Source organism: Pseudoalteromonas luteoviolacea DSM 6061 (assembly GCF_001625655.1).
Classification (GTDB): Bacteria; Pseudomonadota; Gammaproteobacteria; order Enterobacterales; family Alteromonadaceae; genus Pseudoalteromonas; species Pseudoalteromonas luteoviolacea.
Genome location: NZ_AUYB01000132.1, coordinates 115344 through 163950 on the forward strand (window position 1 = coordinate 115344; position 48607 = coordinate 163950).

Sequence of the window (48607 nt, forward strand, 5' to 3'; positions counted from 1 at the left end):
ACGAACGCCTTACTTGATGGCTAATTCAGCATGTTTCACGCAAGTAAACTCGTTTTCCGTTCGTTATCGAATTAATAAGGTAATCACATGACTTCTAAGTCTCGTAGTCTTTCACAAATTACCCATCGTCAAACGGGGTTGAGCCAAACTGGACGTACAATACCAGAGCTCTCCAGTGGGTTTTACAAAATTGAGCCTCGCTCAATAGAACATTGGCTTAGCTATCTAGGCGAAGTAGCCAAAAATACACACTTTATAGGTACTGACTCATGGCGCCCGGTACAAAGCTGGTACAAAGTTTTGCCAGAGGCTGACAAGTTTGTGGCACTGAGTGAATTGGTGTTGTCAGGCAAAGCGGATGAAGTAATACGCAAAATTGCAGCGAGGCCAGATCTGGCGCTTTTACTCACCTTTATAGATTTACTCGCTCATTCACAAAACCAATTTAACGATTTCATAGAGCGCCATTTAAATTATTACTATCAGGATGTGTTGGGGTTTGAACCCTTGGCCGCAGAGCCTGATGCTGCCCATGTTCTTATTACCTTAAATGATGTTGAGTCGATGACTTTGCAACCAGGCACTGAATTTGATGGAGGTAAAGATGAATTAGGAAATGATCTTACGTACCTCTCTACAGAGCCTTGCGCAATAAATCGTGCGGTAGTGGACAATGTAACTACAGTAAATAAGTTAAAAACATCCTCAGGGTTAGATATATGCCGCCACATACTCAGTGACACCGAGCAAGGTGTTGAACTAGACGTGAGCGCGATGACTTTTGGTGACGGTCAGCAATCATCGCTAGACGCCGAAGTTGAAATTGGTTTTAAGGTGGCGTCGCAAGACTTATTTCTATCAAGTGGTAAGCGTATTATTTCTTTACGCTTCTCGAGTGATGAGTTTGGTGAAAGCCCGCTTGACTTAACAGCATGGCCAGAGAGCTTTGATGTATGGGCCAGTACAGAAGATGGCCCTGTACTTTTAACTGCTGAGCAGGTTTCTCTAAATAAAGAAAAAAGTGAAATAATCATCACAGTAGACGAGTTGTTTTCGCCAATTACGCCCGTTCCAGATATCTTTATTGGCAATGACAAAGCGTTACCTTACTTGTCATTTGTACTTAAAAAATCCAAATATCAGGCGCTTTATGGTATTGACTTGGAGAAACGCGAAAAGCTACTTGAAACCCTGACTTTAAATGAAATACAAGAAGTACGAATAAGTACTTTAGTAATCGGGGCTAATGGGCTAATTGGTAACAATGGGACGGGCTTTTTAGATATGGCCAAACCATTTGAACCATTTGGTTTCTCTCCCCAATTAGCTGAGAAATTTGAATTTACTCATCCTGAGTTACTTTGTAAACGTGTCGCCAGAGCAAGTATAGAACTTAACTGGGTCGGCAGACCTGATGATTTTGATGCGTACTACAAAACTTATCTAAACTATCAAAATGCGATTACGCCTGCTGCCGAGAAAAAAGAGAACTCAGATACACTTACATGGCCAAAAAACCAAGTTTTGATCTCACAATCGGACCAAAACTATAACGAGTTAAATCACAAGATACAGGCTGATTTATTTTACAACGACGACCTTTGGGAGATGGATATTGACCCAGAAGTTGAGTTGGCAGTTTCGCAAAGCAAAAGTTTGCCAGCAAATGAAAATAATATTTCGACTAACAGGCTTTCCTTTACTTTTGATGATGACAATGGTGAACGAGATTACTTGACCTTACCCTTTAACCTGACTCAGGCGAAGGAATGGCCTAAATGGTATACCTTTGAGCTCTCAAACCAAGACTTTGGGCATCCGTACTATTTAAAAGTTGCTGAATACTATGCGTATCAGAATAGTATTAACCTTACTAAGTGGGATCCGGACAACGGAGATTTTATTCCGACTCAAGTGCCTGAGCCTTATACACCACTGCTAGACTCAGTGAAATTGAATTACTACAGTGAGAGTATTTCTCGCGCACAACGAGCTGCGATTGGTAACTCGATTTGGATTGAGCATATCTCTCCAATCGGTAGGCAATTGCAATTACTCGAAGGCCAAAACAATCTACATTTGTTGCCGCAAATAGATGATTTAGGATATTTGTATATCGCTTTAGGCTCCCTCGTCACGCCTGGCCAATGTAGTGTGTTATTTCAGTTAGAGGCGGTTGATGGCTACAACTTTGCTCAGAGGCCTGACTTTAAATGGGAATACTATAATCAGGGAAAGTGGCACCATTTTAGCCGTGAAGACTCGCAAGGCACTGGAGGCGAGGGGCGCATACTCCAAGACAATACTTACGATTTATTAGACTCTGGAATTATTATTTTTTCTTTACCGGAGTTTGATGAGTCAGATCAGTTTAATCAAGATGGAAAAGTATGGATCCGGGCTGCGATTGATTCTAGTGTACTTTCAAGTGACTATACGCATCCAATTTACTCAAGACTCAAAGGTGTTTTTTCGCAAGCGGTTAAAGTTACCTTAGGGTCGAAAGGACACCCAGAATCACACTATATAAAGCCATTGCCAGCAGAGAGTATTGCTTCTTTAGTTATAACCGATCCCCTTATTGCTTCTGTAGAGCAACCGTTTGACAGTTTTGGTGCCAGAGTTACCGAAGACCAAAGCCGCCTATACAGACGTGTTAGTGAACGTCTAAGACACCGGGACAGGTTGCTCACAGGTTGGGACTTTGAACATCATACGCTACAAACGTTTCCTGAGTTACATACAGCTCGCGCCTATAAAACGAGTGACGGCGTTAACATGATGGTGATCCCGCTTAACCATGATTCTGAACTGCTTCAGCCTAAAGTTCCTAGGTATTTAATGCGACAAATTCAAGACGAAGTGGAGTTGCGCTCAGTACCCAACCTAGATATTACGGTGGTGGATCCAATCTATGTGGAAGTTCAGTTAGAAATTATTATCCAGATAGACCCAAGGTTCGATATACAAACAACGGTGATAGAGCTCAATGAGCTAATTGTGGATACTTTAACACCTTGGAATAAGAGTGATGAACAGTTATCTCATACCATTTATTTGGCCGATGTTGCACAAGCTTTAGAGATGCACCAAGCAGTAAAAATGGTGCAAGTTATTCGTGGTAAGCGCCTAGATGACAACATTCGTCAATATGCACAGGTATCTCCTAAAACGATGGATGAAATCCTAGTTCCTAGTCGAAATCACAAGATATCTCTGACTAACGTAGCCGGAGATGTTTTTGAAGGAATCGGCAAATGGAAGATTCAACACAACTTTGTGGTGCAGTAAGCGCACCACTTTTTCTCAGTTTCTAATCATCTACATCTGCGTTCACAGAATTGAACGCACACCGTCTACTCAAATATTGACCTAACTCCCAGAGGAAAAACATGGAACCCAATGCACTGAAAATTGCATCAGATGCTTCACTGCATCCTGGGCAAGACCTAAGCGGGTTGCGCCAGCAAGGGATAGAGCAACTGCAAAAGTTGGCTCCTGAAACTTGGAGTGATCACAACGTTTTTGATCCCGGTATTACATTGCTAGAAGTGCTCGCGTATGTATTGTCAGATTTAAGTTATAAATTAAGTCAACCAGTTGCTGATCTACTTGAAGTGGACCCACAAACCGATTGTGTACCTAATCAGTTTCTTACTTCCGAAGAGGTAATGTTCAGTCACTGTGTGACACTGGCAGACTATCGTCGTTTGTTTTTAGATATTCCAATTATTAAAAACTTAGACATACAAACCAATGACAAAGTAAGCAGTGGCGAGACCTGTTTCGATTTAACTGTACAGCTATATCGTTATGAACCTGAGCTAATGGAAGAGGTTAAAAACCTAATCCACCAAGTGTTTGCACGGGCAAGGTGCGTTACGCACCAACTCGGAGAAATAGCATTTTACAATCCAGCTGAAGTCCGCCTTGGAATGAAAATGGTGCTGGAAAAAACAGATAATGTCGTTGATGCACTGACTGATATCTTAACTAAGGTTGCTTTAGAGATCTCTCCAAATGTCACTCGGTACAGCGCGCACGAACTGTTTGAGAAGGGGCTCTATGTTCAAGATGTGTATCAAGGACCCAGATTAAACAATGGTTACATCCTAGACAGCGACCTCGAAAATACGCCAATTAAAAAGTACATATACAGCTCAGATATTTTAGACGTATTACGTCAACATCAAAATATTAAACAAATTGAAGAGTTCAGATTTATCACTGAAGGTGGTGCACAGCCTGGATATGAATATTGGCAAGTCGAGGTCGCTGACTTGGACCCTGAGCAGTCTAACTTAGCACCCCAACTAGGCTTTTTAAATAACTCATTTTTCGATGGTTTATCATTAGTCATTGAGGGGCAAGCTTACCCTCTTAGTGAACAAGAGATCTCGCAAATTAAAAGCAATCTTAGTGAGAAATTGAGTGCTCAGTTTACGTCAGTTGAACAAAACTTTTCGCAAAGTTCTGGCGAATATGTTCACTTGAGTCACTACGCTTCGTTGCAGCACGACTTACCTAAAACTTATGCTGTAACAGAGCAGATGCTGAATCGCGAAATAGACTCTGCACAAAAAGCACAGTTAATTCAATTTAAAGGCTACTTGCATCTGTTCGATCAGATACTTGCTGATCAGCATAAGCAGATTGACATATTGCCCCACGTATTGGCATTACCCCAACAGCAAAGCTTTGAATTTTTGGGCAAGGTTTTAGATTCCATGTTGGCCAGTGAAGCCATTTCTGAGCAAATGTTGCACACATTCTGGCAGCGTGCTGTAGGGTTACCCCATACGCAGCTAAGCCAGGCAGTCACGGGCATCAGTGGTATTAATCATTTGGTAAAGCTGGCTATGCCAGATTACCAAGAGCAGGGCTTGCAGCAGCAGCTTGAAGCTGATTTTTCTATTGCACAATTAATCCGCTTGAATGATAGCGCGGCACACCTTTTGGCGAGGTTTGCAATAAAATTACCTAATGCCAACTTACTAAAATACCGCGAAGCATTCGGCTTTTATACCAGTGCATTATCTCAATGTGAATTTGATCCAAACCCACATGAAAACTTATTAACGCGATTGGTGTTGCTGCGCCAGTATGTAGACAAATGTAGGCTTTTGAATGAGATAGGCGGACTAGGCCATAATCGTTGCCGTGGCTTTAACTACTTATCCAAGTGTCCTAAAACCGCGCAATTATCCAGTTTGTCCCAACTAGTAATGCGTAACTTGGGGTTCTCACATCATGGCCAAATGCCATTGGCAACGCATAACCGCGAAAGCTTTTATTTGCTAGAGGGGGATTTAATTAGTGAGCAGCAAAGTGAAACCCTATTTTTTGTGTTGCCAAATTGGACGACGCGACTTAACAACGAAAACTTTCGGAGTTTAGTTGAGAGCCAAATTGCTCAACATGTGCCATTACATATGTCAGTGCATTGCGTGTGGTTGCAACGCGAGCAGATGAGTCTGTTTGAACGCCTATATTATGGGTGGTTAAATTTTTATGGTCAGGCACAAAGAGATCGTTTTTCAGATTGCCAGGCACATATAGCTAATGTTGCTAAAGATATTGGAGCGCTATTGGAGTCTTTGCTACTCGATTCAGGCAGCATGATAGAACGCATTATTGAGTACGTGCTTAATAAACCAAAAGGTAGTGAGGTACTTGAGACGTACTTGACCCAAATACTACAAGGCTATGCATCAGGTCCACTACCAGAAGACCTAGACGTGATAGGTGACTCCTATCAGTCCATTATGGAAAAGGTTGTTGGTGTTATAACCACTCATGCTGATTTATATCCACAAGGGTTTAATGCTCAGCAAGTGATATATCTAGCGACTCAATTATGCATTGATCACATATGTACGCCCAATGCGTTTATAGAACCCAACAGCAATACTCGATTCACCGTAGGCTATTCGCCGCTGGCTTATCTTAAGCCGATTTTACCGGTGTCTTTTTCTCAAATTAACTCAAATACAGCGGTAGTTTCGAAATTTATCGTTGCTACTAGCGTGCCAAATCGAATAGATCCTGAAGGAAACGAAGAATGAACAAAGTCAGTGACCAAGAAATTGTAGCCGAGTGCGACACGACATCTGTGATTGCCAAAAATAGTCGGGCTGAATTAATTGATAAATTTGATGACCTTAAAACCCCAACGGGCGATGATTTTGAATCTCTGATCCGCTCTGGGTTTAATCAAATTGATGATCCGATTGCGGTTGTACAAAACGGTGACGAGCAAGAGATCGCTGTAACATCTGCATTGTCAGTGAGTCCAGATGGAGAAACTGAGCAGTTTAGAGTGGACAGTGATGCTGTAACAGTTGACACCGAGTTGCTTGTATCACCAAACGGTGGAGAAGCTGTCGCACTAAAAGTCGAAGCAGATACTTTGACAATGTATGACAAAGTTAAGATTGACAGTGACGGCAATGACCTATTACAGGTCAGCGGGAACGTGAAATCTACAGGTGAATTGAAATCACAAACGGCCAATATCAGTGAGCGTGTTACGGCTGGTGAGTTTAGTGTCAAAAAAGGTACAGTTAAAGCATTAGAAGCAGGCCTTGACGGCAACAACCAACCTTATGTAACGGCTCAGGGTAAGCTGACAGCGCAAGAATCAGTAATTGCTGAAAAAGACATTCAATCTGCGTCGTTAAGTGTATCTGGTGAAGCAGAGTTAGGTGGCGATACAACAGCGCACATGCTGACTGTAGCGGAAAAAACGATGCTACAGGGGGAGTTGTTCGCTGCTAAGCCAGCAATTTTTGAGTCTCATATTGAGGTAGCAAAGCTCGGAGTTGGTCTTGATGAACAAAGCACTGGTGCTAAATTGCATATTGGTAAACGCTCAACAGATACCAGCGATTTACTGCGTGTGGATGATCTAAACCAAGATGCAACACCGTTTATCATTAATCCAGAAGGCCGAGTAGGTGTTGGTACAGCTTCGCCCGATGAAAGCTTTCATGTGACTAAAAATGTGCTGGTAGGTAAGAACAAAGATGATGCACATATCTTGTTGAGTGGAGAAGGAAACGGTGAATTCACAGGGCAAGTGAAAGTTAAGGAGTCACTAGACGTTGACGGAGATGCTGCATTTGGTGCCAATGCACATGTTGATGCTGCGTTGTCTGTAGGCACCCAGTCACCTAGCGCCAAGCTAGACGTGCAAAGTAATCAAGGTGACATATTAAACCTTGGTAACTCCAATGACACGCTAGTTAAAGTGACTAATGCGCCGTTAGTTGGTGAACAGCCAGTCAATATATTGGTTAATACACAAGTATCTGAAAACTTGTATGTGGGTGAAAAAGTAACCGCTAAACATGCCCAAATTGATATGACACTCAATGCTGGAGCGACTGATGTAGACAAACTTGATGTTGCACAAGATACCACGGTACAAGGGCAAACTCGTACTCGCCAGTTACAAGTCGGTGAGCAACCAAATGTGCCAGTACAAAGCGAAGCAGGTGCGGTGATCAACACGACTTTAGATGTTAAAGATCACGCAGACTTTACGTCAATCCACGGCAAAAACGATATTGAGTCTGATTCACTCGTAATTTCACCTAATGTGACCGCCAAACAAGCACTGACTGTTGGTGAAAATAGCATTTCTGACGAAGCGACCCTAACCGTCAAAGGCACCATAGCAGACGAGCCTGCATTGCTCGTAAAAGACAAAGATGGTAACCATCTTGTTCGCGTGAAGCAAAGTAGTGCAATTATGGGCAGCGCTGACAAGGCGATATCTCTAGAAGTAAAAGGTGATGTTAAAACGCCAGAGCTTGAGATAACCGAGCATGCTAAAGTCAAAAAAGCAAACTTCAGCGAGCATATTGTTATCGCCAAGGATAGCTTACAGAGCGATTGGACAACTGATGCCAAACTATCTGTTCTAGCACATAATGAACAGTCTCAGAGCGTAGATGTGAGCTTCTTTGATGGTTTGAATACAACGTCGCTTATCCATGCTAAAGCTAAAAATATTGGTTTATTTCAACCAAATCCACAGGCTCAATTGCATGTTGGTGAAGCAGCACTGTTCGACAAGGACGTAACATCACTAACCGGTGTGTATGTTGTAGATGAACGCAGCGAACATGGTGGGTTTAGCGCTACGCTTGAGCAAACTCAAGTGGGGTCATCGCAAAAGTCTGCTGATCTGAGTGTATTTGGCAATACACACCTAAATGGTGAGTTTTCAATTATTGAAAATGAGCACACAACAGTTAATTTCTCTGCCAGCCAGTTTAAGCTAACACAGGAATCTAACATACCCGTGTTTAAAGTGACTAACTCAGCTGGAGACACAGAAGTCATTGCGGCACCAGGTCGACTCGCCATTAACCAGACGTTGCCTAACGATGAGACAAACCTTGCAGTAACTGGGCTTGCACAGATAACGGGGCAGCTAAATGTAAATCACAATGGTGATGATGCATTGACCGTTGATGGTAAAACAATGCTGAAGGGTCATGCGACACTTAAAGATGGTTTGGCTGTGAGTGTAACCAATAATACGGGTGATGCACAAAGAGTCGCATTGCAGGTTTCGGGCGAATCTCAATTAGATGGTCAACTGCATGTAACCAAGCAAACAACGCTTGATCATGATTTATTAGTGCGCGGTAACACAGCGATAAGTTCTAACTTGGAAGTCGCTCGCTCGACTATCATTGGTGAAGATTTAAATGTTCATGGTGAACACTATGCAATGGGTAGTGTGGTTATCAATGGCACAGAAGGTCGAGATGCACTCACCGTAGATAACAATGTAAGCTTTAGAGCAGACTTAGATGTTGCCGGGAACTTATCGCTTGCACCATACCAAGCAAGCGCACGCTTACATATCTGTGAGAAAGACCAGCATGCGATACGTATAGATGACCCTGCTGGTAATGTACAAATGGTTGTAAGTAGAGGGTACTTAGGTCTAGGTATGGAACGACCTGAGTTCATGCTAGATGTCGCTGAGGATGCACGCTTTAGAAAAGACCTCGCGATTCAGGGACGTTTAGAAATAGATGACAGTTTGCACGTTAACGAATATGCAAGCTTTAGAAGCAACGTCAACGTATACGGTACATCGGAGCTACTTGGCGAGACACGTATAGGCGTTGCGATGCATGCGTCTGATGAAGAAGAGACTCAACTGCTTCGCAGCGCGCAATTGATTCTCGAACAAAATCATTTTGAGCACGCATTTGCCATCTACCACAAAGGTGCAAATCCGATTGTATTCCAAGATGGCCGAGTAGGTATTCGTAACGACCGACCTGAAGCTGAGCTCGACATTGTAGGTGACGTAAAGGTAGAGGGAGACATTGAATTAAATGGTGTGCTTCGCGGCACAGGACAACTTGAATGTCTAGATGGAGCAAAGATCTTAGGTGATGTGGAGCTTCGCTCTGACTTGACGGTATACGATGATGCGCTCTTTAAAGACACCGTGACAATTGAAGGCCAAACCACCATTGAGCGCAAGCTAACGCTTGAGAGTGACGCTGTTTTTGCAAAAAGCTTGAGCCTAGGTGAAGAGCTGACGATTCATGGCAATGCTTACTTTAAAGATGCAGTGCATTTAGATAAGGATGCAACAATCCGTGGCAGCTTGACAGTCGAAGGGTTAGAGCCACAGGCTAAGGTTGAACTCAAACCTGCTGTGAATATGCTAAATACGCTGTCAGTTCAAGGCACGGCGAAATTTGGTGATATGCTCAGAGCGCCAAAAGTAGATGTTCAGCATAAGGTGAATATTGGTGAAGCTCATACTGATATTGCGATGTTGTCTGTAAACACCACTGAAGGCGAAAATGCACTGGATATTGGTATTCGTGGCAACTCTGAACTGGTACTGGATGGCAACGCAAATCTCGGCCTTGGCTGTGCGCAGCCAACACACAAACTAGATGTGCATGGAGATGTTCGTATCTCAGAACAACTGAAGGTTGAAGGAGAGTTGATCCTTGAAAATCAGCTTCATTTAGACCAGGGTGCACAAATTGTCGGTGATTGCTCAATCCAGGGTGAGCTTTCACCGACAACCCTGAAAATGCCTTCAGGCCCTTGCATTGACGCAACCTCGGCAGATATTGAGTTAGGTGGTGAAACGCCTTCAGATCACGTTGTTGCTACACAAGCTGCGGTTAAAGCATATGTTGATGAACATGCTTGGCGATTTGGTCGTGGCAAAAAGGTAGTTGCTATTCATAACCAAGATGAGTTTGACGCGGTGTTTAGCCGAGAGAACTTAAATAACATGACGATCTTGTTATTCCCACATAATGGTCACAGACAAGTTTGTCGAGCTTACAAGCTGAAAAACTCTGTTCAAGTTGGGTCAAACTTAAGCATTGTTGGTTTCAATGAGCGTGAAACGCGTATTGTAAAAGCACATGTCGGCTGCAGATTTATTATTCGTGGTGATCGCGACGCGCCAGTGAAACACGTTTCAATGCATGGCTTTACTTTTGATGGAGCGATTCATGAAGTATCCAGAGAAATGAGCATGTATGAAGGAAATGGTGGTGCGTTTAACTTACGTTATGCTGACCAAATTGAGCTTAATTGTGTTATCGAAAATCACTGTGTAAGTGGCGATGGTGGAGCGATTTACGGCGAGGATGTTACCAACCTTGAAGCTAAGCACATTCGCAATTGTCGAGCAGGGAGACAAGGTGGAGCTGCATATGGTCTGCGTTATGCGGTTATTGAAGCACAGCATTGTCAGGCTGAGCGCGGTGGTGCTGTAGCGCATTGTGATGAAAGTGAAGTAATCGCGATTAACAACACAGCTCAGTTGCATGGTGGCGGAGCGTACAAGTGTCAGAACCTAGTTTGTAAAGGCTTCTGGCGCCGTAACACTGCTCAAAAAGGCGAAGGTGACCATATTTACAGTGCTGGTTGCTATCACCTAGAAGAGCAGGAGGAACACAAAGGTGATTTCTTGTGGCATGCATTGTTCTTAGATAGGCCAATGAATGACTCTCGTTATTTCTGGCGCAACGATCACGTGTAACTATGAAACTAGCAATCGCGCAAATTGGGGCAGATATTGATGCCCCTTCATCGCTGATAGAGTCAGGGCAGTACAGCGTTACTGCCCTTGAATCTCTATTAAAAGAGTGGCTTCATCATGCCATTAATCAACTTAAAGTCGATGTTTCTGAATCTAACGTATTGGCTGGTACAGAGATGCTTCTAGACGATATTAGTATCGAATTGCCAGATATAGATTTGAATGCTTTGAACGCTGACCCTCAAGGATATTTTGAGAGTGTCTTCAGTCCAGTTATTCGGAGGATCTTAAAGCACACCATTGAAACGCAATTGAGAAACAAGCTCGATTCTGATGTGAATAAGGTGTTTGATTCGAATTTGAGTCCAAACGATATTGCTTTGCAAAACTTAGATGCACGAGTAATACAATATGTGAAAGAGGCATTTATAAAGTGTTTAGTGAACGACAAAGCTAAGTTTTTTAAGCTAATGACCTCTGCTGAATGGCCAGCATTACGGAATTTGTTCGTGCGGGCACTCTGCGCTGATGATAAGCGCATTGTCACTTACATCCAGGCATTTACTGAGCAACAACACCATACACTTGTATCAAAGCTGATCAATAAGTTGTCAGTACAAAACCGCTTCTCATTTTGGTTGGACTTTGAGTCTATATTTTTAGCAAACCAGAGCAGTTTGCCTCAGCTGCAAGCACGCTTTATGGTGCTTTTAAATGCTTCCTTTATGTTTTCAGGAAATAACCAGAATGATCGTTCTTTGTTGAGTAAAGTAGTCGAGGTATTAAAGCAGCCTAAATGTGAACTTAAGTTATTGAAAACGTGGTTTGCATTGAAATCTACTAGTCAATTGGTGGACAACGACAGACAAACTTTAGCGCGTATCGCAGACAGAGTTTTAGTAGCACCCTCCACTTTAAAGCAAATGCAGCCTATTGTTATAAGTAATGCCTCCATAAAGGATTTGATTGAGGAACTCAGTGATATCAGGCAAGGCCAGTTGCAAGTGGATCTACCTTGGGGGGCAGAGGTAGAAAACGTTTCAATGCCTGTTTATCGTCATTTAAAAGAAGGATTAAAATCGTCTTTTAGGACGCTTAAAAAGCTCCATAAGTTGTTGAACGATCGGAGTGAAGTTTCAGAACTTGCGATGTTTGACCGCAAACAATGGCTCCGTTTTTTTACACAAGTTCATGCGCTACAAGATCTACCTCAACCAGTATATTGTTTACTTCAGCAGCTGATGAAGCGTGTGATTTCTTCGTCAGTACACACAAACAAGCAGCTTAAAAAAATAGAGTACCTGATAAAGCTGGTGGAGCGAGAAATTCGTGCTGTTAGTGATTCTCCCGAACGCTTATTGAACTATGTATATGCAAACAGAATAAGAGCTTTGGTGTGTTCTATTGAAAATGCGCCCAGCGACATGTTAAAGAAACTACAAAGTCACTGTGCTGCCGTACGTATAATGGGCACGCCGCTACAAAAAAATGTTAATTTAACTGCATATATTGATCTGTTAAACGAGATCAGCTACTGGTTAGTCGATAAGAAGCACAGCATAACGAAAAACCCAAGTGACTTTGAATTTATTGACACATTTAAAACTGAGACAGTAGAGCAAAATGCGATATTGACCGAGCCGGCTTTGACTGCTTGTGTTAATGAACAAAGCGCAATGGAAAATACCAGCTCTTCATTGAGACTGCACCCTTTAGTTAGCATGCTCGAACTTCAAGGGCCAGTGTCTAAACTTGTAGCACACCAACTGACCACGCACTTTGAACAAGCCCAAGTTGCACAATGCCGTTTGGCACTTTGTATATTTAAACAGGATTTGAGCGAAGCAGAAAAAGCCAATCTCGAGATGCAAGTGCTTGGGGCCAATGCGCAAATGCTTGCAATGTTGGTGAAGAAATATAGTGTTCTTCGAGGTGAAAAAGATCACGAAGACAACGGATTGGCCGCTAAAAAAGTAGAAGCCTTACCTCATAGTAAGTTCGAAGACGAAATCCAGTTCTCACTAAATAAGCTTGTCGATTCCATACTTATTGCAGTGGATAAAGCCTTTGTGAGCATTGAGCAGCAAAATATTACATTGAGTATTGAGTCTGATTTAAAAGATGAGGCTTCAAGAAGCTTTTTGTCACAGTACAAAGAAGGCCCTGAAAAAAGCGAAGCGACCAGTATTGTGCGCTTAAAACAAGCTCAATTACAAGAAGTGCTCTCTAGATTACGAAACTTTATTTCCACCACCCTCAGTCAGATACGAGGTTTTGACTCGCAATTAAATCTAGAAGGTCTTCACCAATTAGTGCAAGAGTTATTAGTGTGTTGCCTACACTGGCGCACGCTCTTAGCTGAAAGTGGTAGATTACCAGTACTGAGTGAAACAATTCGAACGTTAGACGCAAGTTTGGCAAAGCTCCAAAGAATTCAAAACAAGATTAATGCACTTAATCCTTATCTTGAGAGCATAGCTCAACAGGCGTCGACATGGTGGGGAGGGCTTTTAGTTGCAAACGCGCAAGAGCTGGCTCGTTTGAACGATATGCGCCGAGAAGCAGAGAGCGAATACCGAGTAAGAGTGCAAACAGGTGTGAAGACTGGGCAATCGCCAGCTAAAGGTATTGAACTAAACGAATTACGTAACCCTAATGAATTATTGGTGGATCTTGTGCGTATGCAATCTTCAGATTCCTTTGAGCGCGCGCAGCATGAGCTGAGTGAGTTTATCACACACCTTGAAGGAGTATTACAAGAACAAGAAGGCGTTGGTTCGTCTTCTGCCTCAGAGCAAGCAATCATTACTAAAGGTGTATCGGATAAAGAGCACAATAGCAATGCAAATGTGCTAAATGCTATATCTGAGCCCAGTATTTCCGGCGAGCGAGATGTTAAAGAGCACAGCGGAGCTACCTCTGGTGTTAAAAAAGCGGCTGAACTTCAGTTAATACAGACCATCAATGCAGATCAGAATAAGCTTATGGGCGATACGGATGATCTCAAGCAAGGGTTTAACAAACAGTATTATTTGAGTGCGCAGCGGCTCTTGACTCGAAGCAAGGCATTATTGAATCGGTTGTCAATTCAAACTAAAAAGCAAAATACTCGTATGCAGTCTGCTGGGTTTAAGCAGCTTAAATCTCAAACCGCACAAGCATTAACCAGCGCTAAAAGTGCATACCAATACAGTGCGCAAAGGCTCATTAGCGAAGATGCGGGTATTGTTTTGTTGTGGCCGTTTTTGGAAACGCTGTTTAGAAAATTTAACCTACTGTGCGAAGACAAGTCAGAAGACAAGTCAGAACAAATTGTATTTTGTGATGAGCTGTCTCAGATAAAAGCACATCAATTACTTTGTTACCTAGTTGATACCGACCCAATTGAACATGAAACGTTTACGATCAATGCGTTGCTGGGCTTACCATTAGAGCAATCTATTGAATATGAGCAATCTCTAAACGATGTTGAAATAGCAGAGCTCGAGCGCTTAGTCGAAATAGTAGTGACTCGTTGGGAGGCGTTAAAAGGCATGCCAAATAAGGTGTTCATGGAAATGTTTTTGTGCCGAAGTGGCGAAGTTAATTTAACCGCAAATGGTATCAGTATTGCCGTTGAGAATAAGCCGCAAGATATCTTGATGATGAAGTTACCTTGGGGCTTGGGGATAGCGCAACTTCCGTGGCTAGGAAATGATCTCATCAATATCGAATGGCAATACGGTGTTTAGTAAATAGTAAATTCATCAAGTCAACCTGAAGCATGCCTGAGGCCGATAATGACGAGTCTTGGGCATTTTTTCCCATATAAAAATTCACTAAATACGACCGCACGCGTTTTAAAAAAAACAATAATAGCGGATCAAAATAAGACTTAGTTTTATCAGCCCAACATTGGCAAGGTATCTAACGGGTTGGTAACCCTTATGTTTATCCGACCTCAATTAAAAATGGAGAAGTGTATGCCTGTAAACAATTATTCAAACTTACGCGCCCTGATCGAAGAACATCAGGTGCGACAACAACAATATCAAGTCGCTGAGTCTAAGGTTCAGTCCTATTTGGATCACAACAGACATAGTCTGTTGCAACACTTAAATAGTTTATTTGAAAATAGGGTTCTGCCACATTTGGAAACGGCAAAAGCTTTACTGATAGAGCAAGGGTATACGGCATCAATTGAGATTGATAAGCAGACACTTCACGAAGGCGATTCAGCAATAGAGGTAATAACGCAGGTATCTTTATTGTTTTCAGGCAATCAGCAGGAACCTGATATCGGTTTAAATCGATTGCTGATATTTACACGACCTAATCACTGTTTTATCTATTCTAAGTATATTACTGAGCTTGTAACAAGCCAGGTACAACCGTTGTTTTTTGCAGATGACTACTACTACAAGCATGTACCTGCATCAGAAGTACACTTTCCTCATTGGCCTTGTCCACCCAACTTTGAGGAGCACAGTGAATTCAAGTCGATGCTATCAGATTTCTTAAGCTTAGTTTTTCTGCAAATTAGAGGAAAATTAAGTTAATTTCCTTAAACAATGTTAGGAATTTTTCACAGTTGTCACTGATGTGCGTCAGCTCTGTAAGTTGAAACAGGAGGTGACTCTGTGGCGGATTATCAAAAAGCATTTGAATATGCATTTTCTCTGGAATCGACAGATCTTAGTAAGTCTCAAATTAAACTAAACGGCTTACCACTATGGAAAACACTGCAACGAAACGGTTTCTCTCAAGGTGAACTTTATGCACTTTTCAAAGGTCTGTATGGCGCAGAACTTTGGCGACTGCTTCGTGGAGCCAAAATTTGTAACCAAAAGACGGCAGGGTTGCTGTTGTTAGTTGCTTCCAAAGGGTTTTTGCCAGATCTAATTCATGAGCTACAGCACTTTATGGGAATTGATCAGAATAGTGAGATGTGTGGAAAAACCATTAAACATCTCAACAACATGCCTGCTAATAAAGTGCACCAGTGGTTGAGTGCGAGCTTGGCATACTATGAGCTAGTGCAACATCGGCGCGAAATTGTAGATGGAAAAACTTCTGTTCTAGGTACCTTAAAGGGTGAAATAATTCCCAATATAGGTATATTGACAGTTTAAACATCTCGTCACTGTATGACATTGACGGTTAATTAGGGAAGAGAGATGGCTAAAAAATTACCACATATCGGACAGTTTACATTTGAACAAGAAGGGCAAGAGGGTGGACGTTATCACAGCCGAACTTTGCATGTTCCGTCACAATACTCTGGACTTACTATTGGGCGCGGATTTGATCTAAAGCACCGCAGTGCTTTAGATATTGAGCATTCACTTACTCAGGCCGGAGTTTCTTCAAAGCCTGCACAAGTTTTATCTAAGGCTGCTGGACTATCTGGCAAAGCAGCTGAGGAGTTTATCAAAGATCATGGCCTTGAAGGATTTGAAGTAAGCCATCAAGAGCAAGTTAACTTATTCGAACAAACCTACCAAGCGATGGCCAATGATGTTAAGCGCATTTGTGAGAAACAAGATTGCGTTGATGCTTATGGTGCTGTGGACTGGGAAAACCTGCATCCAAAAATTAAAGATATCATCATTGATTTAAGGTACCGAGGAGACTACACACCAGCTACTCGACGCCGAATACAAAGGTATGTAGCAAAAAATGACCTTGAATCGTTCAGTAAAGAAATGTCAGATAAAGAGCTTTGGCACAAAGTGCCGCGAGAAAGGTTTAAACAGCGTTTAGCATATTTGATAGAATCGAAGTAATTTATAAGTAAAGCTGCGAAAAGCAGCTTTACTTTTTTCAGCGACCACCTGCCACTGTACCACTCATATACCACTTATCCTGCAAGCTTCCACAAACTCAGACAACCCAGAGCATTGTCCTTGCGATTTCCTAGGGTATATATTTAAAAATACGACGAAAAATAAGTCACTAGCGCCCACTAAGATAATCAATTAGTGCCACATACTTGGGCAAGGAGCTTGAAATGACAGGTATAAATTAATAAAACATACTGTAGAGGTAAATATATACTCCAGCCGGGTTTCTACCTTTGTCGCTGACTATTGTCCAACTGGGCGGGCAGCTTTGCGATGCAAGCACAGTTTTTGACTGCCAAATAGGTGCAGTTGAGTCTTTTGGAGCATGGGAGAGTCTGTAAAAACATTTTTGATAGGTTGCATGAGAATTGGAGGAGCCACCAGCCAGCCCTTTAGCGCTTAGGCTCATTGCCGCACATCCTATTGCAAAAAGATAATACTTACTTATCATCTGCTTTCCTTGTTCTAGCTATTACAGTTTAGCTGTGAAATCTATCTATCATTTGAGTATGACCCCTTTATGCACAAATAATACAGAAAATGAACTATAAGTGAACAAGCATTTTCTAATATCGTTTAAGTTGAGTTATTTGATAGGCGGCCACATATCCAATAAAGGACTCGAGTTTAACTCAATTTAAAGTCAGATTTATCTTAACTCTGCTACTTTTCACAGGTCCCAAAATGGCATTTTTGCGTATAATTTAAGCGACTTAAGAAAAACGCAAAATAAATCTAACTTATGAGTAGATAAGCGCTGTAAGTTACCAGATTATTTTGTAATAATGCGTCAGTTAACAAGCTACAAATTCAGAGGAAAGACCTCCTATGGCGGATACAGAGAATCGCCCAACTAATTTCATTAGAAATATTATTGACGGGGATCTGGCAAGCGGTAAACACGCGTCAACCCACACGCGTTTCCCGCCAGAACCGAATGGTTTTTTACACATTGGTCACGCAAAGTCTATCTGCCTGAACTTCGGGATAGCACAGGATTATAAAGGGCTTTGTAATCTTCGCTTCGATGATACTAACCCAGAAAAAGAAGACATCGATTATGTGCACTCTATTCAGGACGATGTGAAGTGGTTAGGCTTTGATTGGGATGGTGAGATTTGTTACTCATCAAACTACTTCGATGAGCTGTATCGCTATGCAGTAGAACTCATCGAAAAGGGTTTAGCATATGTTTGTTTCTTGTCACCAGAACAAGCACGTGAGTACCGTGGTACGCTGACCGAACCAGGTAAAAACAGTCCGCATCGAGATACGTCTGTAGAAGAAAACTTAGCACTATTTGAAAAAATGAAAAATGGCGAGTTTAAAGAAGGCGAGTGTGTGCTGCGTGCAAAAATTGACATGGCTAGTTCATTCATGGTTTTGCGCGATCCCATCATTTATAGAATTCGTTTTGTTCATCACCACCAAACAGGTGATAAGTGGTGTATTTACCCGATGTATGACTTCACGCATTGTATTTCTGATGCATTAGAAGGCATTACACATTCACTGTGTACGTTGGAGTTCCAAGATAACCGCCGTTTATACGACTGGGTACTTGAGAATATCAGCATTGAATGTAAACCTCAGCAAATCGAGTTTTCACGCTTAAATCTTGAATACACAGTAATGTCAAAGCGTAAACTAAACGACTTGGTTGAAAATGGTCTAGTTGATGGCTGGGACGACCCTCGTATGCCAACAATTGCCGGTCTGCGCCGTCGTGGTTATACACCAGCTTCAATTCGTGAGTTTTGTAAGCGCATTGGTATCACTAAGCAAGACAATATGGTCGAAATGGGTATGCTTGAAGCGTGTATCCGTGATGACTTGAATGAAAATGCACCACGTGCCATGGCTGTGCTTGACCCAGTTAAAATCGTCATCGAAAACTATGAAGCAGACAAAGTCGAGATGCTGGCTGCGCCAAATCACCCGACACTAGATATGGGTGAGCGTGAATTGCCATTTACAAGAGAGATTTTCATTGAGCGTGAAGACTTCCGTGTTGAAGCGAACAAAAAGTTTAAGCGCTTAGTGTTGGGTAAAGAAGTACGTCTACGTAATGCTTACGTAATTAAAGCAGAACGAATCGAAGAAGACGATGCTGGCAACATAACGACAATTTATTGTACTTACGATGACGAAACGTTGGGTAAGAACCCGGCTGACGGTCGTAAAGTTAAAGGTGTAATTCACTGGGTGTCTGCGACTCACTGTATTGAAGCAGAAGTTCGTCAATATGACCGTTTATTCAGTGTGCCAAACCCTGCCGCCGCAGAAGATTTTACGGCGACATTAAACCCAGACTCACTAGTTATAATCAACAATGCTAAGTTAGAGCCATCACTTGCAAAAGCTGATCCAGAGCAAGGCTTCCAGTTTGAGCGACTAGGTTACTATAGTCGTGATAACAAAGCAGATAAGTTGACGTTTAACCAAACTGTTGGGTTAAGAGACTCTTGGGCAAAGATTGAAAAAGCTTAAAGCTTAGCAATCATTTTGCAGTAATGAATAAAAAAGGTCGACAAATGTCGGCCTTTTTTTCAATATATTCATAAGATTAGTTTGAGAAGTGCTCGCCGTGAGTAAACAGTCAATTCATAATTTTTATATCAATGAGCAGCAATCCATTTATTTGTTGTCCCACCATGATGCTAAAAAGCATCGCCAATGGCTAAACATATGTAAAAAGCAGCTTAGTTTACTTGGTTACCAAGATGTAGAGTTGATTGGCTCGGGCGCATTTGGCTTTGTATTTGCTGGGGTAGAAGATAGTGGCGCTGAATGGGTATTTAAGTTTTCGCGCATCACCTTGGCACAGAGTGTTCGAGATAGGCTTGAAGATGAAGCTTATATGTTGTCTCAAATAGATAACCCAATGGTCCCAGAGTTCTTTGCATTTGAACGTGTCAAAAAGCAGGGGATTTTGATGATGGCACGCGCAAAAGGAGAAGACCTTGAGCAAATCTCTATCAAGCAAGGGCGATTTTCGGCAAGAGATCTTGTTCAACTTGCTTTAAAACTACGAAATGTTTTGGTGGAACTTAGAGAGAGAAAAAACGGCATGTCTCCTCAGCCAGTTGTTCACGGAGATATTAAACCTTCAAATATAGTATGGGACCAAGCTTCAGATGCGTTTTCATTGGTCGATTGGGGAAGCTCTGTTTATGCGCAAGTAGATATTCATGGTGAACCAATCGCTAGCAATATCATGGACTTGATGTCTTCTGATATAGCCAGTACCAATGCGCGAATGGGGGACGTTTACTTCATTGGCGATGAACAAATGTCTGGTGCTCGTTCTTCACCTCGGTTCGATGAGCAGGGGGTAGCCTCGACTATTTATGCCTTGGCAAGCGCGCAATCATGCCGCTTTGGGGCGAATGTTATACCAGCTACAAGTTTAGGCCTGCCAATGGAATTTGCGCGGGTAATAGATGGTATGTTGAGTAAGGACAAGGTAACGCGTGACCAAGCAGGAGACTATTTCATGCGGAACATGCCTGCCATAGCAAAAGTGTATTTACCCGACCTTAAAATTCCCCAAGACAAAGTGCCAATTCCATTTTGGATCACCCATTTGCAAGAACAACCTGATACAGTGGTCTATAGTTCTCGCAAGCAATTTTTACGCAGGGCTGACCACAATCAGCAATTGCTTGACGTCAATGACGCTCAGTTAGATAGATATTACAAAGAGTTCTTGTTTGATACTGGAGATACAGAAAAAGCGTTTTTGGCATCTATCAGCCGTTTGGCGAAATACCCCGTAGTTGGTGGATTGAGCTTTCATTGGCAAGAGGAGTCGGTTTTTGTTGAATCAAGTCTGATGCTCCACGATGAATCTTTGGATGCAGCTTTTACTGACGCTGTGAATGCAACTGTAATGCTAGCGCAGGGAATAGAACAAAAAGGTTTGTTCAAATGCTGTTTGTTTGATGCTCGCCAAACAATTCAATTGCAGCGAGATGAGACGGGGGCTTACATTTTCGAAAACTTACCTGAACTGCAATATAGCGTTAGTCATGTAGCCGCTTCTGAGGTGACAAGACCACACTCATATTTTGAGGACGGCAAAGATCCAGATGAACAACTTAATTTGCCAAAACAGATCATCCAGTGTGTATTTGAACTAAACAAAATACATCACACGGGCTGTATTATCTTTGAGTCATTGAACGATAGATTGAAAATTCACTATTACTATCGCTTGTTAGACTCTAGTCAAGAAGAGAAATTCTCAGCTTTACTAAGAGAGATAATTCAGTATGCAGTGAGCATTCAGGACTATGGTGTTGCTGGGTTTATGAAGTTGCCCTATAAAAATACCCGTGAATTTGCTCTGTGCCCACGTCAGCCTGATTATTTTTATCCAAAAAACCCTAAAAGTAATTAACTTTGCTTCGGGGGAGTTGTTGGTGCTTTCGCCAATCCTTTTTGAACTCGTAAGGCAAGTAAATTTATTCATAGCATATGACGAATTGTCAATTGTAATTGTTGGCAGCTTGTTGCACCCTTGATTCAAAGGAGGAGTTATGGATAAAGAGACAAGGCAGGAAATCTTAACGTTAAGTTGGGGGATCCATGATGAAGTTGAGCAAGCAATAACGCGAAATAAAGCAGTTCAAGGAGATGACTCTTGGCCAGAAAAGCAACGCCTGTTGATAGCCGATATGTCGCTTCATTTGTTGCAGACAGCACTTAAACCAGAGCCGATGTGCAAAGAAAAACTCAAAAATAATCTGAATGCAATTTTGACTTTGTCAGACGATTTCGTGTCTGAAGTCGATCTAAAACGCGTTGCCGATGCTTTGTATGGCTTAGACAAAAGCTAGAGCAGGAGAGATTAAAAATAAAAAGCCAGCATGATGCTGGCTTTAGAAAAAATAGATTTAATACTATTTATTAGTTTTCTGACTCAGTAAACTTTTTACAGGCTTCTTCATCAACACACTCACCGTATAGGTATAAAGAGTGATTTGTTAACTTGATGCCGTTGCTTGTTGCAATTTCAACCTGACGAGTTTCGATGACGTCATCTTCAAACTCTATTACTTTGCCACATTTCAAACACACCAAGTGATCGTGGTGTGTGCTGCCCGACAGTTCAAAAACAGACTTTCCACCTTCGAAGTGGTGACGCGTCACAATACCTGCATCATCGAACTGGTTTAATACACGGTAAACGGTTGCTAAACCAATTTCTTCGCCTTTATCTAGCAATATTTTGTAAACGTCTTCAGCGCTGATATGCTGGTTTTCTGGAGATTGTAAAATCTCTAGAATTTTAATACGCGGTAAGGTGACTTTTAAGCCCGCCTTTTTAAGCTCTAAGTTGTGATCAGTCATTTAATCTGTCTCAATCTAATTTCTTTTACTTCAATTCTTAAGAATAAGCACGACCATTTTCTTAAGAATAACGTGCACGGGCAACAAGTCAAAGCTTGTTTTATCAATTAAAAGAATTAATCTTCTAACTCGCTTAAACACATCTCGTCATAAACCTGTGCACACCAAGCTTTAATACGTTGCTCAGTAAGCTCTGGCTGGCGATCTTCATCGATGCCAAGACCAACAAAGTGACTATCATCAACAAGTGCTTTCGATGCTTCGAATTCATAACCATCAGTTGACCAGTTACCAATAACAATAGCACCACGTTCAGTAACAATGTCGTTTACCATTCCCATTGCGTCTAGGAAGTATTCAGCATAGTCTTCCTGATCGCCACAACCGAAAATTGCTACTAGTTTGCCTTCAAAGTTGATTTCTTCTAATTCTGGAAAGAAGTCATCCCAGTCACATTGTGCTTCGCCATAGTACCAAGTAGGGATACCAAACAAAATTAAGTCAAATTCTTCGATGTCTGCTTTGCTACTTTTAGCAATGTCTTTTACATCGATTAATTTTTTACCTAGCTCTTTTTGGATCTGTTTAGCAACGTGTTCGGTGTTACCCGTATCACTGCCGAAAAAAATACCTACGCTTGCCATTAAATAATTACCTTCATCTATTAATCGCTAATTTCTCTTGCAAGATGGTTTCAATGAGTGCGCTACGGCTGATATTTTGTTCTTCAGCCATATCACTCAACGCTTGGTAAAGTTCAGAAGAGACTTTGAACTCTACGCGTTTTAACCCTCTTGCTCTATCTCTTTTAATTTGATTACGCTTGTTGATCTTAAGCTGCATCTCCCTAGGTAAGGGATTTGTCTTGGGCCGACCAGGGCGCTTTTCATTTTCAAATAAGTCGATAGTTGTTCTATCTAATTCAGACTTGGCCATTAACCAACACCCGCACCTTGCCAAAATACTTGGATGACACCTTTGGCTATGAAACCTGAACAACCTAAAAACAACACCAGCCAGACGATGTATCGACCAAATTTAGGCACGTCACCCTTCTTCAGAACATCCTGTATTGCCATTCCAATAAGAAAGAATATACATGCGAGCGCAAAGTAAAAACCAAGAGTTTCAAACTCATTTATGTATTGACTGATCATCTTTGCACTACTAAAACCTTAAACGGCGGCTACTATAGCATATCTATCCACAATAAATTAAGCAGCGCCGCATAAAAATCTCTGACAATTATTGAATAAAATCAATAATTGAACGATTGACAGCTTCTGGCTTCTCAGCATGTAGCCAATGACCAGCACCTTGGATGATTTTTGCTTTTGCTTTTGAAAAAGCACCCACAATCGCTTCTCTATGTTCCGGTAGTATGTAATCGGAGTTATTGCCTTTTACAAAGAGCGTATCACACAAACAGGTACGAGGTGTATCGATGTTAGAGATAATCTTGGAATAATTCTCTTCAATTACAGACAGATTAAAGCGCCACTCAAAGTTGCCCTGTGGGTTTTTAGCTAGGCTTTTCAAAAGGAACTGCCTAACACCGAGCTCTTCAATGTATCCGGACATTATTTTATCAGCTTCACTTCGACTAGATGGCTTTTGCTGACTTACCTGATTGAGTGCCGCAATAATGGTGTCATGCCTCGGGTGATAGTCAACGGGTGCTATGTCTAAAACAACGAGCTTTTCAACTTTTTGCTCTTCATGCATAGCCACCTGCATAGCGACCTTTCCACCCATTGAGTGGCCAACAAGAATGACACTCTGCAGATCGTGATGATTGATAAGTTCACATATATCTTGCGCCATAACTTGATAGTTCATTTCGTCACTTTTGAATGAACGGCCATGGTTACGCAAGTCAACATTGATGACACTAAAGCTCGGTTCTAGCGCTCTTGCAATGACATTCAGGTTTTCTAGTGAGCCAAACAAACCGTGAATCAAGATCACAGTTTTGGCACTATTTGGGTCTAATCCACTTTGTTTAAAATTGAGTAACATACAGCCTCCAAGTTTGCGCGGCTATTTTGCCAGTGTTAATTCAAAAATCAAAGCCGTAGAGGAATATGATAAATTTAGATATAATCCTCCGCAGATGCGGTATATGTACAAAATGACAGGACAAGCATGAAAAAAATAGAAATAGATGACGAGCTATATCAATACATTGCAAGCAATACGCAGAGTATTGGTGAAAGCGCCTCACAGATCCTGCGTCGTTTATTAGAATTAGAGCCTTCTCAAGGCGATTCAGTAAAGACTTCAAGTGAAGTTGAAAAGGTAATAGAGCAACCTCAAGCAGCAAAAGTGGCTGAAGAGAAACCTGAACCAGTTAAAGAAGCAGCGAATGTATTTAACATTTTGAATAAAGAAGAACTTGCTATGCAAAAAGGCGTAGTTGGCAGGTTTTTGTTCATTTTGGCGGCATTCCATCGAACACATAAAGCCCAGTTTAGCAAAGTGCTTGAAATTAAAGGGCGAGACAGAATTTACTTTGCGAAAAGTAAAGAAGCGTTGCTTGAAAGCGGGAGCAGTATGAACCCCAAAAATATCACTGACAGTGAATATTGGGTCATGACCAATTCAAATACCACGCGTAAGAAGATGATGTTGCACGAGGTAGCGCTTAATTTAGGCTACACTCAGCAGCAAGCAGAAACCATTAGAGACTACCTATAAGGAAATGTGATGGCAAACCATCCAAGCGCAGGCAAACCAGCTCCCAAATCCCAGCTAGCAAATATTCCAAAGCTGGTTTCGGCTTATTATTTAAATGAGCCTGATTTAGAAGTTAATCCAGAACAATGTGTTGCTTTTGGCACCTCAGGCCATCGTGGATGTTCATACAATGTGAAGTTTAATGAATCACATATATTGGCTATCACACAGGCAATTTGTGACTACCGTAAAGCGAACAATATCTTTGGTCCGCTTTATTTGGGCAAAGATACACACGCATTGTCAGAAGCGGCGTTTAACTCTGCCGTTGAAGTGCTTGTTGCAAATGAAGTACAAGTGATCACTCAAGAGGGTGATGACTATACTCCGACACCGGTTATTAGCCATGCGATTGTGTGTCATAACAGGACACACCCTCAAGAGCTAGCCGATGGGATAGTGGTAACGCCATCACACAACCCACCAGAAGATGGTGGCTTTAAATACAACCCGCCAAATGGTGGACCAGCTGATACAGATGTAACAAACTGGATTGAACAACGCGCAAACCAGTTATTGCGTGAGGACTTGGTTGAAGTAGAACTATTTCCATTTGCAAAAGCCAAACGTTCTGGGTTTATCAAGTATGAAGACCTGATTACGCCTTACGTTGAAGATTTAGCAAATGTAATTGACCTAGAAGCGATAGCCAAAGCTGATATTAATATTGGTATAGATCCTTTAGGTGGTTCGGGCATCAACTTTTGGCCAGTAATTGCCAAGCGTTTTGATCTGAAAATGACAGTAGTAAATGATGAAGTAGACCCTCGTTTTGCATTTATGCCACTAGATAAAGATGGCAAAATCCGCATGGATTGCTCTTCACCTTTCGCTATGGCCAATCTTATCGCGTTAAAAGATGACTTTGATATTGGGATTGGTAATGACCCGGATTATGATCGTCATGGTATTGTCACTAAAGATGGCTTGATGAATCCAAATCATTTTCTAGCAGTTGCTATTGATTACCTTCTGCAACATCGTGAATGGGCAAAGGATATAAAGGTCGGTAAAACGCTCGTATCCAGTGGCATGATAGATAAAGTAGTGAAAAACCTTGGACACGAAGTGTACGAAGTACCAGTTGGTTTCAAATGGTTTGTTGAAGGGCTTAGTGACACATGGCTGGCGTTTGGTGGTGAAGAGAGTGCAGGGGCTTCATTCTTAAGAAAGAACGGCGATGTTTGGAATACGGACAAAGACGGTTTTATTCTTGGATTGCTAGCTGCCGAAATATTAGCGGTTACTGGTAAAACTCCTTCTCAGCGCTACCGAGAGCTAGAGGTAGAGTTCGGTGCGCCATGCTATAAACGTATAGATGCACCAGCAACTGGGCCTCAAAAGTCACGCTTAAAAGCTTTGAGCGTTGATGATGTTAAAGTAACGACACTGGCTGGTGACAAGATTACGGACATATTGACTCATGCACCAGGTAATGGCGCCGCTATTGGTGGTTTAAAAGTTGTTACTGAGTCAGGGTGGTTTGCAGCTAGACCGTCGGGTACCGAAGATATTTACAAAATTTACCTAGAATCTTTCAAAGGCGAAGCACATTTGGCTGAGCTTGAAAGTGCAGCGAAAGCACTTGTAGATAGTGTAATTAGCTAATTTAGAACATTTCTTAAAGGCCATTAAAAATAATGGCCTTTTCTTTTTTTACATCTCTCATAAGGTGACAGTATGTACCTTGATACATTAAAAACAACAGGGGACTTTTTAACCATAACCCGTGAAAATGAATTTTCACTGGAGCCAAGTCAGTTTATTTTGGCAAATGGGACAGAGGTTAAAGTTATAGATACCGGTGTTATCGAATTTTCACCGAACTGCAAAACCACGAAAGACATTGTGTTGTCGAGTGCCGTTCATGGAAATGAAACTGCGCCGATTGAAATTTGTGACCAGCTTATTCAGCAAATTATAAAGGGACAGCTCGAATTGAAGCAGCGCGTGTTGTTCATTTATGGTAATCCAAAGTCGATTAATATTGGCCAACGCTTTGTAGATGAAAATTTGAATCGTTTGTTTAACGGGGCACATGAAAACCGTTCTGAAAACCCTGAGCAAGTTAGAGCGGCTAAATTAGAGTCATATGTACGTACTTTCTTTACCAGTGTTGAGGAGGGGCGATATAGAGCTCATTATGACTTACATACGGCTATTCGAGGCTCCAAGAATGAAAAGTTTGCCGTTTATCCATTCTTGCATGGTAATCCTTGGAAAAAATCACAACTTCAGTTTTTATTGTCATGTGGTGTAAACACTGTGCTGATGATGAGCTCATCGGCGACTACATTTAGTTATTTTTCTTCCAGACAATTCGGTGCAGATGCATTTACTGTAGAGTTGGGTCAGGTTAAGCCGTTTGGTCAAAACAATATGGCTAGTTTTGAAGCTACTAAGCAAACTTTAGTTGCATTAATTAGCCAAGATGAGGTTGAATATAAGGAATTTAATGCAAGTGACTTCGAGTTGTTTACAGTGTACAGAACGATAAATCGTACCTGTGAAGACTTTTCATTCCCATTCCCCGACAGTGCTGTAAATTTCACCGGTTTTGGGAAAGGCGAATTATTAGCCACTGATGGTGAAACACAGGTTTTTGCTGAAGTGGATGGGGAAGCAATTATATTCCCAAATGCAAAAGTAGCGCTCGGTCAACGTGCATTGTTAACCGTAATTCCAATGGAAGTAAACGAGAACTTTGTTTAACCTTCTGAAATAAAAGTACTTTCATAACCGTATCGAAATCTTTCCAGAATAAAAATGCAAATTATCGGTTATTCATCTAGGATTAGTTGAATAACCGTTTACGTTAACGTAAAGTGGCAAAAGCTTTAATTTAAGTAATTTGCATTTACCGCACTAATTATTCAAAACTCTATTCGCGGGCTTCAAGTTGATGCTATTGACTGCAAGTAGTGCAAATTGGCGATGACAACAAGAGAAGGTAGGTTATGACTAACCCCAATAACATATCGTTAAATATAAGCCATGCACTCGAATTCATCGATGGCCATGCGCTTAACATTCCAACATTAAAAATCTTAAGTGAACAAGGTGACATCTTAGATGGTGCAACTGCCCCTGAATTAGATAAAGAAACCGCGCTTAAGATCTACAGCACCATGAGATTTATCCGCTTGTTGGATGAACGTATGCAAGCTGCACAGCGTCAAGGCCGCATCAGCTTTTACATGCAATGTTTGGGTGAAGAAGCTGCTATAACTGCAAGTGCAGCAGCATTAAAGCAAGAAGACATGATCATGGCTCAGTATCGTGAGCAAGCAGCATTGCATTATCGTGGCTTCACGCTAGAACAGTTTATGAACCAGCTTTTTTCAAATGAAAAAGACCTAGGTAAAGGTCGCCAGATGCCAGTTCACTACGGCTCTAACGAACTTCACTATTTAACTATTTCCTCTCCATTAGGTACTCAGATCCCTCAGGCAACGGGTTATGCATATGGACAAAAGCTAAAGCACATTGATAAAGAGTCCGGCGAGCTAGACTCCGAAATAGAAAATGTCACGATTTGTTATTTCGGGGAAGGTGCGGCTTCTGAAGGCGATTTTCATGCAGGCTTAAATATGGCCGCTGTACACAAAGCGCCAGTGATTTTCTTTGCTCGTAATAACGGTTATGCGATATCAACACCTGCCGATGAGCAGTTTAAAGGTGATGGTATTGCAGCGCGTGGTGTTGGATATGGTATCAAGACAATTCGTGTAGATGGTGCTGATACATTAGCAGTATACGAGGCAACTAAAAAAGCGCGTGAAATTGCAGTAAAAACAGGCGAGCCAGTACTTATTGAATCAATTGCCTACCGTTTAGGCGCTCACTCAACGTCGGATGATCCGTCTGGTTATCGTACAAAAGACGAAGAGGCGGAATTTAAAAATAGCTGTCCAGTTGCAAGGTTCAAAGCTTGGTTACTCAAACAAGGCTGGTTAGACGAAAATGAAGATGAAGCAATCAAGGACAAGATCAGAGAAGAGATCTTAGCTGCACTTAAAGTGGCTGAAAAAGTTCAAAAACCAGCGCTTGAAGAGTTAGTGTCGGATGTCTACGACACACCAATTCCGGCTCTGCAAAAACAATATGAAGATCTTAAAGAGCATATCAAACAATATCCAGACGCCTATCCAGTAACAGCAGGGAGAATCAAATAATGGCTAAAATGAATATGTTACACGCCATTAATTCGGCGCTAGATATCAGTATGGCGGAACATCCACAAGCTTGTATTTTTGGTGAGGATGTCGGTTACTTTGGTGGCGTTTTTCGTGCAACCTCTGGTCTTCAAGAAAAGTACGGAAAACATAGAGTCTTTAATACACCGTTGACAGAGCAAGGTATTTTGGGTTTTGCGAATGGTTTGGCTGCCTTTGGTGCGCCAGCACTCGCTGAGATTCAGTTTGCGGACTATATCTTCCCTGCGTTTGATCAAATCGTTAACGAGTCAGCTAAGTTCCGCTACCGTTCAGGTAATGAGTTTAATGTTGGTAACCTGACAATTCGTACACCTTATGGTGGTGGTATTGCAGGTGGCCTATATCACTCACAATCACCTGAAGCTTATTTTGCACATACACCGGGTTTAAAGTTAGTTGTCCCTCGTAACCCGTATCAAGCGAAAGGTTTGCTGAGAGCTTGTATTAAAGACGATAACCCAGTTATTTTCTTTGAGCCTAAGCGCCTTTATCGTGCATCCGTTGGGGAAGTGCCAGAAGAAGATTACAGCATTGAAATTGGTAAGGCTGAAGTTGTCAAAGAAGGCAACGATATTACTGTGCTTGCTTGGGGTGCACAGATGGAAATTATTGAACAAGCCGCTCAAAAAGCAGAAGAAGCTGGTATTAGCTGTGAAATTATTGATTTGCGCTCTATTTTACCGTGGGACGCAGAGACGCTAATTAACTCTGTTACTAAAACTGGCCGTCTAGTTATTAGTCATGAAGCGCCTATTACGAATGGTTTTGGTGCTGAAATTGCGGCAACGATTCAAAAAGAGTGTTTCTTACATCTTGAATCACCAATTGAACGAGTGTGTGGACTTGATACACCTTATCCGTTGGCGCTTGAAAAAGAATACGTACCTGATGCTCTGAAAGTATTTGAAGCAATTAAAAAGTCAGTGGAATTTTAAGGATAAGTCATGTCTAAAGAATTTATTTTACCAGATATCGGCGAAGGCATCGTAGAGTGTGAAGTTGTAGAGTGGTTAGTTGCAGTAGGCGATACAGTAAAAGAAGATCAGCCTATTTGTGACGTTATGACTGACAAAGCTTTAGTACAAATTCCGGCAGTACATGATGGTGTGATTACACAGCTACATTACGAAAAAGGTGACATTGCAAAAGTGCACGAACCGCTGTTTGCAATGGATGTTGAAGGTGAAGCTGCGGTAGTCGAAGCGCCAAGCAATGAAGATAATTCGGCTCCGTCTGTGCAAAGCACAGCATCAAGCTCGCACCTAGAAGACTTTATCTTACCTGATATTGGTGAAGGTATTGTGGAGTGTGAAATCGTCGAGTGGCTTGTAAGTGAAGGCCAAGAGATCAAAGAAGACCAAGCTGTTTGTGATGTTATGACTGACAAAGCGTTGGTTCAGATCCCTGCTAAATACGATGGTGTTGTTGAAAAACTTTATTATCAAAAAGGTGATATTGCACAGGTTCACAGTCCATTGTTCCAGGTGCGAATTGCGGGCGCGGGAAGTGCAGCAAGCACAACTGCACAATCTGTTGAAGAGCAGCTGGAAATCCACAAGCCACAACCTGCACCGTCAAATGGCACTGCGATAAATGGTAAACCAGTGTCTGGTAAAGCCGTTGCATCACCAGCGGTCAGAAGACGTGCTCGTGAAATGGATATTGACATTCGATTGGTACAGGGTAGTGGTAAAAATGGCCGCGTTTACAAAGAAGACCTAGAACAGTACCTTAAGGGTGGCCAGTCACAAGCTCCAGTTGTTTCTGCCCCTGAAAAAGTAACTTCTACACCTGAAACCGCAGCTACAAGTTCCGGTGGAACGCGTGTGGAGCCAATTCGCGGAATGAAAGCCGCAATGGCGAAGCAAATGGTTGCTTCTGTTTCGACAATTCCTCACTTTACTTACAGTGATGAAATTGATTTAACAGAGCTAATTGCATTGAGGTTGTCTTTGAAAGAGCAGTATGCAAAGCAAGGTATTAAGCTGACCATGATGCCATTCTTTATCAAAGCCCTTTCTTTGGCGATAAACGAGTTCCCGATCTTAAACTCACAAGTGAATGATGATTGCTCACAAATAACATACTTTGACGACCATAACATTGGGATGGCTGTAGACAGTAAACTTGGTTTATTAGTTCCTAACATCAAAGGGTGTCAAAACAAGTCGATTGTAGATGTAGCCGAAGCGGTTACTAAATTAACTGATGCAGCGAGAGAAGGGCGAGTATCTCCAGATGATCTTAAAGGTGGTACAATTTCGATTTCTAATATCGGAGCAATTGGTGGTACAACTGCGACACCAATCATCAATAAGCCTGAAGTCGCGATAGTTGCACTTGGTAAGCTACAGCATCTACCACGTTTTGACGCTGAGGGTAACGTAGTGTCGCGTTCAATTATGCAAGTCAGCTGGTCTGGAGATCATCGAGTAATTGATGGTGGCACAATAGCGCGATTCAATAACCTTTGGAAAGCTTACTTAGAGGAACCTGCAAAAATGATGATGGCAATGCGCTAAACTCATCTTGTAAAGGTCCTTTACACGCCTCCAAAGCCTTTGTTTTGGGGGCGTTTTAGTTTTTGTTTAAAAACAGTCAGGGTCGCTATTGTTTATCTACACGGATATATTCCAACTGGTTGTAAAAGTCCGTATAATCCACACCCTAAAAATTTTTTACCCGTAGCAATTAAAAAGCCGTTTTGTGTTGGCTTGAGAAGTCGTAATGAATCAGAAAGACGATAGAAAAGAAGTACTTGAATTTAATAAGTTGCAAAAGAAACTGCGTAGAAACGTTGGTAATGCAATTAAAGACTACAACATGATCGAAGAAGGTGATGTTGTGATGGCTTGTATCAGTGGTGGTAAAGACTCTTTTGCAATGCTAGATATATTGCTTAACTTGCAAAAAGCCGCACCAATTAAATTTGAAGTTGTCGCTGTGAACCTAGACCAAAAACAACCAGGTTTTCCTGAGCACATTTTACCTGAGTACTTTGAAAGCTTAGATATTCCTTATTACATTGTTGATAAAGATACATACTCAGTAGTAAGAGAGAAAGTGCCAGAGGGGAAAACAACCTGCGGCTTATGTTCTAGATTACGCCGAGGTACTTTATATTCTTTCGCTGAGAAAATTGGCGCAACTAAACTAGCGCTAGGCCATCACATGGATGACATTGTTGAAACTATGTTTTTGAATATGTTCCATGGCTCACGCTTGAAGGCAATGCCACCTAAGCTCCGCTCAGATGATGGCAGAAACGTGGTAATAAGACCTTTAACATATTGTCGTGAAAAAGATCTAATCAAGTATGCAGAGCACAAGCAATTTCCAATTATTCCGTGTAATTTATGTGGCTCTCAAGAAAACTTGCAAAGGCAGAATATCAAAGCAATGCTGATCGACTGGGATAACAAAACTCCAGGCCGTGTAGATAGCATTTTTAAGTCTCTGCAAAATGTAAGTCCAAGTCAACTTGCCGATACTAACCTGTTTGATTTTGAAAACCTGCCGATAGACAGGGAAGCGCAAAGAGATGAGTATCAGTTTAGTGAAGCAACGGTATCGTCGACCAACATTGATGAATCATTGTTTATTGATGTGACAAATATCTAACTTTTTACTTAAACCAGATATGGAGTTGTGCTTATCTGGTTTAAGAGCTTACTTTGCCTTTTAACAGCTGGTCTAGTTTCATTTCTAAATAACTGGGCAACCACTTTACCATTATATTTTTAAATGGTTGTGAATTCGTTAAATCAGGCATAGTTTGATTTATCATGCTGATTATTTGCCTACCGTTATCATTTTTTGTGCAGCCAACATAGCCATATGCGAGTGGGGCAATGTCATCAAGTAATAATTGTGACAATTGTGCTCTGGTATTTGTCAATTTGTGAATATAGTAATGCTCGCTAGGATATCCTATTACGGCATCAACACGCTTTTTAATCAGCATGTTAGTTAAACTCTCCAGAGCATCCTGTCCAGGTCTGATAATGACTTGTTCTTTTGGTAATGACTTAATGATCTCATCTAATCGGTGCCCATAAGAGCGCTGCATTGCCACACCTAACACTAACTTATTTTGTTCAATAAACTGCTTTAAGCTGACCTTTTCAAGTTGCTGTTTATCTAATGCCGCGAGTGTTAAGTTTGAGATAGCAAGTGTGGGGGATAGCCCGACGGTTGCGTAGCTGTCGCTAAAATGCATGAACTTTTGTCGCTCAGGTGTTTTGTACAAGGACAGCATACAATAAGTTTTCCTTTTGTCACTCAAGGCTCTTATTGCTCTGCTGGCTGGGAAAAATATTTTGTTTTCGCTGTAGTCAGGTAAATGATCATGGAGTAAATTTATGACAAGTTCATCACGCCCAGTTCCCACTAAATCATCACTAACCATATAATATGGAGGAAAATCAGTGATGATCCAATCGATCGACTTGGCTTCAGCAGGCCCAATTAGCATTAATAACAAAAATAATGTTTTGCGCACGCTCGACTCTCTTATTTTATTATCAATAAAGCTTAGCAAAAACAGAGGAATTTCCAACTTATGGTAAATTACTTACGTTAAATTTATAAGTTTGGATTTGTATTTAATTTTACAATTTTATTGTTTTTGCTACATTTGAGTTTGTACACCAACCTTTTTGGGAAATTAAGTGCGGTGGCCAATAGAGTTTGTTCAAGGATTGGTCTTGCTTTATGTGCGTTAAAAGTGTTTTTAACAAAATGCTTAGGGTAGAATACAGGGTTGGCGTATCAAGTTAATTTCAATAATAAGAGAAACGCTATGATTACGCTTGTAGTGAGTGATATATTCGGTCAAACAAAAAGCCTAGAAAGCTTTGCAAATGAACTAGATGGCAGCACTGCTATTTGTTCTCCTTACCCCTTCCGTCAAGGACACCTCGACAGAGACGAGTCGTCTGCTTATCGGCAATTTATGGAAACCACGGGACATGATAAGTATGTTGAAAAAGTGGCTGAGGCTATTTCGAGTAAACAGCCTGATTTGATTATTGGTTTTTCGGCTGGTGCAGTTGCCAGTTGGCGTGCACTGTCAGCTATACCAATAAAAAGTACGACTAAGTTGTTAGCTTTTTATCCTGGTCAAATACGTAACCACCTGCAGCTGCATCCCAAATGTGATGTTGAAATCTACTTCCCTTATGAGGAGAGCCATTTTGATGTCAAACCTGTAATTGCACACTTATCTAACGTCAATGGGGTCAAGTGTTATAGGACCAGGTATAACCACGGATTTATGAATGCACTGTCGGAAAACTTCTCTGCACATGCGTATCAACATTTTACGCGAATGTGCCAGCAAAATATCACACAAGCAATTAAGTTGAAATTAGCCAACCGGAGGATAAAAAGTGGACTAGAATTGACTATGTAAATCATAAAGTAGAAGGAGTTATGTATGTCAGATCAGCCTCGTATTCCTTATCGACACTACCCAGGTAACCCGATTGCAAAACCGCCATGCAGAATGCTTAATGCTATGATGTATGGCTTTTTTGTTAAAGGTGAACTAGACACTATTCAAAATTATGTAGATTTGACGCTTAATTCAGTACCGAGCGAAAATATTGCGTTTAGAGCCTTATCATCGTACTGCCTCTTAACATTCACTGATATCGAAAACATCGCATCGAAAGTGCCGCCATTTAGCGATTATGGATATATGCAAGAAACAGATATCATTGTTTGGTTGCCAATTGCGCAAATGTGCAAACAAGAAAATAAAATGACTCACCTATACTGGTTTCCAGCGTTTATTACGGTGAATAACATTAATGCGCTTGTTAATGGTCGCGAAACTTGGGGGTACAACAAATACCTTTGTAAATATGAAATGCCCACAAGTCAGCACCGCGCAGATTATTTCTCATTGAGTTTAGAAACGTTTCAACCATTTCAGGCTGACAAGAAAATGGCTTGGTACGAGCTAATTTCAATTGAGCGTGTAGCAGATGATGATACGTGGATTGAAGAGGCAATAGAAATAGGTAAAGAAGTTGCAGATCTTATCCATAGTAGCGTTCATGACCTTGGAGTCGGTATAGACTTTTTTAAACAACTATTCACGGGTTTTTCAAACCCTCAACTTGCGCAAATTCTATTTAAGCAATTTCCAGACGGCTATGCACAAAACAGTGTATATAGCGCAGTAGTGCATTCACCATCTACGGTTAAAAAGATCCACAAGCTAGGGTTTTTAAAAGATGAGTATAAAGTCACTTTTAACCAAGTAGATGCTTTTCCATTAGAAGAAATGTTTGGAATAAAAGTGGGTGAGCAGTTTGCGAAACTTCCTTATTTCTTATGTATGGATTTCGATCAAGATGGTGCCAAAGAAATTGTAACCGCAGATTTGTAATGCGTTAAGGATTTGACATGACTAAACAAAATATCGCAATTTTGGGTGGTGGGGTGTCTGCAATGACTGCGGCAGTTTACCTAACTGAAAAAGAAAATTGGCAAGATTTATACGATATTACCGTATACCAATTGGGTTGGCGGTTAGGCGGTAAAGGCGCAAGCGGCCGAAACGCAGAGTATGGTGAACGGATTGAAGAGCATGGTTTACACGTTTGGTTTGGCGCCTACGTGAACTCGTTTCGTGCCATTGAAACGGTATACAATGAGTTAAATCGCCCTACCAGTGTGCCTATTCATACATGGCAACAAGCATTGAAGCCACATAGTTTTGTTGTTTTGCAAGAATATATTGAAAACGAATGGGAAACGTGGCCAGTTGACTTTCCATTAATTGAGGGTAATCCAGCAGATGGCACGCTAGACCTACACTTTTGGCAGCTAATTGAGCTTGTTGTGGCGTGGTTGCACAAATGGATAGATGAGTTAGAAGAGGCCATAGAAGCTTCCAACAAGCAGGTCGAATTGCAAACGCGTAAGAGTCGAGATCGCAGTTTATTACAGCATCTTGCAAGCGAAATTTCAGATGCAGTAGACAGTGTAGAAGACAAAGTACGCTCTTTTTTCGACAGTGCGGTAGACGAAGCACAAGATATTCTATCTACGCCAAAGCTGCTTATTTCTCAGTTGCATGAACTTATGAGTTTAAGGGCGAAAGATAAAAAACTGTCAAATACCAAAGACCGACTTGTAACTTGGTACATTGTTAGAAAGCTAAAGCGTTGGTTACGCAGTGAGGCGTTGGAGCTTATAGATGAAAACCCAGCCGTTAGACGAGCATATATTTGCGCGGATCTAGCTATAGCGATGACCGTTGGAATGATACGCGATAGGGTGCACGCTAATGGATTTGGCGTTTTAAATCAATACGACTTTAAGTATTGGCTTGCTCGTAACGGCGCTGATAAGGAATATGCCGTTGAATCAGCCCCTGTCAGAGGGTTCTACGATTTGGTCTTTGGCTATGTCGACGGAGATTTTGAAAACGGTGATGTGGAAGCTGGCGTCGCTTCTTTAGCTATGTTGCGGATCATGCTGTGTTATAAAGGTGGTGTGATGTGGAAAATGCAAGCTGGAATGGGTGATATTATTTTCTCACCGATCTATGAACTACTGGCACAGCGCGGTGTTAAATTTGAATTCTTCAACCAGATTGAATCACTAAAACCTGGGCAAGATGAAGACGGTAACTATGTGGTCGAAGAGATATCGGTCATAGAACAAGTTGCTTTAAAAAACGGAAAGTACAACCCTTTTGTTGATGTGAAGGGTTTACCTTGCTGGCCTGCTAAGCCTAACTTTGAGTACATTGACTCAGAACAAGCTGCTTTATTGCAGCAACACAACATTAATCTGGAGTCTTTTTGGAGTAATTGGCCTGAGGTTTACGAACAGCATTATCAACGACCCCTGCCTCGAAAAACTTTAAAAAGAATGCGTGACTTTGACAAAGTGGTATTTGGTATTTCTGTCGGCTCATTGGAACATTTATGTCCAGAGTTGTTAGCATTAGATTATGCATTTGAACAACAAAGTAGTCAGGTTAAAACTGTCGCAACTCAAGCATTTCAAGTATGGCTTAATAAAACTGATGAGCAGCTAGGATTTAACTATACGCCGCCAAGCGAAGAGCGACCTATTTTAAGTGCGTTTTCACAGCCCTTTGACACTTGGGCTGCGATGTCCAATTTATTAGAAGTCGAAGATTGGCAGAATGATAAGCCGTGTAATATCGCCTATTTTTGTAGTGCTTTTACTTGTGACAACTATCCACCTAGCTCTGAGCACTCGTTCCCTGCAGAGCAAACTGCCAAAGTTAAGCTAAACGCTGTAGAAAAACTTCAATCTGAAATGAAGCCACTGTGGCCGCTTGCATATGATGCAGCTGGGCGGTTTATATGGGATGTGGTTTATGATCCAAATAAACCTGCGACGGAAGCACGCTTCGATACTCAGTATTGGCGTGTAAATGTCGACCCAAGTGAGCGATATGTGCTATCTGTAACAGGAAGTAGTGATTTCAGGCTTGCCACAGATGGTACCTTATTTAAAAACTTATATATTACAGGTGATTGGATAAAAACTGGGGTCAATGCGGGCTGTGTTGAGGCCGCTGTTATGGCTGGGATGCAAACTTCTCGCGCAATTTGTGGACTACCAGCAGAAATAAGTGGTGAAAATGGCTTTGAGCCAGATGGAACTTAAGCGAAAATAGACGTTAAGTAACAGAAAAGGCCTGCAATTTTATTGGAGGTCTTTTCTTTTGGACTATACTCAAGTGAGCAAAGTGAACACCGCTAATATTAACGAGAACGGACATGTTTAAACTCTCTGCCTTATCAATATCTATATCCCTATTATTCGTTAACCCTTCTATTGGGTTGTCTGCTGACGATGATGCAATGGAAACCATTGAAGTGTACGCTCAAAAACGTAAACAAAATATTGAGGATGTAAGTGTCTCTATATCCACAATTGGTGCCCAAAAAATAGAAACTCAGGGTATAAAAGACGTTACTGAACTAGGAGTATTTGTAGCAAATCTTAAGATCAGTCAAAATGCGGCCGAAGGCACACCACCTGCAATCAATATTCGTGGGATTGGGCTACTGGATTACAATACGGCTAACACATCTCCAATAGCAATGTATGTAGATGGACACAGTGTTGGTTCTGCTAACAATCAAATTGCCAACCTATTTGATATTGAGCAAGTTGAAGTATTAAAGGGGCCACAAGGAACATTGTTTGGAAGAAATAGTACTGGAGGTGCCTTACTTGTCAGAACAAAACGGCCTGACGATGGCAATTATGGATATGTAAAGTTAGGTGTAGGTACGGACGATTGGAAGCGGGCACAGGGCGCGTATAACAAACGTTTGAACGAAGAAAGTGCAATTCGATTCGCATTTAGTCACACTGATTATGAGTATACCAGTTACAACTTATTTGAAACTTCCCCTGAAGCAGGACTTAAACAAAGTGATTTACGTTTAAGCTACTTAGGTGAATGGGATGAGTGGAGTGCATTTGTAAAAGGCTATTATGGACATTGGGATGGGATCGTTCAACCAGTTGGTAATATAGGTATTTTTAAAGACCCTATTAATCAAGTCCGTTGTAGTCCCGCAGAAGCGGGCAAGGTTGGGTGTGTCGACAGTTTTGGGTTCAATGATGGCAATGATGACTTTTGGGCTGTGAGTGTGAACAATGAGTCTCCACACTTAAGTATCTACAAGGGCTGGGGTATTGAACTGCAATGGCAACCTAACGATAGTGCCAACATAACTTATTTGAATGGCTTCAACCGCCTCGACAGAGATCATGCATTTAATTGCGATGGCAGCCCTGCACGGTTATGTGAAGGTGAGCTTGGGCTTAAAAGTGAGTTAATTACAAATGAGTTGAGATATCAAGCCGAACTTGGAGGAGATCATTTAACGGTGGGTGTATTTCAACTTGAAGAGCGCATTTACCAGAATAACTTTAACGATATTTTACGTGATTTTCGAGGGATACTTGCGCCCCAATTGACGACGACCTTCTTCTACGACAATGAAATTATTACCAAATCGATTGCGCTGTTTTCTCAGTATGAATGGCAATTAGCAGAGAAACATATGCTGACATTTGGGCTTCGTTATTCGGATGAGTCAGTTGAATATGACTCTATATCTCGATTAAACGTTGTAACGACTCCTACAGATCTGAATGGCAATGTAATCCCCTTTTATACTGTTATAGGCAAGGTTGAAGACGACGGTATTTCTGGTAAAGTTGCGTGGAATTATACCCCTAATGATAAGGTGTTAATTTATTACTCGTTGGCCAATGGGAGTAAAAGTGGAGGGTACAATGGTGGTTTATTGTCTTCTCCTGAGCAAGCTCAGCTTGCAGATTATGGACCAGAGGAGACAATGTCTCATGAGCTGGGCCTTAAATTGAATGGGACAGATTACTTCTTATCAGCAGCATTGTTTTATTATGACTATCAAGACCAACAAGTTTTTATGAATCAAGCTGCCTCAACCCCAGGTGCACCACCATTGCAGCTGCTTGAAAATGTGGGGGAGTCTATGATTTATGGCGCAGAGCTTGAACTTGACTACACCATTACTAATTCGCTTTCTAGTCGTTTAGCGCTGGGTTACATTCCCGAAGCGAATTTTGAAGAGTTTACAGACCCTTTGGGTAACAAATTGACTGACAATCGTTTACCATTTACTTCAGAATGGAATATAGCTGCTGAGCTATCATATTCTATGAGTATAAATGGTGGGGATTTTGACGCGGTTTTAGGTGTAGACTTTCAATCAGATTATTATTTCGATCAAAACCAAAATCCTTATGCATATCAAGCTAGCTATGCTTTATGGCGAGCAAACGTTTCTTATCAATATGCAGACTGGCAAGTTGGAGTATGGGCAAAAAACCTATTTGATAAAGAGTATAGTCATCTAAAGTTTGATTTAAGTTCATTCCTTGGCATGTTAGAAGACTTTAAAGGAGAAGGACAGAGAATTGGGTTGGATGTTACTTATAACTTTTAAACGAGCTCTTGTAGCTCATTTTTAGGCGTTTTAATGCACTTGATTAAATATATCCTGCTGTCAATTGTTGTCTTATTTTCTACTCATGTTAAGAGCGTGGAGTATGTATTTGATGGTATTGAGAAAGGCATTAATTTACATGATAAAGGTCTGGTGTTGGCCGCTAAAGATGACATGCGCTTCCCTGACTCTTTTGATACCGTACAAGCATGGGCTAAAAATTTAGAGCCTCAAACTGAAAGAGCCCTTTTCTCTGGACGGTATTGGCTGGTTACAGAGATTGTCAACTCATCAAAATACGAGCAGCTGGTTCTTTATCCATACAATACTGTATTGTCAAACATTGAAACTCGAATCTACTCAAAGTCTTCAGTTGAGAGGTATTACACGGGGGGCATGGTTCGAAATGAATTTGCTTTCCACTATGGAAATACAGTCAAGCTCAAGCCAAACGAAAAATACTACATTGTAACTTTATTCGAAAGTGACTTTTTTTACACGCCGATAAAACTGGAGTTGATGCCAGTACCAGACTTTAAAGAGCAAGTCATAATAGATAACTTAATAATGATCTTGTGTTTTAGCGTGGGTATTGTACTGGGGCTTTATAACCTTCTGATCTACATAGGCTCAAAAGATCTAACTCACCTTTATTATGCGATATTCGCGGCGACTATGGTGTTTGCATGGAGTCATTTTTTCCATATCTCAGACCAATTATTTGGCTTTTATTCGCCACATTTACATTGGCTTGGGTTTACACTGTCTCCGATAAGTAATGCACTGTTTTACAATTGTTTGTTAAAACTCAAAGAAACACATCCCAACTTGTCTTCAGCGTCGATATGGGTGGGGGTTGTTGCTGCAATAGGTACTCCATTTAGTATTCTTTTCCCTGGTTTTGGTTTTTTGTGGGCAACGCTATCAACGGGTGTTGCGCTTTGCTTAGGGTTGTATATTGGCATTCTGAGAATCCTAGAAGGGTTTAAGCCTGCACGTTATTTTATTCTTGCTTACGTGTGTATGGCTGTACCTAACATGATTGGTAATTTTACCAATTTAGGGTTATTGCCACCTATTGCGGTTAATCTGTACTTGCTCGGCTTAGTTGGCGTGGCACTGGATGCGATGTTTTTAGCTTTCGCTGTCGCTGATAAAGTCCGCTTAACCAGCGAAGAAAACATAGAGCTGAACAAAAACCTAGAAGCAAAAGTGCTTAAACGTACTTATGAGTTGGAACAACTTGCATCTGAGCTACGAGATGCAAGTGAAGCTAAAAGTCGTTTCCTTGCCAATATGAGTCACGAAATACGAACGCCCATGACATCAATTATTGGGTACGCGGACGGGATAATTTTAGGTGATATTAAGCCCCATGAGCGCAATCATGCGATCACTGTAATATTGCAAAACTCTCGACATGTATTGGGGTTGATTAACGATATTTTAGACATGTCAAAAATTGAAGCGAATCGTTTAGAAGTTGAGTTAATAGAAGCAAACCTTTTCCAGTCGATAGCCCATGTTGAATCTCTATTGGGCAAACAGATCCGTGATAAAGGGTTAGAATTTGAATTGAACTATCAGTTCCCATTACCAGATTATGTTGTTATTGACCCAACGCGCTTGAGACAAATACTGCTCAATTTAACCTCAAATGCACTTAAGTTTACTTCGGTGGGTAAAATTTCCATTGAAGTTAGTTGTAAGGATGACCGACTATTTATCTGTGTTAAAGACACCGGTATAGGTATGACGTCTGAAGAGCAAAAAGAGCTATTTAGTGCGTTTTATCAGGCCGACTCTTCCACCACTAGAAAGTACGGTGGCACAGGGCTCGGATTAAACATCTCGAAAAGTTTAGCGCAGAAGCTTGATGGCGACATTGAAGTGGAAAGTGAAGTTGGCTCTGGTACTTCTTTTACTCTGTCTTTGAGTTTATTCACCACAGAACGAACGACTTGGGTAAATTCGTTTGACGAAATTCACCACTCAAATGATATTGGCCAGCAATTGACTCAGGATGTTGAATCTAAAGATCTCAAAGGAGAAGTGCTATTAGCAGAGGATCACAGTGATAACTGTCGACTAATCACTAGGATACTTGAGAGGATGGGACTTAATGTTACTGCGGTCGAAAATGGTCAGCTGGCCGTTCAGGCCGTTTTGGATAATGAGTTTGATCTTATATTGATGGATATTCAGATGCCCGTTATGGATGGTGAGCAGGCATTTAATTTTATACAGGCGACAGGGTGCACTGCACCGGTGATTGCGTTGACTGCAAATACTATGAGTCATGAAGTTGAGCGTTATATTAAATTGGGTTTCACAGACCATTTGGCTAAACCTATTGATAGAACAAAATTTGCACAAAAAATATCCCATTATTTGAACATCACAGTCGATGAAGAGTTAAGCTTGCCAGATGCTGAATTTAAACAGCTCAAAATGCAGTATATCGACGGCCTTCATGAGCAGCTTGTACAGCTACAGAATCAACTGAAATATAAAGACTATGATGGGCTTGCTCGTTCAATCCATGCTTTGAAAGGAACGTCAGCTATGTTTGACTGTCATGAAATTTATCAAACCGTCACGCAAATTGACCAGCTGCTAAAACAGGAAAACTTCCTTGATGTAGAGAAGGCATTGAGCAGACTGTTTGAACTCATAGCGCAAGTCATTAAAGAATCTGATTGCGATCAAGCTGTATAACTGAAAAATCTGCAAGTTGTTATGTTTTGCATTGTTGTATGTAGGTACTCGGGCATATACTGGCCTGAGACTCTAAAATAACAACAGCAAGGATAATAACATGCGACTAGCTATTTTTATTGCCGCTTTTATTTCTCCATTACTAATGGCAAACCCCTTGATAGGCACATGGGAATTTGTAAAGGGAGAATACGCCACACCAGAAGGAATTGTGAGCGCGAAAGCGCCAGATGTAACATCAATGAAAATAATCAACAATACGCACTTTAGCTACATCACAAGTAGTAATAACAAGTTTCATTATGCAGGTGGTGGTACTTATCAAGTTAAAGATAATTACTTTATCGAGACTGTCACACTAGGCAACGTTGAAAAGTTAATAGGCAGACGTATGGCCTTCACCTACGAAGTCAAAGACAATCTTTGGCATCACAAACTTGTTGAAGATGGTAAATTTGTTGAATACGAGGTATGGAAAAAAGTTGATTAATACTTTGGCTTACACTCAATCAGTTTAATACTTTATCATCAATACTCACATTAATATCACTTCGAGTAAGGGTTAAGTTTCTAACTCTTATTCGTCCTTATATCTACCTTCTTTTCCTCCTGACAGTACTTGACGAAGTCTTACGCTATAAAGCTCAAACAATTTATAGGTGAACTAAACGTACTGATGGTAATCGAGTACATTGCAACCAATTTAACAAAGCGCTTTAGGACACACCTATATGATGGACTCACATGTGAAAAGGAGAGAAAACTTGAAAATGAACTACTTTGTATTAGGCACAAACAACTTGGAAGCTTCAACTAGATTTTACAACAGATTGTTTGATGCAACTGAATTTCACCAAACATTCTCGACGGATAGAATGAGTTTTTGGCAGGGCGAGGATGTTGAGTCAGCATTTGCCATTGCACTTCCATTCAATGGGAAAGCTGCAACCTTTGGCAATGGCACTATGATTGGATTTACTGTAGAAAATGCCAAAGAGGTATCTAGATTATATAAATTGGCTATTCAACTAGGAGGACGCTGTGAAGGGGAACCAAAGATAAGAGGTCCAAGGTTTTCAGCCTATGCGAGAGATTTAGATAACAATAAACTGTGTTTTGGGTCTCTGTTGTAATTGAAATCGGCACATTGTATGTTTTGAGTATTACAAGTAGCATATTGAGTTTTTTTGGGCTTTATGTGTCGATTAGGAGATGTTTTAAGTTGTTGTATTATATTTAATAATGACATTTATACTCAAGATTGGCTATGCAAACTCAAAGTCTTAATATATACCAGCGTCCTGTCCATGGGCGCTATTGCACACTTTAATTTAGTTCAATGTAATTTGTAATTAATTGTAGTGAACGTGTTTGATTGTACTAAAATTTGAAATGTAGAGATAATTCAAAAAAATTCCGTGAGTTACAATTTGTGGTGAATTTATAATCTTAATACGCGAATTAATATTCATTTCGTGTTGTTTCAATAACAGATAAAAAAACAATCCTAAAGTGGGTGTTTTTTGAACATTTAATCACATTTGTAAATGGCGTAATTTTGTCTGGCAGTCACATTTGAATTAACTTATTTACAGGTTAGACAAACGAGGTATGCAGACATGAAATCATATATCCCAGTAATTATGGCCTCTCTAATGGTAGGCTGCTCGTCTTCAGACAGTGACGAAAATGTACAACAGACCACATCTACAGAGCAAGAATCCCCCCAGCAATCTCCAAATGATAATTCTAGCTCTGGAGATAACAGCCAAGATAATGGCTCGAATAACGATTCATCTGGAGAACAGGGCGATTCGCAAGGACCTGTAACTGTTGATAGAGGTCTATTCTTTCCAAAATCAATGGTGGTAGCTTCGCCTTTTGGTGATAGTAGTGATGAGCAAGAGCGAATTTACATGTCTCGAGGCCCTGCATCGCCAACGTATTTTTGGGCTACGCGCAGGATTGATGCATTGCTAGATGGAGAAACTCCTTTGTTAGATGTTTTTCGGGTCAGGTCTTTCTATAGAAATAGTACCAATGCGGATTGTTTTGGGCCGCAAGTGAGTTATCAAGGGCACCCGGGCTCTGCGGATCCAGCGACTGACTCTGGCACATTGCCGTCTGGTGATTTAGGGCTTTGGCTGGCTAGTGATAGCGATGGTAATGCATGTGCTGTTGCGCAAACCAATGCACTTCTAGATGGTACAAAAGAACGCTCTAGAATGGCATTAATGACTTTAGCGAGTATGGTATCAGCAGCGATAGATGATGGTAGTGGTTTGCCTGAGGATGGGGCTTCTATAGACCTTACGACTCAAATGAATAGCAAAGGCTTAGCTAGCGTAAACTTCAGTGCAGCATCCATCAGTCTTAGCGCTGGTATATGGCAATATAGTGTCACGTTAGAATATACAGTCGGCAGCAGTACCTACGATATCGACCTTTCCATGACACATACGCCCGGTGGTGATAGAACCAATTATACTGGCTTACTAAATTACTCTGTAGAAGGTGAAGTTGGGGTTTCGGGAATAGAACTTCCTGGTGGAAACTGTTCTCAAAATCAACGCACTTTAGTTGGTTCGCTAGCCTATGAGCGGACAGAGCAACAAATGTCACTCCAAGCTAGGACTGCAACTTTGTGCGGGCATACTGTTAGTGGCGCATTTAACAGTGATCAGCAGGTTGATGTAAAGAACAAATACCATTCCATTGATAACCCTGACGGATGGAGTGAGAATTTTGCAATCTTTGGTGCCAATTTTGATTTGACTAGTCTAGCTGGAGATTACGCTTATGTTTGGCAAGCGGGCGTTAATGATTCACATAGTCGCATATTAAACATCGGGTTTAATGATGCTTCGCTTGAAAATGGAGAGGCGCATTTTGGCTATGGCACAGATATTGACGAAACAAATGGCTTAATACAGGGCTTTATTTGCAATTGGGCTGGGCCTGGTAACGACCATACATTGCAAGCGTATACACAAAGACAGTTTTTTGAGTATGACACAAGTACCAGCACATATTTGGGGACTGAACATCGTGCCAATATTGAATATGCGCCTACAAACAGCTGTAATTATGACGGCACAGGTAGTTTCGTGTTTGATATAGATGTAAGCGGTGTACTCGGAGATATTTCGCAAGAAGATGCAACAATACCTTTCAGTAACGATTTATGGGCACCAACTGACCCAACACTTACAGTCGCTGAATCTATTCTTGCCAGAGGATTAGAAGTTCCGGATATACCATTCACTTGGCCAGTTGATGAATAAAAAAGAAGGCGTAAGCCTTCTTTTTTATTGCATAGTTAAATGCATTTTGCAGGTTTAGGCAGCCCAGCAATTTTAGTTGCTTGTTTGGCTGGCCCTTTTGGAAAGAGCTTGTATAAATAAATGCTTTTTCCTTTGTCTTCGCCCAACTTTTTAGCGATGGCTTTCACTAGCATACGAATGGCGGGACTGGTGCCATATTCTTCATAAAAGCTTCGAACAAATCTTACAACTTCCCAATGGGCATCTGTAAGCGTGATATTTTCATGTGATGCGATAATTGGCGCGAGCTCCTCGCACCAATCTAGGTGGTTTAACAAATAACCTTCTTTATCTGTTTCGATTGTTTTATTGTCTATCACTAACATAATTTACCAAGTAATTGATTTATCGCTTTTTGCAAGCAAGTCTACCCAAGTTAAATCGTCGATGAGCTTAATTGAAGTAGTTGAATTAATACCTCTCGCGATTGAGCAATTCTCTAACATATAAAGGTTCTCGCTGAAGATTTCTGAATAGCGAGTATGATCATAGCAAGCATCTTGTTGTAATAGCACTTTATCATTTTTACCAACAAGGGCCGGATTTAAAACGCCTTCATAGTAACTCATCGGTTTAGAAAATATATGGACGGTTGTACTCATAGTTTGACCACATGATCATGTTTACTAATTAATTCTTGCTGTGCTGAGTTGCATAGCGCTGAGACGTCAACATTCAATTTTTCTGTTGTGAGTTGGTATTTTTGTAGTGCGCCTTGGCATACAAATAAACTGTCAACATCATAGATTTCTAATGTTTTTAACTGCTTAAAAAAATCTTTTATTCCAAGCGAAGTAGGGTGGTTGCCGTCTGTTAAAGCGAGGACAGATGCGCCTGTAAATAACCAGCTAACTTCTTGATCGATGGCTGCAAAAATAAGCGCCATGTCTAAACTTTCTCTAATGCGCTGTCCATCAAATGGAGACGCATCAGTGATCACGAGTATTTTCTTAGTCATTTAAACTGCACCCACTTATCCGCTTTACATGTCTCCATTGCGAATTCAGCTAGTCCGGCAACAGTGAAGATTCCAGTATCTGTGGTGTTTATACCGCGTTTTTCTGCTGCAGTGACGCAGAGTTTTAGAGATATGCCTTGCTCGGCTAAATTATGCCAAATACTGTTTAGTGGTAATTCATCGCTTGCTAACTGTATGTGTTGGCTGGCATGTTGGACTGCATTTTGATAGAGAAAAATACACTTAATTGTATGATTTTGTTTAAGCGCTGCTTGCACAAATCGGTTCATGCATTGTAGCGAGTCATGTGAGTCAGGACCACAATGAAGAGAAATAATAAACTGGCTCAAAAGAAACCCATAAAAAAAGCCCCAGATGGGGCTTATTTTATCAGAATGATTTTATTAGTCATCATTTGACATGCCAAGCAACATTAGTAATGACGTGAACAAGTTATAAATTGCCACGTAAAGACCAACGGTTGCAAGTATATAGTTAGTCTCGCCGCCATTTACGATTTTGCTTGTTTCAAACAAAATCATTGCAGACATAAGTAATACAAACACTGCGTTAATTGCGATGAATACCATTGGGCTACCGATGAAAATATTCACGATAGAAACACCAAAAGTGACCAAAATACCGATAGTTAAAAAACCACCCATGAAAGAGAAATCTTTTTTAGTTGTTAAAGCATATGCAGATAAACCAAAGAAGATTAATGCAGTTGAACCTAGTGCTTGTGCAATTAACAGGCCGCCGTTAGGTAAGTTCAAGTATGCGTTGAGCAGTGGACCTAAGCCAAAACCTAAAATACCAGTAAATAAGAAAACTAAACCAATTGCAGAAGATGAATTAGCTTTTTTGTGGATAACAAAAATTAAACCCATCGCAACGAGTGAACAAATCATGCCCGTAAAACGAGGCAGAGCCATTGTCATTGAGATTGCAGCAGTGATGGCACTAAATGCCAAAGTCATCGCCAAAAGAAAGTAAGTACTTTTCAATACCTTGTTAGTTTCAGTCGTTGACATTACTGCTTTTTCAGTAGTGTACGAATGATTGAACGCCATATGATAGCTCCTTAATAGAAACACGATGTTCCGAAAATTAATCTTACCAAAGATTACCAAGAGTTAATTAGTTGAGCAAACCTTTCTCGAATAGTAGACCATAAAACACGATAAATAGTTCTACATTACAAGTGATTGGCAAAAAAATTGGCAATTTTGAAGGAAATAACATCAAAAATGCTGAAAATTAGCCAAACAGTAAAAAAAGCAAAAAAAAAGCTTCACATTCATGATCGCTTTCCCTATTATTCGCACCGCTGCGGAGAGATGGCTGAGTGGTTGAAAGCACCGGTCTTGAAAACCGGCATACGTTAATAGCGTATCTAGGGTTCAAATCCCTATCTCTCCGCCA

Annotated in this window: 37 protein-coding genes and 1 tRNA gene; 26 read left to right on the top strand and 12 right to left on the bottom strand. The window is 41.1% G+C overall.

Annotated features, from left to right (window positions below):
- Nucleotides 1-87 precede the first annotated feature (87 nt).
- The 7 genes from N475_RS20565 to N475_RS20595 all read left to right on the top strand — a co-directional run bounded on the left by N475_RS20565 (nt 88) and on the right by N475_RS20595 (nt 16812).
- Nucleotides 88-3291, top strand: coding sequence for a hypothetical protein (locus N475_RS20565; protein ID WP_063365870.1), 3204 nt, complete (start codon nt 88-90; stop codon nt 3289-3291).
- Nucleotides 3292-3392: 101 nt separating this feature from the next.
- Nucleotides 3393-6065: a hypothetical protein gene (locus N475_RS20570; protein ID WP_063365871.1), complete on the top strand. Its 2673-nt coding sequence runs from the start codon at nt 3393-3395 to the stop codon at nt 6063-6065.
- On the top strand, nt 6062-11047 hold the full coding sequence (locus N475_RS20575; protein WP_063356364.1) for a hypothetical protein: 4986 nt from the start codon (nt 6062-6064) through the stop codon (nt 11045-11047). Before N475_RS20570 ends, N475_RS20575 begins: the two co-directional genes overlap by 4 nt.
- 2 nt (nt 11048-11049) lie before the next feature.
- Nucleotides 11050-14778, top strand: a complete 3729-nt coding sequence (locus N475_RS20580) for a contractile injection system tape measure protein (protein ID WP_063365872.1) — start codon at nt 11050-11052, stop codon at nt 14776-14778.
- A gap of 231 nt (nt 14779-15009) precedes the next feature.
- The gene (locus N475_RS20585; RefSeq protein ID WP_063356362.1) at nt 15010-15585 is read left to right on the top strand and encodes a hypothetical protein; all 576 of its coding nucleotides are present in this window, start codon (nt 15010-15012) and stop codon (nt 15583-15585) included.
- 81 nt (nt 15586-15666) lie between these two features.
- Nucleotides 15667-16158, top strand: coding sequence for a hypothetical protein (locus tag N475_RS20590; protein ID WP_063356361.1), 492 nt, complete (start codon nt 15667-15669; stop codon nt 16156-16158).
- Nucleotides 16159-16203: 45 nt separating this feature from the next.
- Nucleotides 16204-16812, top strand: coding sequence for a lysozyme family protein (locus tag N475_RS20595; RefSeq protein ID WP_063356360.1), 609 nt, complete (start codon nt 16204-16206; stop codon nt 16810-16812).
- Between the two features lie 238 nt (nt 16813-17050).
- Here N475_RS20595 and N475_RS20600 read toward each other — a convergent pair whose 3' ends face one another.
- Nucleotides 17051-17320: a hypothetical protein gene (locus N475_RS20600; protein ID WP_063356359.1), complete on the bottom strand. Its 270-nt coding sequence runs from the start codon at nt 17318-17320 to the stop codon at nt 17051-17053.
- Nucleotides 17321-17697: 377 nt separating this feature from the next.
- On the opposite strand from N475_RS20600, the gene glnS reads away from it, so the two are divergent.
- The 3 genes from glnS (at nt 17698) to N475_RS20615 (ending at nt 21710) form a co-directional block, all read left to right on the top strand.
- On the top strand, nt 17698-19359 hold the full coding sequence (glnS, locus tag N475_RS20605) for a glutamine--tRNA ligase (protein WP_063356358.1): 1662 nt from the start codon (nt 17698-17700) through the stop codon (nt 19357-19359).
- Nucleotides 19360-19456: 97 nt separating this feature from the next.
- Nucleotides 19457-21271 carry a protein kinase domain-containing protein gene (locus tag N475_RS20610; RefSeq protein WP_063356357.1) on the top strand — a complete coding sequence of 605 codons (1815 nt, stop codon included), beginning with the start codon at nt 19457-19459 and terminating at the stop codon, nt 21269-21271.
- 139 nt (nt 21272-21410) lie between these two features.
- Nucleotides 21411-21710: a hypothetical protein gene (locus tag N475_RS20615; RefSeq protein WP_063356356.1), complete on the top strand. Its 300-nt coding sequence runs from the start codon at nt 21411-21413 to the stop codon at nt 21708-21710.
- A 70-nt stretch (nt 21711-21780) separates the two neighbouring features.
- Here N475_RS20615 and fur read toward each other — a convergent pair whose 3' ends face one another.
- From fur to N475_RS20640, 5 genes are all read right to left on the bottom strand, one after another.
- Nucleotides 21781-22224, bottom strand: a complete 444-nt coding sequence (fur, locus tag N475_RS20620; protein ID WP_063356355.1) for a ferric iron uptake transcriptional regulator — start codon at nt 22222-22224, stop codon at nt 21781-21783.
- A gap of 116 nt (nt 22225-22340) precedes the next feature.
- On the bottom strand, nt 22341-22868 hold the full coding sequence (gene fldA, locus N475_RS20625; protein WP_063356354.1) for a flavodoxin FldA: 528 nt from the start codon (nt 22866-22868) through the stop codon (nt 22341-22343).
- Between the two features lie 13 nt (nt 22869-22881).
- A complete protein-coding gene (gene ybfE, locus N475_RS20630; RefSeq protein WP_023399385.1) occupies nt 22882-23160 on the bottom strand; it encodes a LexA regulated protein in 279 nt (92 codons plus the stop codon).
- Nucleotides 23160-23381, bottom strand: a complete 222-nt coding sequence (locus N475_RS20635) for a DUF2788 domain-containing protein (RefSeq protein ID WP_023399386.1) — start codon at nt 23379-23381, stop codon at nt 23160-23162. The genes ybfE and N475_RS20635 overlap by 1 nt, the downstream gene beginning before the upstream one ends.
- 88 nt (nt 23382-23469) lie before the next feature.
- Nucleotides 23470-24243, bottom strand: coding sequence for an alpha/beta fold hydrolase (locus N475_RS20640; protein ID WP_063356353.1), 774 nt, complete (start codon nt 24241-24243; stop codon nt 23470-23472).
- 126 nt (nt 24244-24369) lie between these two features.
- On the opposite strand from N475_RS20640, the gene seqA reads away from it, so the two are divergent.
- The 7 genes from seqA to ttcA all read left to right on the top strand — a co-directional run bounded on the left by seqA (nt 24370) and on the right by ttcA (nt 32798).
- Nucleotides 24370-24921 carry a replication initiation negative regulator SeqA gene (gene seqA / locus N475_RS20645; protein WP_063356352.1) on the top strand — a complete coding sequence of 184 codons (552 nt, stop codon included), beginning with the start codon at nt 24370-24372 and terminating at the stop codon, nt 24919-24921.
- A gap of 9 nt (nt 24922-24930) precedes the next feature.
- Complete coding sequence (gene pgm / locus N475_RS20650) at nt 24931-26568, top strand: phosphoglucomutase (alpha-D-glucose-1,6-bisphosphate-dependent) (protein ID WP_063356351.1); 1638 nt, start codon at nt 24931-24933, stop codon at nt 26566-26568.
- Nucleotides 26569-26640: 72 nt separating this feature from the next.
- Nucleotides 26641-27672 (top strand): succinylglutamate desuccinylase, encoded by a 1032-nt coding sequence (astE, locus tag N475_RS20655; protein WP_063356350.1) that lies wholly within the window; start codon nt 26641-26643, stop codon nt 27670-27672.
- A 245-nt stretch (nt 27673-27917) separates the two neighbouring features.
- Nucleotides 27918-29135, top strand: a complete 1218-nt coding sequence (locus N475_RS20660; protein ID WP_063356349.1) for a thiamine pyrophosphate-dependent dehydrogenase E1 component subunit alpha — start codon at nt 27918-27920, stop codon at nt 29133-29135.
- The gene (locus N475_RS20665; RefSeq protein WP_063356348.1) at nt 29135-30112 is read left to right on the top strand and encodes an alpha-ketoacid dehydrogenase subunit beta; all 978 of its coding nucleotides are present in this window, start codon (nt 29135-29137) and stop codon (nt 30110-30112) included. The genes N475_RS20660 and N475_RS20665 overlap by 1 nt, the downstream gene beginning before the upstream one ends.
- Before the next feature lie 9 nt (nt 30113-30121).
- Nucleotides 30122-31699, top strand: a complete 1578-nt coding sequence (locus N475_RS20670) for a dihydrolipoyllysine-residue acetyltransferase (protein ID WP_063365873.1) — start codon at nt 30122-30124, stop codon at nt 31697-31699.
- A gap of 205 nt (nt 31700-31904) precedes the next feature.
- Complete coding sequence (ttcA, locus tag N475_RS20675) at nt 31905-32798, top strand: tRNA 2-thiocytidine(32) synthetase TtcA (RefSeq protein ID WP_063356346.1); 894 nt, start codon at nt 31905-31907, stop codon at nt 32796-32798.
- Nucleotides 32799-32838: 40 nt separating this feature from the next.
- On the opposite strand, the gene N475_RS20680 is transcribed toward ttcA, so the two are convergent.
- Nucleotides 32839-33678: a TIGR02285 family protein gene (locus tag N475_RS20680; RefSeq protein ID WP_081215876.1), complete on the bottom strand. Its 840-nt coding sequence runs from the start codon at nt 33676-33678 to the stop codon at nt 32839-32841.
- Nucleotides 33679-33978: 300 nt separating this feature from the next.
- Between N475_RS20680 and N475_RS20685 the strand changes: the two genes are divergently transcribed.
- The 8 genes from N475_RS20685 (at nt 33979) to N475_RS20720 (ending at nt 46185) form a co-directional block, all read left to right on the top strand.
- Nucleotides 33979-34590 carry a hypothetical protein gene (locus N475_RS20685; protein WP_063356345.1) on the top strand — a complete coding sequence of 204 codons (612 nt, stop codon included), beginning with the start codon at nt 33979-33981 and terminating at the stop codon, nt 34588-34590.
- 24 nt (nt 34591-34614) lie between these two features.
- Entirely contained in the window at nt 34615-35574 is a 960-nt protein-coding gene (locus N475_RS20690) for a hypothetical protein (protein ID WP_063356344.1), read from the top strand.
- Between the two features lie 17 nt (nt 35575-35591).
- On the top strand, nt 35592-37838 hold the full coding sequence (locus N475_RS20695; RefSeq protein ID WP_063356343.1) for an NAD(P)-binding protein: 2247 nt from the start codon (nt 35592-35594) through the stop codon (nt 37836-37838).
- 113 nt (nt 37839-37951) lie between these two features.
- Entirely contained in the window at nt 37952-40183 is a 2232-nt protein-coding gene (locus N475_RS20700; RefSeq protein ID WP_063356342.1) for a TonB-dependent receptor, read from the top strand.
- Between the two features lie 33 nt (nt 40184-40216).
- Nucleotides 40217-42901, top strand: a complete 2685-nt coding sequence (locus N475_RS20705; RefSeq protein WP_063356341.1) for an ATP-binding protein — start codon at nt 40217-40219, stop codon at nt 42899-42901.
- Nucleotides 42902-43001: 100 nt separating this feature from the next.
- The gene (locus N475_RS20710; RefSeq protein ID WP_063356340.1) at nt 43002-43391 is read left to right on the top strand and encodes a DUF4488 domain-containing protein; all 390 of its coding nucleotides are present in this window, start codon (nt 43002-43004) and stop codon (nt 43389-43391) included.
- Nucleotides 43392-43671: 280 nt separating this feature from the next.
- Nucleotides 43672-44034 carry a VOC family protein gene (locus tag N475_RS20715; protein WP_227008413.1) on the top strand — a complete coding sequence of 121 codons (363 nt, stop codon included), beginning with the start codon at nt 43672-43674 and terminating at the stop codon, nt 44032-44034.
- Nucleotides 44035-44520: 486 nt separating this feature from the next.
- Nucleotides 44521-46185, top strand: coding sequence for a hypothetical protein (locus tag N475_RS20720; protein ID WP_063365874.1), 1665 nt, complete (start codon nt 44521-44523; stop codon nt 46183-46185).
- Between the two features lie 35 nt (nt 46186-46220).
- Here the strand turns inward: N475_RS20720 and N475_RS20725 are convergent, their stop codons facing one another.
- The 5 genes from N475_RS20725 to N475_RS20745 are packed head-to-tail and all read right to left on the bottom strand — an operon-like array spanning nt 46221 to nt 48255.
- Nucleotides 46221-46550 carry a TusE/DsrC/DsvC family sulfur relay protein gene (locus N475_RS20725; protein WP_063365875.1) on the bottom strand — a complete coding sequence of 110 codons (330 nt, stop codon included), beginning with the start codon at nt 46548-46550 and terminating at the stop codon, nt 46221-46223.
- Between the two features lie 3 nt (nt 46551-46553).
- Nucleotides 46554-46826 carry a DsrH/TusB family sulfur metabolism protein gene (locus N475_RS20730; RefSeq protein WP_081215875.1) on the bottom strand — a complete coding sequence of 91 codons (273 nt, stop codon included), beginning with the start codon at nt 46824-46826 and terminating at the stop codon, nt 46554-46556.
- Nucleotides 46823-47182: a sulfurtransferase complex subunit TusC gene (gene tusC / locus N475_RS20735; protein WP_063356336.1), complete on the bottom strand. Its 360-nt coding sequence runs from the start codon at nt 47180-47182 to the stop codon at nt 46823-46825. The genes N475_RS20730 and tusC overlap by 4 nt, the downstream gene beginning before the upstream one ends.
- Entirely contained in the window at nt 47179-47532 is a 354-nt protein-coding gene (gene tusD, locus N475_RS20740; protein ID WP_063365876.1) for a sulfurtransferase complex subunit TusD, read from the bottom strand. Before tusD ends, tusC begins: the two co-directional genes overlap by 4 nt.
- 54 nt (nt 47533-47586) lie before the next feature.
- Nucleotides 47587-48255: a Bax inhibitor-1/YccA family protein gene (locus N475_RS20745; RefSeq protein WP_063356334.1), complete on the bottom strand. Its 669-nt coding sequence runs from the start codon at nt 48253-48255 to the stop codon at nt 47587-47589.
- Nucleotides 48256-48516: 261 nt separating this feature from the next.
- On the opposite strand from N475_RS20745, the gene N475_RS20750 reads away from it, so the two are divergent.
- Nucleotides 48517-48607 (top strand) — tRNA-Ser (locus N475_RS20750).

Excerpts from the sequence above, each read along its gene's own strand:
- N475_RS20565 (WP_063365870.1), top strand. The coding sequence starts at position 88 with ATGACTTCTAAGTCTCGTAGTCTTTCACAAATTACCCATCGTCAAACG.
- N475_RS20570 (WP_063365871.1), top strand. The coding sequence starts at position 3,393 with ATGGAACCCAATGCACTGAAAATTGCATCAGATGCTTCACTGCATCCT.
- N475_RS20575 (WP_063356364.1), top strand. The coding sequence starts at position 6,062 with ATGAACAAAGTCAGTGACCAAGAAATTGTAGCCGAGTGCGACACGACA.
- N475_RS20580 (WP_063365872.1), top strand. The coding sequence starts at position 11,050 with ATGAAACTAGCAATCGCGCAAATTGGGGCAGATATTGATGCCCCTTCA.
- N475_RS20585 (WP_063356362.1), top strand. The coding sequence starts at position 15,010 with ATGCCTGTAAACAATTATTCAAACTTACGCGCCCTGATCGAAGAACAT.
- N475_RS20595 (WP_063356360.1), top strand. The coding sequence starts at position 16,204 with ATGGCTAAAAAATTACCACATATCGGACAGTTTACATTTGAACAAGAA.
- N475_RS20600 (WP_063356359.1), bottom strand. The coding sequence starts at position 17,320 with ATGATAAGTAAGTATTATCTTTTTGCAATAGGATGTGCGGCAATGAGC.
- glnS (WP_063356358.1), top strand. The coding sequence starts at position 17,698 with ATGGCGGATACAGAGAATCGCCCAACTAATTTCATTAGAAATATTATT.
- N475_RS20615 (WP_063356356.1), top strand. The coding sequence starts at position 21,411 with ATGGATAAAGAGACAAGGCAGGAAATCTTAACGTTAAGTTGGGGGATC.
- fur (WP_063356355.1), bottom strand. The coding sequence starts at position 22,224 with ATGACTGATCACAACTTAGAGCTTAAAAAGGCGGGCTTAAAAGTCACC.
- fldA (WP_063356354.1), bottom strand. The coding sequence starts at position 22,868 with ATGGCAAGCGTAGGTATTTTTTTCGGCAGTGATACGGGTAACACCGAA.
- ybfE (WP_023399385.1), bottom strand. The coding sequence starts at position 23,160 with ATGGCCAAGTCTGAATTAGATAGAACAACTATCGACTTATTTGAAAAT.
- N475_RS20635 (WP_023399386.1), bottom strand. The coding sequence starts at position 23,381 with ATGATCAGTCAATACATAAATGAGTTTGAAACTCTTGGTTTTTACTTT.
- N475_RS20640 (WP_063356353.1), bottom strand. The coding sequence starts at position 24,243 with ATGTTACTCAATTTTAAACAAAGTGGATTAGACCCAAATAGTGCCAAA.
- seqA (WP_063356352.1), top strand. The coding sequence starts at position 24,370 with ATGAAAAAAATAGAAATAGATGACGAGCTATATCAATACATTGCAAGC.
- pgm (WP_063356351.1), top strand. The coding sequence starts at position 24,931 with ATGGCAAACCATCCAAGCGCAGGCAAACCAGCTCCCAAATCCCAGCTA.
- astE (WP_063356350.1), top strand. The coding sequence starts at position 26,641 with ATGTACCTTGATACATTAAAAACAACAGGGGACTTTTTAACCATAACC.
- N475_RS20660 (WP_063356349.1), top strand. The coding sequence starts at position 27,918 with ATGACTAACCCCAATAACATATCGTTAAATATAAGCCATGCACTCGAA.
- N475_RS20665 (WP_063356348.1), top strand. The coding sequence starts at position 29,135 with ATGGCTAAAATGAATATGTTACACGCCATTAATTCGGCGCTAGATATC.
- N475_RS20670 (WP_063365873.1), top strand. The coding sequence starts at position 30,122 with ATGTCTAAAGAATTTATTTTACCAGATATCGGCGAAGGCATCGTAGAG.
- ttcA (WP_063356346.1), top strand. The coding sequence starts at position 31,905 with ATGAATCAGAAAGACGATAGAAAAGAAGTACTTGAATTTAATAAGTTG.
- N475_RS20685 (WP_063356345.1), top strand. The coding sequence starts at position 33,979 with ATGATTACGCTTGTAGTGAGTGATATATTCGGTCAAACAAAAAGCCTA.
- N475_RS20690 (WP_063356344.1), top strand. The coding sequence starts at position 34,615 with ATGTCAGATCAGCCTCGTATTCCTTATCGACACTACCCAGGTAACCCG.
- N475_RS20695 (WP_063356343.1), top strand. The coding sequence starts at position 35,592 with ATGACTAAACAAAATATCGCAATTTTGGGTGGTGGGGTGTCTGCAATG.
- N475_RS20700 (WP_063356342.1), top strand. The coding sequence starts at position 37,952 with ATGTTTAAACTCTCTGCCTTATCAATATCTATATCCCTATTATTCGTT.
- N475_RS20705 (WP_063356341.1), top strand. The coding sequence starts at position 40,217 with ATGCACTTGATTAAATATATCCTGCTGTCAATTGTTGTCTTATTTTCT.
- N475_RS20710 (WP_063356340.1), top strand. The coding sequence starts at position 43,002 with ATGCGACTAGCTATTTTTATTGCCGCTTTTATTTCTCCATTACTAATG.
- N475_RS20715 (WP_227008413.1), top strand. The coding sequence starts at position 43,672 with ATGAACTACTTTGTATTAGGCACAAACAACTTGGAAGCTTCAACTAGA.
- N475_RS20720 (WP_063365874.1), top strand. The coding sequence starts at position 44,521 with ATGAAATCATATATCCCAGTAATTATGGCCTCTCTAATGGTAGGCTGC.
- N475_RS20725 (WP_063365875.1), bottom strand. The coding sequence starts at position 46,550 with ATGTTAGTGATAGACAATAAAACAATCGAAACAGATAAAGAAGGTTAT.
- N475_RS20730 (WP_081215875.1), bottom strand. The coding sequence starts at position 46,826 with ATGAGTACAACCGTCCATATATTTTCTAAACCGATGAGTTACTATGAA.
- tusC (WP_063356336.1), bottom strand. The coding sequence starts at position 47,182 with ATGACTAAGAAAATACTCGTGATCACTGATGCGTCTCCATTTGATGGA.
- N475_RS20745 (WP_063356334.1), bottom strand. The coding sequence starts at position 48,255 with ATGGCGTTCAATCATTCGTACACTACTGAAAAAGCAGTAATGTCAACG.